At 71.0% G+C, this 54,366-nt stretch carries 57 protein-coding genes (1 of these 57 running past the window's edge); 15 read left to right on the forward strand and 42 right to left on the reverse strand.

The features are described 5' to 3' along the window. The 3 genes from ACYVO6_RS10635 to ACYVO6_RS10645 form a co-directional block, all read right to left on the reverse strand. Positions 1–789, reverse strand: a 789-nt coding sequence (locus ACYVO6_RS10635) for an SDR family oxidoreductase (RefSeq protein ID WP_461059715.1), incomplete at its 3' end; no start/stop codon positions are given. Next, positions 786–1,241: a VOC family protein gene (locus ACYVO6_RS10640; protein ID WP_461059717.1), complete on the reverse strand. Its 456-nt coding sequence runs from the start codon at positions 1,239–1,241 to the stop codon at positions 786–788. The genes ACYVO6_RS10640 and ACYVO6_RS10635, both read right to left, overlap by 4 nt. Further along, positions 1,238–1,933, reverse strand: coding sequence for a TetR/AcrR family transcriptional regulator (locus ACYVO6_RS10645; RefSeq protein WP_461059719.1), 696 nt, complete (start codon positions 1,931–1,933; stop codon positions 1,238–1,240). Before ACYVO6_RS10645 ends, ACYVO6_RS10640 begins: the two co-directional genes overlap by 4 nt. 37 nt (positions 1,934–1,970) lie before the next feature. Between ACYVO6_RS10645 and ACYVO6_RS10650 the strand changes: the two genes are divergently transcribed. Beyond that, the gene (locus tag ACYVO6_RS10650; protein WP_461059721.1) at positions 1,971–3,272 is read left to right on the forward strand and encodes an acyl-CoA dehydrogenase family protein; all 1,302 of its coding nucleotides are present in this window, start codon (positions 1,971–1,973) and stop codon (positions 3,270–3,272) included. Beyond that, positions 3,269–4,288, forward strand: a complete 1,020-nt coding sequence (locus tag ACYVO6_RS10655; protein WP_461059723.1) for a phosphotransferase family protein — start codon at positions 3,269–3,271, stop codon at positions 4,286–4,288. Before ACYVO6_RS10650 ends, ACYVO6_RS10655 begins: the two co-directional genes overlap by 4 nt. 9 nt (positions 4,289–4,297) lie before the next feature. On the opposite strand, the gene ACYVO6_RS10660 is transcribed toward ACYVO6_RS10655, so the two are convergent. Genes ACYVO6_RS10660 through ACYVO6_RS10720 form a run of 13 tightly spaced genes read right to left on the reverse strand, consistent with a single transcriptional unit; the run spans position 4,298 to position 17,857 of the window. After that, the gene (locus ACYVO6_RS10660) at positions 4,298–5,446 is read right to left on the reverse strand and encodes an acyl-CoA dehydrogenase family protein (RefSeq protein WP_461059725.1); all 1,149 of its coding nucleotides are present in this window, start codon (positions 5,444–5,446) and stop codon (positions 4,298–4,300) included. 12 nt (positions 5,447–5,458) lie between these two features. Then, positions 5,459–6,601 carry a thiolase family protein gene (locus ACYVO6_RS10665; RefSeq protein WP_461059727.1) on the reverse strand — a complete coding sequence of 381 codons (1,143 nt, stop codon included), beginning with the start codon at positions 6,599–6,601 and terminating at the stop codon, positions 5,459–5,461. Beyond that, positions 6,586–7,404: an enoyl-CoA hydratase/isomerase family protein gene (locus ACYVO6_RS10670; protein ID WP_461059728.1), complete on the reverse strand. Its 819-nt coding sequence runs from the start codon at positions 7,402–7,404 to the stop codon at positions 6,586–6,588. The genes ACYVO6_RS10665 and ACYVO6_RS10670 overlap by 16 nt, the downstream gene beginning before the upstream one ends. After that, a complete protein-coding gene (locus tag ACYVO6_RS10675; protein WP_461059730.1) occupies positions 7,401–8,588 on the reverse strand; it encodes a CaiB/BaiF CoA transferase family protein in 1,188 nt (395 codons plus the stop codon). Before ACYVO6_RS10675 ends, ACYVO6_RS10670 begins: the two co-directional genes overlap by 4 nt. Further along, positions 8,588–9,355, reverse strand: coding sequence for an SDR family oxidoreductase (locus tag ACYVO6_RS10680; protein WP_461059732.1), 768 nt, complete (start codon positions 9,353–9,355; stop codon positions 8,588–8,590). The genes ACYVO6_RS10675 and ACYVO6_RS10680 overlap by 1 nt, the downstream gene beginning before the upstream one ends. Next, positions 9,356–10,654: an amidohydrolase family protein gene (locus ACYVO6_RS10685; protein ID WP_461059734.1), complete on the reverse strand. Its 1,299-nt coding sequence runs from the start codon at positions 10,652–10,654 to the stop codon at positions 9,356–9,358. Between the two features lie 58 nt (positions 10,655–10,712). Continuing rightward, complete coding sequence (locus tag ACYVO6_RS10690) at positions 10,713–11,030, reverse strand: hypothetical protein (protein ID WP_461059736.1); 318 nt, start codon at positions 11,028–11,030, stop codon at positions 10,713–10,715. Then, positions 10,996–11,445, reverse strand: coding sequence for a hypothetical protein (locus ACYVO6_RS10695; RefSeq protein ID WP_461059738.1), 450 nt, complete (start codon positions 11,443–11,445; stop codon positions 10,996–10,998). The genes ACYVO6_RS10690 and ACYVO6_RS10695 overlap by 35 nt, the downstream gene beginning before the upstream one ends. Next, positions 11,442–12,149 carry an ABC transporter ATP-binding protein gene (locus ACYVO6_RS10700; RefSeq protein WP_461059740.1) on the reverse strand — a complete coding sequence of 236 codons (708 nt, stop codon included), beginning with the start codon at positions 12,147–12,149 and terminating at the stop codon, positions 11,442–11,444. Before ACYVO6_RS10700 ends, ACYVO6_RS10695 begins: the two co-directional genes overlap by 4 nt. Then, positions 12,146–12,859, reverse strand: a complete 714-nt coding sequence (locus tag ACYVO6_RS10705; protein ID WP_461059742.1) for an ABC transporter ATP-binding protein — start codon at positions 12,857–12,859, stop codon at positions 12,146–12,148. The genes ACYVO6_RS10700 and ACYVO6_RS10705 overlap by 4 nt, the downstream gene beginning before the upstream one ends. Then, positions 12,840–14,951, reverse strand: coding sequence for a branched-chain amino acid ABC transporter permease (locus ACYVO6_RS10710; protein ID WP_461059744.1), 2,112 nt, complete (start codon positions 14,949–14,951; stop codon positions 12,840–12,842). Before ACYVO6_RS10710 ends, ACYVO6_RS10705 begins: the two co-directional genes overlap by 20 nt. A 9-nt stretch (positions 14,952–14,960) precedes the next feature. Continuing rightward, positions 14,961–16,346, reverse strand: coding sequence for an ABC transporter substrate-binding protein (locus tag ACYVO6_RS10715; RefSeq protein WP_461059746.1), 1,386 nt, complete (start codon positions 16,344–16,346; stop codon positions 14,961–14,963). A gap of 56 nt (positions 16,347–16,402) precedes the next feature. Then, complete coding sequence (locus ACYVO6_RS10720; protein WP_461059747.1) at positions 16,403–17,857, reverse strand: aldehyde dehydrogenase family protein; 1,455 nt, start codon at positions 17,855–17,857, stop codon at positions 16,403–16,405. Positions 17,858–17,992: 135 nt separating this feature from the next. Between ACYVO6_RS10720 and ACYVO6_RS10725 the strand changes: the two genes are divergently transcribed. The 5 genes from ACYVO6_RS10725 (at position 17,993) to ACYVO6_RS10745 (ending at position 21,414) form a co-directional block, all read left to right on the forward strand. Continuing rightward, positions 17,993–18,457, forward strand: a complete 465-nt coding sequence (locus ACYVO6_RS10725; RefSeq protein ID WP_461059749.1) for a pyridoxamine 5'-phosphate oxidase family protein — start codon at positions 17,993–17,995, stop codon at positions 18,455–18,457. An 87-nt stretch (positions 18,458–18,544) separates the two neighbouring features. Then, entirely contained in the window at positions 18,545–19,114 is a 570-nt protein-coding gene (locus ACYVO6_RS10730) for a carboxymuconolactone decarboxylase family protein (protein ID WP_461059751.1), read from the forward strand. After that, complete coding sequence (locus ACYVO6_RS10735) at positions 19,104–19,520, forward strand: nuclear transport factor 2 family protein (RefSeq protein WP_461059753.1); 417 nt, start codon at positions 19,104–19,106, stop codon at positions 19,518–19,520. Before ACYVO6_RS10730 ends, ACYVO6_RS10735 begins: the two co-directional genes overlap by 11 nt. Next, on the forward strand, positions 19,517–20,626 hold the full coding sequence (locus ACYVO6_RS10740) for an acyl-CoA dehydrogenase family protein (RefSeq protein ID WP_461059755.1): 1,110 nt from the start codon (positions 19,517–19,519) through the stop codon (positions 20,624–20,626). Before ACYVO6_RS10735 ends, ACYVO6_RS10740 begins: the two co-directional genes overlap by 4 nt. A gap of 2 nt (positions 20,627–20,628) precedes the next feature. Beyond that, positions 20,629–21,414 (forward strand): acyl-CoA dehydrogenase family protein, encoded by a 786-nt coding sequence (locus tag ACYVO6_RS10745; protein WP_461059757.1) that lies wholly within the window; start codon positions 20,629–20,631, stop codon positions 21,412–21,414. A 12-nt stretch (positions 21,415–21,426) separates the two neighbouring features. Here ACYVO6_RS10745 and ACYVO6_RS10750 read toward each other — a convergent pair whose 3' ends face one another. Genes ACYVO6_RS10750 through ACYVO6_RS10760 form a run of 3 tightly spaced genes read right to left on the reverse strand, consistent with a single transcriptional unit; the run spans position 21,427 to position 24,377 of the window. Then, on the reverse strand, positions 21,427–22,209 hold the full coding sequence (locus ACYVO6_RS10750; RefSeq protein WP_461059759.1) for an enoyl-CoA hydratase: 783 nt from the start codon (positions 22,207–22,209) through the stop codon (positions 21,427–21,429). Positions 22,210–22,219: 10 nt separating this feature from the next. Beyond that, on the reverse strand, positions 22,220–23,395 hold the full coding sequence (locus ACYVO6_RS10755) for an acyl-CoA dehydrogenase family protein (protein WP_461059761.1): 1,176 nt from the start codon (positions 23,393–23,395) through the stop codon (positions 22,220–22,222). Further along, positions 23,379–24,377 (reverse strand): acyl-CoA dehydrogenase family protein, encoded by a 999-nt coding sequence (locus tag ACYVO6_RS10760; protein WP_461059763.1) that lies wholly within the window; start codon positions 24,375–24,377, stop codon positions 23,379–23,381. Before ACYVO6_RS10760 ends, ACYVO6_RS10755 begins: the two co-directional genes overlap by 17 nt. 206 nt (positions 24,378–24,583) lie before the next feature. Between ACYVO6_RS10760 and ACYVO6_RS10765 the strand changes: the two genes are divergently transcribed. From ACYVO6_RS10765 to ACYVO6_RS10775, 3 genes are all read left to right on the forward strand, one after another. Then, a complete protein-coding gene (locus ACYVO6_RS10765) occupies positions 24,584–25,258 on the forward strand; it encodes a TetR/AcrR family transcriptional regulator (RefSeq protein ID WP_461059765.1) in 675 nt (224 codons plus the stop codon). A 64-nt stretch (positions 25,259–25,322) separates the two neighbouring features. Continuing rightward, complete coding sequence (locus ACYVO6_RS10770; protein WP_461059767.1) at positions 25,323–26,144, forward strand: acyl-CoA thioesterase; 822 nt, start codon at positions 25,323–25,325, stop codon at positions 26,142–26,144. Beyond that, a complete protein-coding gene (locus ACYVO6_RS10775; RefSeq protein WP_461059769.1) occupies positions 26,141–27,184 on the forward strand; it encodes an NAD(P)H-dependent amine dehydrogenase family protein in 1,044 nt (347 codons plus the stop codon). The genes ACYVO6_RS10770 and ACYVO6_RS10775 overlap by 4 nt, the downstream gene beginning before the upstream one ends. A gap of 6 nt (positions 27,185–27,190) precedes the next feature. Here ACYVO6_RS10775 and ACYVO6_RS10780 read toward each other — a convergent pair whose 3' ends face one another. Continuing rightward, positions 27,191–28,345, reverse strand: coding sequence for a thiolase family protein (locus ACYVO6_RS10780; RefSeq protein ID WP_461059771.1), 1,155 nt, complete (start codon positions 28,343–28,345; stop codon positions 27,191–27,193). Positions 28,346–28,452: 107 nt separating this feature from the next. Here ACYVO6_RS10780 and ACYVO6_RS10785 point away from each other — a divergent pair, with 107 nt between their 5' ends. Further along, on the forward strand, positions 28,453–29,220 hold the full coding sequence (locus tag ACYVO6_RS10785; RefSeq protein WP_461059773.1) for an SDR family NAD(P)-dependent oxidoreductase: 768 nt from the start codon (positions 28,453–28,455) through the stop codon (positions 29,218–29,220). Between the two features lie 13 nt (positions 29,221–29,233). On the opposite strand, the gene ACYVO6_RS10790 is transcribed toward ACYVO6_RS10785, so the two are convergent. From ACYVO6_RS10790 to ACYVO6_RS10805, 4 genes are read right to left on the reverse strand one after another with little or no spacing between them, the layout of a single operon-like run. Then, complete coding sequence (locus tag ACYVO6_RS10790; protein WP_461059775.1) at positions 29,234–30,019, reverse strand: enoyl-CoA hydratase/isomerase family protein; 786 nt, start codon at positions 30,017–30,019, stop codon at positions 29,234–29,236. Further along, positions 30,016–31,122: an acyl-CoA dehydrogenase family protein gene (locus ACYVO6_RS10795; protein ID WP_461059777.1), complete on the reverse strand. Its 1,107-nt coding sequence runs from the start codon at positions 31,120–31,122 to the stop codon at positions 30,016–30,018. Before ACYVO6_RS10795 ends, ACYVO6_RS10790 begins: the two co-directional genes overlap by 4 nt. Beyond that, positions 31,109–32,002, reverse strand: a complete 894-nt coding sequence (locus ACYVO6_RS10800; protein ID WP_461059779.1) for an acyl-CoA dehydrogenase family protein — start codon at positions 32,000–32,002, stop codon at positions 31,109–31,111. The genes ACYVO6_RS10795 and ACYVO6_RS10800 overlap by 14 nt, the downstream gene beginning before the upstream one ends. Continuing rightward, positions 31,980–33,437 (reverse strand): class I adenylate-forming enzyme family protein, encoded by a 1,458-nt coding sequence (locus ACYVO6_RS10805; RefSeq protein WP_461059781.1) that lies wholly within the window; start codon positions 33,435–33,437, stop codon positions 31,980–31,982. The genes ACYVO6_RS10800 and ACYVO6_RS10805 overlap by 23 nt, the downstream gene beginning before the upstream one ends. 97 nt (positions 33,438–33,534) lie before the next feature. On the opposite strand from ACYVO6_RS10805, the gene ACYVO6_RS10810 reads away from it, so the two are divergent. Next, on the forward strand, positions 33,535–34,536 hold the full coding sequence (locus tag ACYVO6_RS10810) for a 2Fe-2S iron-sulfur cluster-binding protein (protein ID WP_461059783.1): 1,002 nt from the start codon (positions 33,535–33,537) through the stop codon (positions 34,534–34,536). Here the strand turns inward: ACYVO6_RS10810 and ACYVO6_RS10815 are convergent. From ACYVO6_RS10815 to ACYVO6_RS10830, 4 genes are read right to left on the reverse strand one after another with little or no spacing between them, the layout of a single operon-like run. Further along, on the reverse strand, positions 34,513–35,568 hold the full coding sequence (locus ACYVO6_RS10815; RefSeq protein WP_461059785.1) for a CaiB/BaiF CoA transferase family protein: 1,056 nt from the start codon (positions 35,566–35,568) through the stop codon (positions 34,513–34,515). The genes ACYVO6_RS10810 and ACYVO6_RS10815 overlap by 24 nt on opposite strands. Further along, on the reverse strand, positions 35,565–36,521 hold the full coding sequence (locus tag ACYVO6_RS10820; RefSeq protein ID WP_461059787.1) for a TIGR03564 family F420-dependent LLM class oxidoreductase: 957 nt from the start codon (positions 36,519–36,521) through the stop codon (positions 35,565–35,567). Before ACYVO6_RS10820 ends, ACYVO6_RS10815 begins: the two co-directional genes overlap by 4 nt. A 14-nt stretch (positions 36,522–36,535) precedes the next feature. After that, positions 36,536–36,925, reverse strand: coding sequence for a cobalamin B12-binding domain-containing protein (locus ACYVO6_RS10825; protein ID WP_461059789.1), 390 nt, complete (start codon positions 36,923–36,925; stop codon positions 36,536–36,538). Beyond that, positions 36,925–38,505: a methylmalonyl-CoA mutase family protein gene (locus ACYVO6_RS10830; RefSeq protein ID WP_461059791.1), complete on the reverse strand. Its 1,581-nt coding sequence runs from the start codon at positions 38,503–38,505 to the stop codon at positions 36,925–36,927. Before ACYVO6_RS10830 ends, ACYVO6_RS10825 begins: the two co-directional genes overlap by 1 nt. 175 nt (positions 38,506–38,680) lie before the next feature. On the opposite strand from ACYVO6_RS10830, the gene ACYVO6_RS10835 reads away from it, so the two are divergent. After that, positions 38,681–39,733 (forward strand): enoyl-CoA hydratase/isomerase family protein, encoded by a 1,053-nt coding sequence (locus tag ACYVO6_RS10835; protein ID WP_461059793.1) that lies wholly within the window; start codon positions 38,681–38,683, stop codon positions 39,731–39,733. Then, positions 39,723–41,117, forward strand: coding sequence for an amidohydrolase family protein (locus ACYVO6_RS10840; protein WP_461059795.1), 1,395 nt, complete (start codon positions 39,723–39,725; stop codon positions 41,115–41,117). Before ACYVO6_RS10835 ends, ACYVO6_RS10840 begins: the two co-directional genes overlap by 11 nt. Here the strand turns inward: ACYVO6_RS10840 and ACYVO6_RS10845 are convergent. The 8 genes from ACYVO6_RS10845 to mftA all read right to left on the reverse strand — a co-directional run bounded on the left by ACYVO6_RS10845 (position 41,074) and on the right by mftA (position 48,242). Then, a complete protein-coding gene (locus tag ACYVO6_RS10845; RefSeq protein ID WP_461059797.1) occupies positions 41,074–42,438 on the reverse strand; it encodes a CoA transferase in 1,365 nt (454 codons plus the stop codon). The genes ACYVO6_RS10840 and ACYVO6_RS10845 overlap by 44 nt on opposite strands. Beyond that, positions 42,435–43,835, reverse strand: a complete 1,401-nt coding sequence (gene mftF, locus ACYVO6_RS10850; protein ID WP_461059799.1) for a mycofactocin biosynthesis glycosyltransferase MftF — start codon at positions 43,833–43,835, stop codon at positions 42,435–42,437. Before mftF ends, ACYVO6_RS10845 begins: the two co-directional genes overlap by 4 nt. Next, positions 43,832–44,632 (reverse strand): mycofactocin-coupled SDR family oxidoreductase, encoded by an 801-nt coding sequence (locus ACYVO6_RS10855; protein ID WP_461059801.1) that lies wholly within the window; start codon positions 44,630–44,632, stop codon positions 43,832–43,834. Before ACYVO6_RS10855 ends, mftF begins: the two co-directional genes overlap by 4 nt. Further along, entirely contained in the window at positions 44,629–45,309 is a 681-nt protein-coding gene (gene mftE / locus ACYVO6_RS10860; protein ID WP_461059803.1) for a mycofactocin biosynthesis peptidyl-dipeptidase MftE, read from the reverse strand. The genes ACYVO6_RS10855 and mftE overlap by 4 nt, the downstream gene beginning before the upstream one ends. Then, positions 45,306–46,490 carry a pre-mycofactocin synthase MftD gene (gene mftD / locus ACYVO6_RS10865; RefSeq protein WP_461059805.1) on the reverse strand — a complete coding sequence of 395 codons (1,185 nt, stop codon included), beginning with the start codon at positions 46,488–46,490 and terminating at the stop codon, positions 45,306–45,308. Before mftD ends, mftE begins: the two co-directional genes overlap by 4 nt. 67 nt (positions 46,491–46,557) lie before the next feature. Next, on the reverse strand, positions 46,558–47,805 hold the full coding sequence (gene mftC / locus ACYVO6_RS10870) for a mycofactocin radical SAM maturase (protein WP_461059807.1): 1,248 nt from the start codon (positions 47,803–47,805) through the stop codon (positions 46,558–46,560). Beyond that, positions 47,802–48,095: a mycofactocin biosynthesis chaperone MftB gene (gene mftB, locus ACYVO6_RS10875; RefSeq protein ID WP_461059809.1), complete on the reverse strand. Its 294-nt coding sequence runs from the start codon at positions 48,093–48,095 to the stop codon at positions 47,802–47,804. Before mftB ends, mftC begins: the two co-directional genes overlap by 4 nt. A gap of 12 nt (positions 48,096–48,107) precedes the next feature. Beyond that, entirely contained in the window at positions 48,108–48,242 is a 135-nt protein-coding gene (gene mftA / locus ACYVO6_RS10880) for a mycofactocin precursor MftA (protein ID WP_461059811.1), read from the reverse strand. Positions 48,243–48,323: 81 nt separating this feature from the next. Between mftA and mftR the strand changes: the two genes are divergently transcribed. After that, on the forward strand, positions 48,324–48,974 hold the full coding sequence (gene mftR / locus ACYVO6_RS10885) for a mycofactocin system transcriptional regulator (RefSeq protein WP_461059813.1): 651 nt from the start codon (positions 48,324–48,326) through the stop codon (positions 48,972–48,974). Between the two features lie 107 nt (positions 48,975–49,081). Here the strand turns inward: mftR and ACYVO6_RS10890 are convergent, their stop codons facing one another. The 6 genes from ACYVO6_RS10890 to ACYVO6_RS10915 all read right to left on the reverse strand — a co-directional run. Beyond that, positions 49,082–50,209, reverse strand: a complete 1,128-nt coding sequence (locus ACYVO6_RS10890) for a DegT/DnrJ/EryC1/StrS family aminotransferase (RefSeq protein ID WP_461059815.1) — start codon at positions 50,207–50,209, stop codon at positions 49,082–49,084. Beyond that, positions 50,206–50,610: a RidA family protein gene (locus tag ACYVO6_RS10895; protein ID WP_461059817.1), complete on the reverse strand. Its 405-nt coding sequence runs from the start codon at positions 50,608–50,610 to the stop codon at positions 50,206–50,208. Before ACYVO6_RS10895 ends, ACYVO6_RS10890 begins: the two co-directional genes overlap by 4 nt. 83 nt (positions 50,611–50,693) lie before the next feature. Then, positions 50,694–51,977: an NAD(P)/FAD-dependent oxidoreductase gene (locus ACYVO6_RS10900; protein ID WP_461059819.1), complete on the reverse strand. Its 1,284-nt coding sequence runs from the start codon at positions 51,975–51,977 to the stop codon at positions 50,694–50,696. A gap of 39 nt (positions 51,978–52,016) precedes the next feature. Beyond that, positions 52,017–52,688 carry a haloacid dehalogenase type II gene (locus ACYVO6_RS10905; protein WP_461059821.1) on the reverse strand — a complete coding sequence of 224 codons (672 nt, stop codon included), beginning with the start codon at positions 52,686–52,688 and terminating at the stop codon, positions 52,017–52,019. 45 nt (positions 52,689–52,733) lie between these two features. Continuing rightward, positions 52,734–53,687: an aldo/keto reductase gene (locus ACYVO6_RS10910; protein ID WP_461059823.1), complete on the reverse strand. Its 954-nt coding sequence runs from the start codon at positions 53,685–53,687 to the stop codon at positions 52,734–52,736. Continuing rightward, a protein-coding gene (locus ACYVO6_RS10915) for an aldehyde dehydrogenase family protein (protein ID WP_461059825.1) crosses the window boundary here: on the reverse strand, positions 53,684–54,366 show its 3' end. It continues 778 nt past the right edge of the window; only the last 683 of its 1,461 coding nucleotides appear in the window; its start codon lies beyond the right edge, outside the window; its stop codon occupies positions 53,684–53,686. The genes ACYVO6_RS10910 and ACYVO6_RS10915 overlap by 4 nt, the downstream gene beginning before the upstream one ends.

Below are 54,366 nucleotides of genomic sequence, written 5' to 3' on the forward strand. Positions count from 1 at the left end.
GTCGACGAGGATGTCGACCCCCGTGAGGAACGACGCCTCGTCCGACAGCAGGAAGGCGACGACGGACGCGAGTTCCTCGGCGCGGCCCTCGCGGCCCAGTGCCGACTGCTCCACGAGCGCCTTCATGGAGGGGTGATTCGCCGCCTCCTGCCGCCCCTGTGGCGTGGCGATGATGCCGGGCGACACCGAGCACACCCGGGCGCCGAGCGGCCCGACCCGTATCGCCTCCCGCTGGACGAAGCGATGGACTCCGCGCTTGGCCCACGAGTACGCCACGCCCGTGTCCTCGATGTCCGGCCCGACGGCGTCACGGAGGCGGTCGAGGAATAGCTCGTCGAGCGGGTCGGCGAGCGCCGCCTCGGCCGCGGGATTCGGCTCGGTGCCGCCGAGGTGCGCCGCCATCGAGGCGAAGCACACTGTCGCCGTCCCCTCGGTGACGAGCGGGCGCAGCGCCTGGGCCAGCAGCGCCGTACCGACCAGGTCGACCGTCAGGATGCGGTGCCAGTCGGCCATGCTGGGCGAGATGCCGGCGGCGTGGGCGACGGCCCTCAGCGTGCCGAGTTCACGGACGCGGGCGGCGAGCCGGGCCAGCCCGTCGGCGTCGGTGACGTCGAGGACGAAGGGCTCAACCACTGCTCCGTTCCCCGAAGTTGACAGGTCATGGGCCGCCGCGGTCACCGTCGTCTCGTCCAGGTCGACAAGCAGCAGCCGGTCCACCATGCCGGTGAGCCTCCGTGCGCACTCCAGCCCCATTCCGCGGCCGGCTCCGGTTGCGATCCCCACCGTCATGACGCTGTCCTTCCGGTCGTCCAGAACTGCTCAAGCACCGGCTGGAGTTCGCGGGTCACGAGCTCGATGCGCGGGCCGGTCCCACTGCGGTGGTACGCCCAGTACGGCGTGCCGTCGGGTCGCCTGCCGACCGCCTCCATCACGAAGCCGCGCCGCGACAGCTCGGCGGAGTCGTCCGCCACGTCGTCCGACCAGTAACCCAGGTGGTGTACGCCTGAGTCGGCGGGCTGCCAGAGCGTCCCGGGGACGCTCTGGACGAGCTCAAGACGGGGTGAGGTCGTCGAGTACACGGACCGGAGGTCCAGCACGGTGTCACCGCTCGGCAGGGTAACCGGCACGGCAGCACCCATCTCGGCGGACCATTCGTACCCGAAGGACGCGGACAGCTCGGCCGCCGCCGCTGAGAGGTCGTGGACGACGAGACCTACGTGGAATTGGTCGGCGGCCTTCATCGGCCCACCTCCTGGTCGTGTGGTGACGTGTCGTGTGGTGACGTGACGAGTAGCGGTGTGACGGTGCGCAGGCAGAACCGGGTGATGTGTTCGACGTCGGCGCGCGTCGGCCGTACCCGCTGCCAGAGGTGGTCCGCGAGCTTGCCCACGGTGGCGTGGGCGGCGAGGGAGGCGTCCAAGCCGGGGGCTGCGCTGCCGAGTTCGGCGTACGGCGCGCGCAGCAGCGTCGCCAGCATGCCGGCGGCGGAGGGCGGGCCCGCCAGGAACCCCTCCCCCACACTTCCCGCGTTCCACATGACGGCCAGGGTCGTCGCCGCCGTCTCGTCGTCCATCGCCTGGGAGAGCACGCCTTCGGCCCAGCGCCGCACCTTGCCCTCGGGTGTGGGCTCCTTGGCCATCTGGTGGGTGATGTAGCCGCGCAGGCGCTCGGTGCCGTCCTCCATGATCGCGGCGACCAGCGCGTCCTTCGACGGGAAGTGCCGGTAGAACGCCTCGTTCGACAGCCCGGCCGCCGCCACGATGTCGGCGACCCGGGGCCGTGAGGCAGTGCCGCACCGCCGCATGACGTCCAGTGCGGCGTCGAGCAGGGCGCGCACCTCGGTCGCGTAGTGGGCACCGCGCCTGGCCAGGGCCCGTTGCGCGATGCGGTCGGCAACATTGTTCCGTGTCTGGGGAATTGTGTTCTCAGTCATGAGAATGCTATTCTGACACTCCCCGGAAGGAGACACAATGTCGTGGGACTTCGAGACCGAACCGGAATTCCAGGCACAGCTGGACTGGGCGGCCCAGTTCGTGCGGGAGGAGGTCGAGCCCCTGGATCTCCTGTGGGACGGCCTGCAGTTCACCCCACCCGACGACAACCTCCGCCGGGTCCTCGACCCGCTCAAGAAGGAGGTACGCAGCCACGGACTGTGGGCGACGCACCTCGGGCCCGAGCTCGGCGGCGAGGGGCACGGGCAGGTCAAGCTGTGTCTGCTCAACGAGATCCTCGGCCGCTCCTCCTGGGCGCCGATCGTCTTCGGCTGCCAGGCCCCCGACACGGGCAACGCCGAAATCCTCGCCCACTACGGCACAGAGGAGCAGAAGGACCGCTACCTGCGCCCGCTGCTCGACGGCGAGATCTTCTCCTGCTACTCGATGACCGAGCCCCAGGCCGGCGCCGACCCGAAGGAGTTCACGACGCGGGCGGTACGGGACGGCGACGAATGGGTCGTCAACGGCTGGAAGTACTTCTCGTCGAACGCGAAGACCGCGGCCTTCTTCATCGTCATGGCGGTGACGGACCCGGACGGCGACCCGTACAAGAGCATGTCGATGGTCCTGGTCCCGGCCGACACCCCCGGCATCCACATCGAGCGCAACGTCGCCCTGGCCGGGGAGCCGGAGGAGCGCGGCTCGCACGCCCTCGTGCGCTACGAGGACGTACGAGTACCGGCGGACGCGCTCCTCGGCGGCGAGGGCCAGGCGTTCGTGATCGCGCAGACCCGGCTCGGCGGCGGGCGGATCCACCACGCGATGCGGACGATCGGACTGGCGGGCAAGGCCTTCGACATGATGTGCGAGCGGGCCCTGAGCCGTCACACTCAGGGCGGCGTCCTCGCCGACAAGCAGTTCGTGCAGGGGCACATAGCCGACTCATGGGCGCAGTTGACGCAGTTCCGGCTGACCGTGCTGCACACCGCATGGAAGATCGACAAGTACAACGACTACCGCAAGGTCCGTAAGGACATCGCGATGGTCAAGGTGCTGCTGCCCGGCGTGCTGCACGACATCGCCCAGCGCGCGATCCAGGTCCACGGCGCACTCGGTGTCAGCGGCGACATGCCGCTGTTCCGGATGCTGCTGGGCTCCAGCGTCCTCGGCATCGCCGACGGGCCGACCGAGGTGCACAAGGTGACGGTCGCCCGGCAGGTGCTGCGCGACCACAAGCCGAGCGACGACCTGTGGCCGAGCGGGTACCTGCCCAAGCGACTCGCCGCGGCGCGCGCCAAGTACGCGGAGTTCCTGGACGGCGAGGTGGCCGGCCGATGATCGACGTCGAGCGGCTGGCCGCCTGGCTGGACGAGTCCGGGCTCCCCGGGAAGGGCGAGCCCGTCGAGCAGCGCCATATCTCGGGCGGCGCGCAGAACGAGATCTACGAGATCCGTCGCGGCGAACTCCACTGCGCCCTGCGCATCCCGCCGCCCGCCGCACCGGCCGCCCGTGACGAGGGCATCCTCCGCGAGTGGCGGATCACCGAGGCGCTGAACGGCACGGACGTCCCGCACACCGAGGCGATCGCGGTCTGCACGGACCCGGCCGTACTCGGCCGCACCTTCTACCTGATGGAATTCGTCGACGGCTGGTCCCCCATGGGCACGGAGGGCTGGCCGGCGCCGTTCGACGAGGACCTGGTGGCGCGGCAGGGCCTGGCGTACCAGATGGCCGAAGGGATCGCCCTGCTGTCCCGTGTGGACTGGCGGGCGAAGGGCCTGCACGACCTGGGCCGCCCCGACGGCTTCCACGAACGCCAAGTGGACCGCTGGACGCGCTACTTGGAGCGGGTCAAGGGCCGCGAGCTGCCCGGCTTCGACGTCGCCGCCGCCTGGCTGCGCGCCCACCGGCCACTCGACTACGTCCCCGGCCTCATGCACGGCGACTACCAGTTCGCCAACGTGATGTACCGCCACGGCGCCCCGGCCCGGCTCGCCGCCATCGTCGACTGGGAGATGGGCACCGTCGGCGACCCCAAGCTGGACCTGGCCTGGATGCTCCGCGGCTGGCCCGAGGACACCAGCGCCCCCGAGGCGGCCACCGCCCTGTACGTCGACCTGACGGGCATGCCCTCGCGCGAGGACCTCGTCCAGCGCTACGCCGAGGTGTCCGGCCGCCAGGTCGACGACATGGACTACTACGACGTCCTCGCCCAGTGGAAGCTGGGCGTCGTCCTGGAACAGGGTTTCCAACGGGCAGGGGACAACGAGAAGTTGCAGGCCTTCGGACCGATGGTGCTACAACTCATGCAAGACGCGGCCGAGTTGGCGGAGACGACGCGATATGGAAGGTGATCGCCGGGCTCACAGCCCCAACGACTTGGCGATGATCACCTTCATCACCTCACTCGTCCCCGCGTAGATCCGCGTGATCCGCGCATCGGCGTACAGCCGGGATATGGGGTACTCCGCCATATAGCCGTAGCCGCCGAAGAGTTGGAGGCAGCGGTCGACGGCGCGAGCCTGCATCTCGGTGCAGAACAGCTTCACCTTCGCCGCGTCCGCGCCGGTCAGTTCGCCGTCGACGAGGTCGAGGACCGCGCGGTCGAGCATCGTCTGGGCGGCCTCGATCTCGGCGGCGACGGCGGCGAGTTCGAACTTCGTGTTCTGGAACGACGCCAGCGGTTTCCCGAAGACCTCGCGCTCCTTGACGTACTCGATCGTCGTGTCCAGCGCCGCCCGCGCCTGCGCGACCGAGCCGACCGCCACCGTCATCCGCTCCTGGGGCAGGTTGTGGCCGAGGTAGCCGAAGGCCGCCCCCTCCTCCCCCAGCCGGTTCGCCACCGGTATGCGTACGTCGTCGAAGGCCAGCTCGACGGTGTCCTGCACCTTGATGCCCATCTTGTCGAGCACCCGCCCGCGCGTGAATCCGGGCATGCCGTCCTCTACGACCAGCAGGGTCAGGCCGGCGCGCCGGTCGCCGGGGTCGGTCGATGTCCGGGCCACCACGATCACCAGGTCGGCCAGCAGGCCGCCGGTGATGAACGTCTTGGCGCCGCCCAGGACGTACGTGTCGCCGTCGCGTACGGCGGTGGTGCGGATGCCTGCCAGGTCGGAGCCAGTGCCCGGTTCGGTCATGGCGATGGCCGTCAGCAGCTTCCCGGCGGCGAGGCCGGGGAACCAGCGCTGCCGCTGTGCCTCGTCGGCGTAGGCGAGGAAGTACGGCAGGACGACGTCGAGTTGGGTGCGGACGGTGCCGAGGGTGGCCAGGGCGCGGGCCGCCTCTTCCTGGAGGACGACGTTGTAGCGGTAGTCGTCGAGGCCTGCCCCGCCGTACTCCTCGGGGATGGCCATGCCCAACAGGCCCAGGGAGCCGAGCTGTTCGAAGATCTCGCGGGGCATCAGCCCGGCCTTCTCCCAGGAGGCGTAGTTCGGGACCACCTCCCTGGCCACGAACTCCCGTACCAGCTTGCGGAATTCCTCGTGGTCGGCGGTGAAGATCTCTCGGCGCACGAACGCCTCCCGTCACGCGATGAGTTCGACGAGTGTGGCGTTGGCTGTGCCGCCGCCCTCGCACATGGTCTGCAGGCCGTAGCGGATGTCGTGGTCGCGCATGTGGTGGGCCATGTGGGTCATCAGGACCGCGCCGGACGCCCCGAGCGGATGCCCGAGGGCGATGGCGCCGCCGAGGGGATTGAGCAGTGCCGGATCGGCTCCGGTCTCGGCGAGCCAGGCGAGCGGGACCGGCGCGAAGGCCTCGTTCACCTCGAAGACGCCGATCTCGGAGAGGGCGAGGCCCGCCTTCCTCAGCACCTTCTCGGTCGCGGGGATCGGGCCGGTGAGCATGAGTACGGGGTCCGCGCCGGTCACCGCGCCCGCGCGGTAGCGCACGATCGGGGTCAGCCCCAGTTCCCGCGCCTTCTCCGGGGTGGTGACGAGGAGCGCTGCCGCGCCGTCGGAGATCTGGGAGGCGTTGCCCGCGTGGATCACCCCGTCGTCGAGGAAGGCGGGTTTGAGGGCGGCCAGCTTCTCCACCGTGGTGCCCCGTCGCACGCCCTCGTCGGACGTCACCGTGGATACTGTGGACACCGGCACGATCTGGGCCTCGAAAGCCCCGCCGTCCTGTGCCGCGGCGGCCCGCTCGTGCGAGAGCACCGCGAGCTCGTCCAACTGCCCACGCGAGAAACCCCACTTCTGCGCGATCTTCTCGGCGGACACCCCCTGATTGAAGGAGAAGTCGCCGTAGCGGGCGAGGACTTGGGGCCCGTATGGCATTCCCGTCGCCCTCGCCGCGCCGAGAGGTACCCGGCTCATGACCTCGACTCCGCCCGCCACGACGACATCCTGCTGCCCTGACATGACCGCCTGGGCGGCGAAGTCGAGGGCCTGCTGGCTCGACCCGCACGCCCGGTTGACCGTGGTCCCAGGGATCGTCTCGGGCCAGCCCGCGGCGAGGACCGCGTAGCGGCCGATGTTGCTCGACTGGTCGCCGACCTGGGAGACGCAGCCCCAGATGACGTCGTCGACGAGTACCGGATCGATGCCGGTGCGGCGGACAAGCTCGGTGAGGACCACGGCGGAGAGGTCGGCGGCGTGCATGCCGGACAAGCCGCCGTTGCGTTTGCCGACCGGGGTGCGGACGGCCTCAACGATCACTGCTTCGCGCATGAAGTGTCCTCCGAAGGGGGCTGTCGATTCCGGCGGCCGGTGAAGTGCGGCTCGCGTTTCTCGGCGAACGCGGCGTACGCCTCCGGTACGTCCGCCGTCGCGAAGTTCACGGTCTGTGCGCGGGCCTCGGCGGCGAGCGCCTCGCGCAGGGTGCGGCTCGGGCTGTCGTTCAGCAGCGCCTTGGTCTGGGCGAGGGCGACGGGCGGACCGGCCGCCAGGCGGGCGGCCAGGCGGGCGACGTACCCGTCGATCTCCTCACCCGGCACCACCCAGGTCACCAGGTTCAGCGACCGCGCCTCCTCGGCGTCGATCGTCTCGGCCAGGAGCGCGAGCCGTTTCGCCTGCTGGAGCCCGACGAGCTTCGGCAGCAGCCAGGAGCCTCCGCAGTCCGGGGAAAGTCCGCGGCGCGCGAAGATCTGCGAGAAGCGGGCCTCGGGCGTGGCCACGACCAGGTCGCAGCCGAGGGCGAGATTCCAGCCGGCGCCGACCGCGACGCCGGTGACCTTGGCGATGGTGGGGATCGGCAGTTCGTGCAGCAGCAGTGTCACTTCGTTCAGGGCGCGCAGCTTGTCCTGAGGATGCCTGGTGTCGTCGGCCTTGATGTCGGCGCCGGAGCAGAAGGAGTCCCCGGCGCCGGTGAGCACGAGCGCCCGTACGGCCGGGTTGTGCGTGGCCTCGGTCATCGCGTCCCGCAGTGCGGTCCACAGCTCGGGGTTGATCGCGTTCTTGCGGTGCGGGCGGTTCAGGGTCAGGGTCCGTACGCCTCGGGTGTCGCTCGACAGCAGGATGGGCTGTTCGGTCACCCGCTCCTCCCGGGGGTCCGCAACTCCGCGATCTCCTCGTCGCTGAGGCCGAGTTCGGCGAGCACCTTGTCGGTGTGCTCGCCGAGTCCGGGTACCGCGCCCATCGGCGGGTCGTACCCGGAGATGACCGGAGGTGGCAGCAGCGCCGGTACCGAGCCGTTAGGCGTGTCGATCCGACGCCACCGGTCCCGAGCCGCCAGCTGGGGGTGGGCGAGGACGTCACTGGGCGTGTTGTAACGGGCGTTGCCGATGCCCGCCTCGTCCGCGCACCGCTGTACGTACGCCAGATCGTGCCGGCCGCACCACTCACCGATCTCGGTGTCAAGCAGGTCGCGATGCTCGACGCGGCCGGGGTTCGACCGGAACCGCTCGTCCTCCGCCAGGTCGGGTCTGCGCAGCAAATCGCGTGCCAGGCGCTGCCATTCGCGGTCGTTGGTGGTGCCCAGGACGACCGTCTGGCCGTCGGCGGTGCGGTAGGCGCCGTACGGGGCCACGGCCGGGGAGCCCATGCCGCGCGGCTGCTGGTCCACGCCCGAGTGCCGGGTGTACGTCAGCGCGTACCCCATCAGCTCGGTCATCGTGTCGAACAGGCTCACCGTGACGGCGCCCCGCTGCCCCGCGTACAGCTGCGCCACGATCGACAGCGCCGCGTACAGGCCCGTGCTCGCGTCCGCCACGGGTGGGCCGGGCTTGGCCGGGGCGCCAGGGTGGCCGGTGATCGCGCAGGCCCCCGACTCGGCCTGGACGAGCAGGTCGTAGGCCCGCTTGTGGGAGAGGGGGCCGCCCTGGCCGTAGCCGTCGATCTCCACCGCGATGAGGTCGGGGTGGCGGGTCGCCAGGTCGTCGGGGGCGATGCCGAGTTTGGCGGTCGTGCCCGGGGTGAGGTTGGAGACCACGACGTCGGCGCGATCGAGCAGCCGGTGCAGGACCCGCATCCCGGCCTCGGACTTGAGGTCGAGCGTGACCGACTCCTTGCCGCGGTTCACCCACACGAAGTGGGCGGCCAGGCCACCCACCACATCGTCGTAGTGGCGGGCGAAGTCGCCGCCGTCCGGGTTCTCGACCTTGATCACCCGGGCTCCGAGGTCGCACAGGGTACGGGTGCACAAGGGCGCGGAGACCGCCTGTTCCAGGGCCACCACGGTGACGCCCGACAGGGGTCCCCGCTCTTCCGCAGGCCGCATCACATCACCAGGCCGCCGTCGACCGGCAGCACCTGGCCGGTGACGAACGAGGCCGCGTCCGAGGCGAGGAAGACGAAGGCTCCGGCGACCTCCTCGGGCTCCGCCCAGCGGCCCAGGGGGATGCGGGCGAGCATCGTGGCCGCGAACTTCTCGTGGGTGCGGATGGTCTCCGTCATCGGCGTCGCGGCCAGCGGTGCCAGGGCGTTGACCTTGATCTGTTTGCGGGCCAGTTCCCTCGCCAGGGACTTTGTCATGCCGATGATCCCGGCCTTGGCGGCGGAGTAGTTCACCTGGCCGAGGGTGCCGGTGAGGCCCGCCGACGACGTGACGTTGATGATGCGGCCGGTGCCGTCGGTGGGCAGGAACGGCAGCGCGGCCTGCGAGCAGGTGAAGGTGCCCAGCACATGGATGTCGAGCACGCGGCGGAAGGTCTCCTCGTCGAGGTCCGGGAACATCGCCGGAGCGGTGACGCCGGCGTTGTTCACCAGGACGTGCAGCGTCCCGTCGGCGAGGGCGGACGCCTTGGACACGGCGGTGTCGGCGGCCGTCCGGTCCCGTACGTCCAACTCGGCGCTGTCCGCCGTACCGCCCGCGGCGATGATCTTCTCGGCGACGGCAGCCGCGGCCGTCCCGTCGACGTCCGTGACGAGAACGGCCGCGCCGGCCCGGGCGAGGGCATCGGCGACGGCGGCGCCGATGCCTCCCGCGGCTCCGGTGACCAGCGCCGACCGTCCCGTCAGGTCGAACAGTCCGTTGTCGAACGTCATTTACTTGCTCGCCGCCGCCACGGCCGCCCGCGCCTTGGAGCGGAACGACTCGAGTTTCTCGGTCGGCTCGATCAGCTGGTGGCTGCGGGAGCGGACGCTGACGTCGTGGCCCTCGGCCGCCTTCCGCAGCGCGCCCACCGTGGCCTGGTCGCGCGGGATGTGGGCGAAGGGGTCGAAGGAGTACCAGCGCATCGCGTTCTCGTAGGTGATCTTCCTGGAGTCCTCGTCCGGGACGTCGCAGCTCCCCAGCACGTCGTGGAGCTGCTCCGGGGCGTCCGGCCACAGGGAGTCGCTGTGCGGGTAGTCGCCCTCCCAGCAGATGTTGTCGATGCCGATGTCGTGGCGCAGCCGCACGCCGAGCTTGTCGGTGATGAAGCAGGTCAGGAAGTGCTCGCGGAAGACCTCGGACGGGAGTTTCCCGCCGAAGTCCTGGAGGGTCCAGGTGGAGTGCATCTCGAAGGTGCGGTCCAGGCGCTCCAGGAAGTACGGGATCCAGCCCGTGCCGCCCTCCGACAGGGCGATCTTCAGGTCGGGGAAGTCCTTGACGGGGCGGGACCACAGCAGGTCGGCCGCTGCCGAGACGATGTTCATCGGCTGGAGCGTGATCATCACATCGGGCGGCGAGTCGGGGGCCGGGATGGCGAGACGGCCGGAGGAGCCGATGTGCACCGACATGACGGTGTCCGTGTCGGACAGCGCCCGCCACAGCGGGTTCCAGTACGGGTCGTGGAAGCTCGGGTAGCCGAGCACGGCCGGGTTCTCGGTGAAGGTCAGCGAGTGACAGCCCTTCTCGGCCACCCGGCGGACCTCGGCCGCGCACAGTTCGGCGTCCCAGATGGCAGGGAGGGCCATGGGGATGAAACGGCCGGGGTAGGCGCCGCACCACTCGTCGATGTGCCAGTCGTTGTACGCCCGCACGAGCGCGAGCGAGAAGTCCGCGTCCTCGGTGGCGAAGAGCCGGGCCGAGAAGCCGGGGAAGGACGGGAAGTTCATCTGGGCGAGGATGCCGCCCGCGTTCATGTCCTTGATCCGCTCGTGTACGTCGTAGCAGCCGGGCCGGATCTCGTCGAGGCCCTGCGGTTCGACGCCGTACTCCTCCTTGGGGCGTCCGGCGACCGCGTTGAGCGCCGAGTTGGTGATCGTCGTGCCCCGGAACTGCCATACGTCGGTGCCGTCGTCGCGGTGCACGAGTTGCGGCGCGTCTTTCCGGTACTTCTCCGGGAGGTGGTTCACGAACATGTCGGGGGGCTCGATGATGTGGTCGTCGACGCTGATCAGGATCATGTCGTCCTTGAGCATGCGAAGTCCTTTTCAGGCAGAGGCCGTTCGGTAACAGGCCGGTTCAGTCGGGGCCGGTTCAGTCGGAGGCCGGGAGGGGTTTGGCGGTCTTGAGGGTCATGGGGACGCCGTCGCAGGCGAGTTCGCCTGCTCCGGCGGAGGTGCAGAGCAGTTCGAGGGTTCCGTCGGCGTCTACGTAGCGCTTGCCGAGGAGCGTGACCGGCTCGGTGTCCGTGGCGGGCGCGGGCGGCGCGGTGGCCGCGGGCACCATCGGGTCGCCTCCGCAGGTGATGGTCGGCTGCCGGTCTGCGGGGGCGCGGACGACGACCACGCGGGTGGTGCACACCGTGCTGGCGAGCTGGTCACCGGGGCGCAGCGTCGGTGCGGGTGAGGTCATGGTTCAGGTCCCTTTCGGACAGGCGGTCGGCGAGCACGGCGAGGTCGTAGGACTGGCGGGCCATCCAGAAGCGCAGGAAGCCGGTGAGCGAGTAGCGCAGGAACAGTGCGCCGCCCACGACGCTCGCGGCGATGCCGCCGAGGCCGAGGGCGATGCCGTCGCGCTGGTTGAGCGGGTTCTGGGTGTTGTGCGTGACGAAGTAGGCCGACACCGCGAGCACCAGGCCCAGGACCATGAGCGTGGCGCCGAGGCGCAGCCACAGGCCGGTCCGCGCGGCGGCCGGGTCGGGGATCTTGAGCTCCGCCAGTTCGTGGACGAAGCGGTCGGCGCGCGATTCGGTGGATGTCACATCCGGTTTCATGTCCGCGCGTGGCTCGGTGGCGGTCGTTTCCGCGCGTGGCTCGGTCGGTGTCATGCGGAACTCCCCAGGTAGAGGGCGGACAGTTCGTCACGCAGCCCGCCGTCCGGACGGCCCTGCCGCTCGATGCGGCCGCGTACGAGAACGGCGGCGTGGTCGGCGATGCCGAGGACGGCGGCCGCGAACTGCTCGACGATCAGCACGGCCACGCCCTGCCGGGCGATCTCGGCGACCTGTTCGTAGAGCCGGGTGACGACCAACGGGGCCAGCCCCATGGACAGTTCGTCGAGGAGCAGTACGGCGGGGTCGGTGGCCAGGCCCCGGGCGAGGGCGAGCATCTGCTGCTCGCCGCCGGAGAGGGTGCCGGCCGTCTGTCCGGCGCGGCGGGCGAGGGCGGGGAAGCGTGCGAAGGCGGTGTCCTGGATCTCCTCGCGGGTGCGGCCCGTGAAGGTCATCATCAGGAGGTTGTCGCGGACCGAGAGGTTGGGGAACACACCGCGGCCCTCGGGGATCAGGCAGACGCCCGCCCGGGCCAGGTCGCGGGGGTCGGCGCCGGTCAAGTCCCGTCCGCCGAGCAGGAGTTGGCCAGACTGCGCCGGGTGGATCCCGGCGGCCACCCGGAGCGCGGTCGTCTTGCCGGCACCGTTCGGGCCGAGCAGCGCCACCACCTGCCCTGCCGCCACGCGCAGGTCCACGCCGTGCAGGACGGTGATGCCCTCGTGGGCGGCTCGTACGGTGCGCAGTTCGAGCAGAGGGTTCACGCCACGTCTCCCAGGTAGGCCGCCAGCACGGTCTCGTCGCTCCGGATGACTTCGGGCGGTCCTACGGCGATGACCTTGCCGAGGTCGAGCACGTACACCTCGTCGCACACGCCCATGACCAGGCCCATGTCGTGCTCGACGAGAACGACGGCCGTCCCGTCGTCGGCCAGCGAGCGCAGCAGGGCCGCGAACCGTTCGGTCTCCTCGCCGTCCTGACCGGCGGCGGGCTCGTCGAGGAGCAGCAGCCCCGGCCGTACGGCCAGCGCGCGGCCCACCTCGACCAGCCGGCCGGCTCCGGTGGGCAGGGTATCGGCGGAGTTGTCGGCGATGCCGGTCAGGCTGAGCCGTTCGAGAATGCCGTCGGCCACCTGCTGGGCCCGCCGCCGCTCGGGGCCGAGTTCGGCAGCGACGAGCAGATTGTCGCGGACGCTCAACCGGCCGAAGAGTTCCAGGCGTTGGAAGGTACGGGCCAGTCCGTGCCGGGAGCGGCGGGCGGGCCCGAGCCGGGTGATGTCCCGCCCGTCGAGCACGACCCGTCCCGCCGAGGGCCTGCGCAGCCCGGACACGACGTCGAACAGGGTGCTCTTTCCCGCCCCGTTGGGGCCGATGAGCCCGGTGACCCTGCCCCGTTCGGCGCTCATGCCGACGCCGTCCAGTGCGCGGTTGCCGCCGAAGGCGACCGTCACGCCGCTAACCTCCAGCAGTGCCACGGGCCAGCACCTCCCCGTCCTGCGGACGCCAGGGACGTCGTACGCCCCACCACTCGACCGGGACGTCCGGTTCGGCCTTCGGAGCCTGCCGTATGGACGCGTACCTGCGGAAGACGAAGGCCAGGACCAGCGAAACGATCAGGAACGTCCACCCGTTGATCACGTCGGTCAGCCGTAGCACCCATGCCAGCGCGAGGGTGCCGAGCAGGGTGGGCAGGGCGATGCGGTCCCGGCCGAGCGGCTCCCACTCGCGCCGGAACCTGGAGATGATGCCTTCCGGGCTGTGGCCGAGGCCCATGCCGGCCAGCGCGGGCAGCACGCTGACGAGGTTCTGCGTCCAGGACGCCAGCCCGATCAGCACATGCGGGCCGACGAAAGCCGTACCCGCGAACAGCCCGTTGCCCACGGCCCCGAGGCCGCCGATCACCGCGACCAGGAAGATCGGCAACCCGGCGACAAGGTTGAACTGCTCGGCGGTGATGGACCGTTGCTGCATCCCGTACAACGCGCCGCCGAGCCCCGCGATCCCGGCCGACAGCGCGAACACCAGCACCTTGGCCACCAGGAGGTTTCCGCCGAGTGTCGCGTACGCCGCCTCGCTGTCCCGCAGCGCGATCAGCCGCCGCCCGAAGCCGCTGCGGCGCAGCCACGCGACCCCGAGCGAGGCGAGGCCCAGGCAGACCGCGGCGAGCATCATCAACTCCCCGGCGGAGTCCAGGCGTAGGCCGAAGAGACCGGGCCCAGCCATCTCCACGGAGCCCTGGTCGAACAGCGCGATGCGGACGCCGAGCACCTCGAACGACGGCAGGGTGAAGATCCACCGGTCGAGGATGACCGCGAACGCCGCCGTTCCCAGCGCCAGATACACGCCCGAGAACCGCAGCGCGGGCAGTGCGATCAGCGCCCCGGCCGCCCCCGACACCGCGATCGCGGCCGCCAGCGCCCACAGTTCCCCGTGCGTGCCGAGGTGTCCCCAGACGACGGCGCCGATCCCGGCCATGCTCAGCTGGCACAGGGAGATCTGGCCTGCGTACCCGGCCAGGGGTACGTACGACAGGGCGACGATGCCGAGCGAGAAGATCGGCGCGTACGTCACGAGGTCGGCCTCGCCGAGGACCGTGGCCAGCACCGCCCCGAACACGACGGTCGACACCGCGAAGACCGCCGTACCCCGCATGGACGGTGCCGGGACCTGGACCAGCCGCCGGTCGCGGCCGCGCAGGCGTGGGTGGCGGAAGAGGAGCAGGGCCAGGAACAGCAGCAGGGCGGGGGCGGCCAGGCGCAGGCCCGGCAGGTACTCGTTCTGCGGGAGATAGCCGGTGAGGTAGCTCTCCAGGCAGCCGACGACGATCGCGCCGGCGAAGGTGAGCGGGAGGCTGCGCAGCCGGCCGAAGACGGCGGCGGTGTAGGCGCTGACGATCAGGAGGGAGAGCTGGGAGGCGTCGAGGGCGACGGTCGGGGCGATCAGGATGCCGCCGATCGCGGCGAGTTGGGTGCCGAGGATCCAGGCGACGCGGCTGGCACGGATCGGATCGGCGCCCGTCAACTGGACGAGCGAGCGGTCGTCGACCGTCGCCCGCATCTCCGCGCCGGTGCGGGTCCGGTTCAGCAGGAACCACAAGCCCGCCGCCACCGCCACGGCGACGGCCATGGTGAGGGCCTGGTGCCAGGTGACCGTGGCCGGTCCGAGGTCGATGGACTTCCGGTCCGCGAAGAAGACCCGCAGCGGCCGGGGCACGTTGGGGTCCCAGATCCAGCGGGCGGCGGCGATGGCGCCGCTGAGCAGCGCCACCGTCATCACCAGGCGTTCGGCCTCACCGAGCCGCTGCACGGGCCGCATCAGGACCCGTTCGACGGCGAGGCCGAAGCCCGGGGCGAGCACCAGGAGCACCACCGCCAGGGCCACCGGAACCGGCCAGCCCCAGCCGACGGTGAACTGCCAGTAGCAGAACGCCGCCAGCATGCCCGCCGCCCCGTGCGCGAAGTTGAACACGCCGGTGGTGACGTAGGTAAGCACCAGTCCGCTGCCGATCACCGCGTACACGGCGGCGGTGCTCAGGCCGACGATCCCGAAGGTGAAGAGCTGCTCCATCAGGTCACGTCACTTCACGTCGCTCATGCTTTTGCCGACATCGGCGAGGGTGAGGGGCTTGGGGTAGTCGCCCTTCAACTTGTAGGCGGGCGCATCGCACCGGTAGGCGCCCTCATTGGGCTTGAAGTCGGCGGGCTCCCAGCCCTTGGACGTGGCCTTCTCGATGTTGAAGCAGTTGAGCGGGGCGTCCTCCGCGGTCAGGTCGACCGGGGCCAGCAGGCCGCCGCCTGTCCACGCGGACTCTTTGCGAGCCTCCTCGTAGACGCACGTGCGGGTGAGGTCGTCGCCGCAGCTCTTCGCCGACTTGGCGAACAGCAGCCAGGCGGCGAAGCCGCGCACCGCGGGGAGGGTGACCTGTGCCTTGGGGGCGTACTTCTTGAAGAGGTCGATGACCTGCTGGGTCGCGGGGTTGTCGGAAGCCTTCTCCAGCGGATGCACCCCACCCAGGTCGGCCAGGTTGTTCTGGAAGTCCAGGGAATTGCCCGCGAGTTGGAGGAAGGCCGGGCCGTAGGCATTGTTGTTGGCGTCAATCCAGTCGAGCTTGTAGTTGATGCTGGTCAGCACCTGTTCGAGCTTGGCGAGGCTGACGAAGTCCCCGAGGAACACCAGGCCCTTGACGCCCTTGCTCTTGATGGCCTGCGCGTAGGGCGTCCAGTCGGACACGCCCTGGGTCGGGTAGAGGTCGTTGTAGGTGATCTTCGCCCCGGCGGCCTTGAGGCTCTCCTCGGCCCGAGCGTTGATGACCTTACTGACCGGGGCGTCGCCCGCGATGGTGCCGACGGCGTCGGCCGACTCCGGGTAGGCCTCCTTGAGCAGCCACTGGTAGTAGCCCGGATAGCGGTCGTAGGACGCACCGCCCGTCGAGTGGACCTGAAGGTCCGAGCCCTGGTTCTCGACCTGGCTCACCTGGGCGGGGAAATCGGGCAGCAGACAGTTCAGCCGGTCCTTGACGCCGAGGGCGTCCAGGGCCGCGCCGCCGCCGACGAGCGCGAAGTCCTCCTTGCAGGCCTCGAGCATCCGTTGGCGGACCTCCATCAGCTTGGAGTCCCGGGTGGTGGCGACGAGTTCGCGGCCGTTGACACCGCCGACCTCGTTGCACCAGGAGGTGAACACCTTCGCGGCGTCCACGAACTCGGACTTCTTGGTGAAGCCCACGTCGGAGAAGACCCCGGCCTTGATCTCGTCGGCGGTGACGCCCTGGGCGGGCGAGCTCTTCGCATCGCCGGGTCCGCAGACGTCCTTCAGATCGCCGAAGTCACCCGACGCCGCCTGCTCCGCGGCCTGGGTGGGGGTGCCCTCGCCTTCGGGCTCGGCGGGGTCGTCGTGGCCGCCGCAACCGGCGACGGCGAGCAGTGTGGCCGCCAGCAGGGCGGCGGGGAATGCCTGGACTCTCACGGGGTTGCCTCCTAGGTGCCGTCCCCGAATAGCTGGTAGGTCCCAGCGGGCGCGCGTTACTTCTCCGCCACGCCGAAGGTCTTGAGCTCGAGGAACTCCTCCAGCCCCGCCACACCCATCTCCCGGCCGATGCCGGACTGCTTGAAGCCGCCGAACGGAGCGTCGGGGCCGAAGAACAGCCCCCCGTTGATGCTGAAGCTGCCGCTGCGGATCCGCCGCGCGACGGCGATCGCCCGTTCGTCGTCGCCACCGATCACGGCGCCGGACAGCCCGTACACCGAGTCGTTGGCGATACGGACGGCGTCGTCCTCGTCGTCGTACGGGATGACGGTCAGCACCGGTCCGAAGATCTCCTCCTGGGCGATCTCGGAGCCCGGGTCGACGCCGGCGAGCAGCGTCGGCTCGTAGAAGAAGCCCTCGCGCTCAGCGGGCCGGCCACCGGTCACCAGCCGGGCCCCGTCGGCGACGGCCCGCTCGACCAGACCGTGCACCTTGGACCGCTGCCGTTCGCTGATCAGGGGTCCCATGTGGGTGGCCGGGTCGCCAGGATCGCCGTAGCTGACCCGGCCGAGCATGGCCGCCACCAGTTGCACCATCTCGTCGTGCCGCTCGCGCGGGACCAGGAGCCGCGAAGTGATCCCGCAGCCCTGGCCCGCGTGGGTGCAGACGGTGAACGCGGCCATCATCGCGGCCTGGTTGAAGTCGGCGTCGTCCAGCACGAGCATCGCCGACTTGCCGCCGAGCTCCAGGAACACCTTCTTCAGCGTGGCCGAGGCGGACGCCATGATCGCTCTGCCGACCGGGGTCGACCCGGTGAAGGAGATCATGTCGATGTCGGGGTGGGCGGTGAGCAGTCCGCCGGTCTCGGGTCCCGACGAGGTGAGTATGTTGACAACGCCCGCGGGGATGTCGGTCTCCTCGGCGATGATCCGGCCGAGGGCCAGCGTCGTCCACGGGGTGTCGGGCGCTCCCTTGAGGACGACGGTGCATCCGGCGGCCAGCGCGGGGGCGAGTTTGGCGAGGGCCAGCTGGTTGGGGAAGTTGTACGGGAGGATGGCCGCGACGACGCCCGCCGCCTCCTTCTCCACCCACCGGCGGTGCCGCCGTCCGCGGCTCTCCTGGGTGGGGAGTTCCTCGCGGAACTCGTAGCGTTCGAGGAGGTCGGCGTACCACTTGACCAGCTCGATCGGATCGTCCAGCTGCGACCCGTGGGTCAGTGAGCGCGGCGCGCCCACCTCCGCGATGGTCAGGTCCCGCAACTCCTCGCGATGCTTCAGCAGCGCCTCGTACAGCTGGCGCAGGCAGCGCAGCCGCAGGTCTCGGTCGCGCATCCAGTCGGTGGTGTCGAACGCCCGGCGGGCGGCGGCGACCGCCGCCTCGGCATGGCCGGTCTCCGCGTCGGACGCCGTCCCCAGCACCTTCCCGGTGGACGGATCGACGGTCTCGAAGCTGCGGCCGGCGCGGACGAGCTCTCCGTCGATCAACAGCCGGTCCTCATGGAAAAGACTCACGGTTCCCCATCTCTTCCGGTGTCACAGGGCCCTGGTTGCCACGGTCCTGCCTGTGGTGGAAAGTAGCTTCTCGCCAGAAGAGAAGCAACCATCCGCACAGGAGAATTAGGCATTCACACGAGAGTGGGAGGAATCATGCCCGGTCAACGCAGGAGCACCAAGATCGCCATGAGCGACGACGAGCGGGACACCTTCCTGCGCTCGCAGCCGATCTGCCGGGTCGCGACCGTCGGTCCGAATGGGCATCCGCACGCCAGCGCGCTCTGGTTCGTCTGGGACGGCACGGCACTGTGGCTCAACTCGCTGACGCGCAGCCAGAGGTGGACGGACCTCGACCGCGATCCCCGGCTCAGCGTGATCGTCGACGACGGCGGTCCCGACTTCCTGCGGCTGCGCGGCGTGGAGCTGCTGGGCAGCGCCCGGGTCGTCGGAGAAGTACCACGCAAGGGCGAGCCGCTGGACGAACTCGCTACCCCCGAGCGCCTCTTCGCGGACAAGTACACGGGTGGCGGCGACTTCCGGTACGACGGCCGGCACGCATGGCTGCGCCTTCGGCCGGAGAAGATCGTCAGCTGGGACTTCGGCAAGCTGCGTGCCTGATGGTTGACGCGACGGCACAACCGGTGAAAATCTGAAGCACACTATCAGAGAATGTCATTCTCACCGCTACGACAAGGGAGTCACGGCATGACCCCGCGCCTGCCCCCGCTGCCGGACGACCAATGGGACGACCGGACGCGCGCCGCGCTGGTCTCCATGCTCCCCAGGAGACTGCGCAACGCGCAGGGCGCCGGGAACGCGATGGCCACGCTGGTCCGCCACCCCGACCTGACCGAGGCCTTCCTCCCCTTCAGTACGTACGTCCTGTTCGGCTCGACGCTGCCGCCCCGGCTGCGCGAACTGGCGACGCTGCGGGTGGCCAGGCGGAGGGACTGCTCGTACGAATGGGCCAGCCACCTGGTGCTGGCGCGGCAGGCCGGTCTGACGGAGGACGAGATCGAAGCGGCGGGCCGGGGCAAGGCGGCCGATCCGCTGGACAGCGCGGTCCTCGACGCCGTCGACGAACTCGAGGACCACTCCTGCGTGTCGGACCGCACCTGGGAGGCGCTCGGCGAGCACCTCGACGAACGCCAGCGGATGGACCTGGTGTTCACGGTGGGCGCGTACGCCGTGCTGGCCATGGCCTTCAAGACGTTCGGCGTGCAACCCGACGACGACGAGCGGCCCTTGCCGGAAAGGAGCGGTCATGACCACTGACGACCTCGTGGAGATCCAGCAACTCCTCGCCCGGTACGCGGTGACCATCACCCAGGGCGACATGGACGGGCTGCTCGCGGTCTTCACCCCCGACGGCAGCTACAGCGCCTTCGGCGACACCTATCCCCTCGCGGACTTTCCGGCGCTGGTCGCGGCGGCCCCCAAGGGACTGTTCCTCACCGGGACGCCCGTCATCGAACCGTCCGGCGACGACACCGCGACCGGCACCCAGCCGCTGTGCTTCATCGACCACGCCACGCACGACATGCGGCTCGGCTACTACAACGACACCTACATGCGCACCGCGGACGGCTGGCGGCTGCGGACGCGGGCCATGACGTTCATCCGCCGCAGCGGGGCACACGACTCGGGCCGGCCGCACGCGTTCGAACGCCCCGCCGTATGAAGGCCGAGGCGTACGGGACCGTGGCGGAGTTCCGCTCCGCCCTACGGGCCTGGCTCGCGGATCACGACCTCTCCCCCGGCCCCGACCACTCGTTCGACGCGCAGGTGGCGCAGCTGGGCCGGGTACGCCGCGCTCTGTTCGACGCCGGTTGGATGCGTTACGGCTGGCCCGCCGAGGTACGAGGGCTCGGCGGACCGGCCGTGTTCCGGGCGGTCCTCGGCGAGGAGGTCGCCACGCGCGGGCTTGCCGAGCCCGGCATCTACTCGATGGTCGAGGTGCTGGCCCCGACGATGATCTCGTACGCCCCTCCCCAACTGGCCGCGGACATGGTGCCGTTGCTGCTCAGCGGGCGGGAACAGTGGTGCCAGGGCTTCTCCGAGCCCGGCTCGGGCAGCGACCTCGCCTCCCTGACCACCCGGGCGGAACCGCACGGCGACGGCACTTGGGTGGTCAACGGCCAGAAGGTCTGGACGAGCCTCGCCCAGTTCGCGGCCCGCTGCGTCCTGCTCACCCGCACCGCGCCCGGCCACGACGGCATCACCGCCTTCTTCGTCGACATGGACACCCCTGGCATCACCGTCCGGCCGCTGCGCACGATGCACGGCGTCGACGAGTTCGCCGAGGTGTTCTTCGACGACGTCCTCGTCCCCGCCGACCGGATGCTCGGCCGCCCCGGGGACGGCTGGCGCCTGGCGATGGACCTGCTCCCGTACGAGCGCTCCACCTGCTTCTGGCACCGGATCGCCCATCTGTACACGCGGCTCGACCGACTGCTCGAGGAGACGGCCGAGCCGGACGACGCGGCCCTCGGCGCCGCCTACCTGGCCCTGCACACCGTCCGCTGCCGCTCACACGCGACGCAGCGGCGGCTGGCGGACGGAGCCCGGCTCGGGCCGGAGACCTCGGTCGACAAGGTGCTGCTGGCCACGGCGGAGCAGCAACTCTTCGACACCGCACGGGACTTGCTGCCCGGAGTGCTGGAGCTGAGCGAGTCGCCATGGCGGTCGGAGTACTTGTACGCGCGGGCGGCGACCATCTACGGCGGCACCGCGGAGATCCAGCGCAACATCATCGCCCGCCGACTGCTCGATCTGGGGAGGGAGTGACCGTGGACGCCGCGGAACGGGAGCTGCTCGCCGAGACCCTCCGCAAGACGATGACGGCGGCCTCGGGCCCGGCCCTGGACGCGGCACTGACCGGGCTCGGCTGGCACGAGCTGCTGGCCGAGTTCCCCGACGTGGCGGTCCCGACCGTCTTCCGACTGCTCGGCGAGACCGGCGCGCATGCCCCGCTGCTGAACGACGTGGTGCTGCACGCGGCGGGGCGATCCGTCGGCGGTGCGCCGGAGTTGCCGTACGCGGGCGGCTCGTGGGTGGTGTGGGAGCGGGGTGGCGGCGGTTCGGGCACGGTGCTGGACGGCGACCTGCCTCTGCGCCCCATCTCCGAGGGGGAGCCGCTGCCGCTCGATGCCGGCCGCCGGGCACTCGGCTGGTGGCTGGTCGGCACTGGGCGGGCCATGCTGTCGCTCGCCCGGACGCACGCCCTGGACCGAGTGCAATTCGGCCGCCCGCTCGCCTCGTTCCAGGCCGTACGCCACCGGCTCGCGGAGACCCTGGTCGCCCTGGAGGGCGCCGAGGCCACCCTCGCGGTCGCCGCCGATCCCCTCGGCTCGCTGCTGGCCAAGGCGGCGGCCGGGCGGGCGGCGCTGACGGCTGCCCGCCACTGCCAGCAGGTGCTCGGCGGGATCGGCTTCACCGCCGAGCATCCGCTGCACCGGCACGTCCGGCGCGCCCTCGTGCTGGACGGACTGCTCGGCAGCGCCCGGGAGTTGACGCGCGAGGCCGGGGCCGTCCTGCGGGCGGAGGGCTCGGCGCCACGGCTCGTGCAGCTGTGACCTGAGTGGGGCTTAGCGCAGCTTCTCCTTCATCTCGTCCAGCTTCGCCAGGATCGGATACCCGCTGACGCTCAACGCGTTGCCGTGCCCCGTCTGGTGGACGTCGAACACCGACTGGATCGCGGCGTAGAAGCCCTGTGTGTCCAGGGTCTGGTTGACGGCCCGCTTGGCCTGGCGCAGCCCGAACGCCGGCATCTTCGCGATCCGTTCGGCCAGTTCACGCGTTTCGGCGTCCAACTGATCGCGCGGCACCACCCGGTTGACCATGCCCACCCGCTCGGCCTCCTCCGCGGTGAGCGGGCGCCCGGTGAACAGGATCTCCTTCGCCTTGCGGGCCCCCAACTCCCAGGTGTGCCCGTGGTATTCGACGCCGCCGATGCCCATCGTGACGACGGGGTCGGAGAACAGGGCGTCCTCGGCCGCCACGATCAGGTCGCACGGCCAGCACAGCATCAGTCCGCCCGCGATGCAGCGCCCCTGGACGGCGGCGATGGACGGCTTGGGCACGTTCCGCCAGCGCAGGGTGTACTCAAGATAACGGCGGTTCTCCGCCCGGTAGATCCACTCCAGGGTGATCTCGTTCGGGGCGGGCCAGCGGTCCTTGAGGTCGTGCCCGGCGGAGAAGTGTTTGCCCTCGGCGCGTAGCACGATCACCTTCACGTCCTCGTCCTCGGCGGCCCGCGTCCAGGCGGCGTCGAGTTCGTCGAGGAGGGCCATGTTCTGGGCGTTGGCGACCTCGGGGCGGTTCAGGGTGAGGGTCGCGATGTGGTCCTTCACCGCATACAGGATGTGCACGAACGTCTCCTCAGCGTCGGGGCAGACCGAGCACGCGCTCGGCGATGATCGTGCGCTGGATCTCGGACGTACCGCCGGCGATGGTGCCGCCGAAGCTGCGCGCGTAGCGGTTGAACCAGCTGGCGGAGTCGTCGTCGAAACTCATGTGGCAGTACGGCGCGGTGGTCGCCGGATAGGCGAGCCCGTCAGGACCGGCGGCTTCAAGAACCCGCTCAAGGGCCCGCTGCGAGCCCTCCGAGCCGAGCACCTTCAGTACCGACAGGGCGGGTACGTCCTGTTCGCCGCGGGCGGCGCGGGCCAGGGCGGCCGAACCGAGCAGGCGCAGCGCCTGCAGGTCCATGACGAGGGTGGCGTACCAGTCCTTCTCCAGCGGGCCGGACGGGCGGAAGTCCCGTACGACGAGGCCCATCCGTTCGGCCTCGCCCAGCCACATCAGGGTGCGCTCGTGGCCGAGGGAGCCGTTCGCGACCCGCCAGCCCTGGTTGAGGGGGCCGACGAGGTTCTCGGCGGGGACGCGGACGTCCTCGAAGTAGACCTCGTTGAAGTCCTTGTCCTCGGCAGCGGTGTACGAGGCGAAGGGGCGGCGGGTGACTCCGGGGGTGTCGGTGGGGATCAGCAGCACGCTGATGCCCTTGTGCTTGGGGGCCTCGGGGTCGGTGCGGACGAAGGTGAGCAGGACGTCGGCGTCGTGGGCGCCGGAGGTCCACACCTTCTGCCCGTTGACGGTGAAGTGGTCGCCGTCCAGGACGGCGCGGGTGCGCAGGGAGGCGAGGTCGGAGCCGGCGCCGGGTTCGCTCATGCCGAGGGCGGCGGTGATCTCGGCGCGCAGGATGGGCACGGCCCAGCGGTGCTTCTGCTCCTCGGTGCCGAAGGAGAGCAGGGAGGCGGCGATGATGCCGACGCCCTGGGGGTTGAAGCTGTGGCAGATGCGGCGCCGGGACAGCTCCTCCAGGTGTACGTACTGCTGGATGACGCCCGCGTTGCGTCCGCCGAACTCCGGTGGGTTGCCCGGCAGCAGCCAGCCCTCGTCGAACTGGAGGCGCTGCCACCGCCTGGCCCACTCGGGGATGTGCCCGGTGGAGCGGGACCGCTCGGTTGCCTCCGCCTCGGTGGGCAGGTTGGCCTCCAGGAACGCCGCGAACTCGGCGCGGAAGGACTCGACGTCGTCGTCAAAGGTCAGTCGCATGGCACTCCTCGGCTATCAGCGCCCGGTGCTCGGCGGCGCCGCCCAGCATCAGCTCGCCCGCCTTCGCCCGCTTGATCGCGAACTGCAGGTCGTTCTCCCAGGTGTGCCCCATCGCCCCGAACAGCTGCACCCCGTTACGGAACACCAGGGCCTGGCACTCGCCCGCCGCCGCCTTGGCCATGGACGCGGCCGGCCGACGCCGCGGGGCGTCCTCGGCGATCGTCAGCGCCGCGAAGTAGGCCAGGGCGCGGGCACGTTCGACGGCCACGTGCATGTCGGCGGCCTTGTGCTGCACGGCCTGGAACGAGCCGATGGGGGCGCCGAACTGATGCCGGGTGCGGACGTGGTCGAGCACCATCTCGAGGGCGCGGCGGCAGGCGCCGACCATCGTCAGGGCCATGCCCGTGAGGGCGAGGTGACGGGCGCGTTCCGGGTCGGCGGCGGTACGGGCCCGGTCGGTCACCCGTACCCGCGGGAAGGACACCTCGGCGATGTGCAGGACAGGGTCGAAGACGGGGGTGCGTACGGCGGTCACCTCGTCGGCGGATACGACGAAGACGCCTTCGTCGGTCACGACGGCCAGCCGGTCGGCCCGGTCGCCGTCCAGAACGTGGCGGGCGGTGCCCTCCAGCACCCAGCCGCCGTCCTCGGGACGGGCGGTGACGCCCGTGTGTACGGCCGTGCCGGACTGCCCCGGTTCAGCGAACTCCGGTGCGAGGGGCACGAATTGGGTCATCGTCGCCAGGTAGGGCGTCGGGTCGGTGGCCCGGCCCAGCTCCTCCAGGACGATGGCCAGCTCGACCGTGTCGGCGGGGTCGGTCAGTTCGGTCCAGCCCAGGTCGACGTAGACGCGCCACAGCGGAGCCGGATCGGCGCCGTCGTCCACGATCCTGCGGACCAGCGTCGGCGGGCACTCCTTGAGGACCGCCTTGTGCACGGTGTCCTGCCACAGCCGTTGCTCGGCGTCGAACTCAAACAGCATCGGAGCCTCCATGGACGAAGAGCCCGATCCCGCGGTCGGTCTGGAAGTCCCACGCCATGAACGGCCTCCCTGCCGGTGTCCCGGTACGCCACGGTGAGCGAGAATAACATTCTCTCTATTGGGAATTAAGAGTCTCCCCCATGCCCTCCGAGGTGTCCAGCCTTGCCACAGGCGCCTTGTCGCTGCACTGCAGTAATGTTCTCCGCATGGCAGCAGAGAAGGCGGACCGACCCGTGAGCACCCCCACCGAAGAACCGGCCTGGAAGCAACGCGCGGTCGAGCGTTCCACCCAAGCGGCGAAGCGTCGGGCCGAGCAACGGGTGGAGCGGTTCCTCGACGCGGCGCAGTCGATCATGGCGGAGAAGGGCACCACGGACTTCACCGTGCAGGAGGTCGTCGACCGGTCCCGGCAGTCGCTGCGCAGCTTCTACCAGCACTTCGACGGCAAGCACGAACTGCTGCTCGCGCTGTTCGAGGACGCCCTGAGCAAGTCGGCCGATGAGCTGCGGATCGCCACGGCCGAGCACACCGCCCCGCTGGACAAGCTCAAGGTCGTCATCCAGGCCCTGTTCGAAACCTCGCGGCCCGATCCGTCCGGCGCGCAGCGCCCGCTGTTCACCGACTTCGCCCTGCGCCTGCTGGTCTCGCACCCCGCCGAGATGCGGGTCGCGAGCACCCCGCTCCTCGGCCTCTTCACCGAGCTGATGACGGAGCTCGAGGACGCCGGCCTGCTGAACCCGGGCTTCAAGCCCCGCCGCGTGGCCGCGCTGACCATGCAGACCGTCATGTTCAACGCCCAGTCCAGCGGCCAGGAGGGCACCCACCCGATCACCGCGGACGAGATCTGGGACTTCTGCGCGAAGGGGTTCACCGTCGACTAACCCACCCACCACACGGGCGAGAACACCATTCTCAGATAGGGAAATATCCCTTACCATCTCAGGCATGCCGCTTGCCTTGAGTGAACTCTGGGACGACCTGCTCGCCTGTCTCGACCTGCGTACGCCCGCGGGAAGCACGGAGTACGAGGGGCCCAACCAGCGCCTGGGCTACCACCGGCTGTTCGGTGGGCAGCTCCTGGCCCAGTCCGTCCGCGCTGCGCGGCTCGTCTGCCCGGACAAGACCGTCAAGTCCCTGCACGCCCTGTTCCCGCGGGCGGGCCAGGTCGACGAACCCGTGCGGTACGAGGTGCAGCGCCACCACGAGGGCGGCTCCTTCGCCACGCTGACGGTCGTCGCCCGGCAGACGAAGGGGGTCGTGGCGACCATCTCGGTGTCCCTGCACACCTCGGAGGACGGCCCCGCCCACCAGGCCACCACGGCGATCCCCGCCCTCCCGGGGCCGGAGCACCGCGTGGAGCTGCGCCTGCTCCCCTGGGAGACCCGGACCACAGCCGACCTCGACTCCCCCACCGCCGGCCCTCCCGGACTCGACCTCTGGATGCGCACCCCGTCGACCGACACGGAACTGGCGCCCGCCCTCACGGCGTACGCCACCGACCTGACCCTCATCGGCACGGCGCTGCGCCCGCTCGAGGGGATCAGCCAGCGGGATGCCGGGACAGCGTTCACCTCCGCCGTCACCTCGCACACGGTGTGGTTCCACCGGCCCTTCCGCGCCGACGACTGGCTGCTGCTGCGCCAGCACAGCCCGATCCTCGCCCACGGCCGCAGCTTCGGCCGGGGCGATGTGTTCACCGAGGACGGCACCCTGGTCGCGTCCTACGCCCAGGAGGCCCTGCTGCGGCTTGCACAGGGGACGCGATGAGCGTCACCGGCCGGCCGCACCGCGTCGTCCAGTGGGCCACCGGCACCATCGGCACCCGCTCACTGCGCGCCGTCATCGAGCACCCGCACCTGACCCTGGCCGGGGTCCACGTGCACACGCCGGACAAGGCCGGGCTGGACGCGGGCGAGTTGTGCGGGCTGGGCGCCACGGGCGTCACCGCCACCCGGGACGTCGAGCAGATCGTGAGTCTGGGTGCGGACTGCGTGCTGTACATGCCGCTCGTGTGCGACGTCGACGAGGTGTGCAGGCTCCTGGAGTCGGGCGCGAACGTCGTGACCACGCGTGGCGAGTTCCACCATCCGGGGAGCATGGATCCCGTCGTACGCAAGCGAGTTGAAGCCGCCTGCGAACGCGGCGGTACCTCGCTCCACAGCACGGGCAGCAGCCCCGGCTTCATCACCGAGGCCGTGCCGCTCGTGCTGACGTCGATCGCGCGGCGGGTCGACGGGCTGACCATCGACGAGTTCGCCGACCTCTCCCAACGCCCCTCGCCGGACCTGCTGTTCGGCGTGATGGGTTACGGGGTCGCACCCGGCGAGTTCGACGAAGGCCGCCTCTCGCGGGCACGTACCAGCTTCGGCCCGTCGCTGCGGCTGATCGCCGAGGCCCTCGGGAATCCGCTCGACTCCCTGGAGGCGAGCGGGGAGGTCGCGACCGCCCGCCACCGGGTCGGCATCGCCGCCGGCACGCTGGAGCCGGGCACAGTGGCTGCCCAGCGCCTCACGGTGTCCGGGATGCGCGCGGGCCGCCCGCTGCTGCGCTTCCGCGCGACGTGGTACTGCACCACCGACCTCGAACCGGCCTGGGACCTGCGGGACACCGGCTGGCACCTCACGGTCGACGGCGACGCGCCGCTGGACGTCGGCATGCGGCTGCCGGTGCCGCTCGACCGGATGGCCGTGGTGTCACCGTCGTACACGGCGAACCGCGCGGTCAACGCCGTGCCGTTCGTCTGCGCGGCGGCTCCCGGGATCCGGACGACCCTCGACCTGCCGCAGATCACAGCGACGCTGGGGTGAACCCGCCTACGGCGCGGGCACCTCGACGACCATCGCCGAACCCATCCCGCCGCCCGCGCACATCGACGCGACGCCGATTCCACCACCGCGGCGGCGCAGTTCGTGGACGAGTGTGACCAGCATGCGCGCCCCGGTGGCGGCGACGGGATGGCCGAGGGAGCAGCCGCTGCCGTTGACGTTGACCCGGTCCGGGTCGAGGTCCAGGAGCCGGACGGCGGCGACGGCCACGGAGGCGAAGGCCTCGTTGATCTCGAACAGGTCGACGTCCGCGGTCGAAAAGCCCGCGCGGGCCAGCGCCTTGGGGATCGCCTTCACCGGCGCCAGCCCGGTCTCCGCGGGGTCGACGCCGACGGACGCCCAGGACCGTACGGTGGCCAGGACGGGCAGCCCCTCGCCGGCCGCCGCGCTGTCGCTCGCGACGACCAGGGCGGCCGCGCCGTCGTTGCCGCCGCAGGCGTTGCCCGCGGTGATGCTGAATCCCTCGATCTCCGGGTGCAGCGGCTTGAGCGCGGCCAGTTTCTCCAAGGACGTGTCGCGGCGCGGGTGTTCGTCGACGGCGAACCGCCCGTGCACGGTCTCGACCGGGACTATCTCGGCGTCGAAGCGACCCTCGTCGATGGCCCGTACGGCGCCCCGGTGCGAGCGCAGCGCCCAGGCGTCCATCTCCTCGCGGGTGATGCCCGTCCGTTGGGCGACGTTCCAGCCGATGGTGATCGACATGTCGGTGTTGGGGGCGTCCGGCCGGTCGGGATGAGTGGGCGGCGTCCAGGGCTCGACCCACTCCCCGTCGATCCGGAAGCGTGATTTCGGCGCCGTGGAGGCCGAGTTGACGCCTCCGGCGATGACGAGGTCGTCCATGCCGGCGCGGATGCTCGCGGCCCCGCCCGCCACTGCGGCGAGGCCCGCGGCGCAGTGCCGGTTGAGGGCCTGTCCGGGGACGGAGGTGAGTCCGGCGGTCAGCGCCGCGTGCCGGGCCAGGACGCCGCCGCCGTAGAGGCCCTCGCCGAGGATCACGTCGTCGACGTGGTCCGGGTCGAGCCCCTTCGCCGCAGCGCCGACGATGTGGTGGGCCAGGTCGAAGGCCGTGGTGTCGCGCAGGGTCCCCTTGAAGGCGGTGCCGACGGGGGTGCGCAGGGCGGAGACGATGACTGCCTCGGGCATGGGCGGCTCTCCAACTCGGCCGGTCGGACAGGGATTACACCGTGAAGCGAGAATGCTACTCTCTCAAAATTAGAACGATACTCGCAAGAGTGAGAGAGGGGGCTCGGATGCGGATCGATGGCAACTCCGCCATCGTGGTCGGCGGGACGGGCGGTCTGGGCGAGGCGACGGTGCGCCGGCTGCACGCGGCGGGAGCGGCGGTGGTCGTCGCGGACCTCGCCGACGACAAGGGCAGGGCTCTGGAGAAGGAGCTGGGCGTCCGTTACGTACGGACCGATGCCACCGACGAGGACGACGTCCGTACGGCCATCGTCGAGGCCGAGTCTCTCGCCCCGCTGCGGATCTCGGTGGACGCGCACGGCGGACCCGCGAGCGGCGGACGGCTCGTCGGCCGGGACGGTGAACCCCTGGACCTCGCCGGGTTCCGGCAGACCGTCGACATCTACCTGACCGGGGTGTTCAACGTGATGCGTCTGGCCGCCGCCGCCATGGCCCGCCAGGAGCCGGTGGACGAGGAGGGGAGCCGGGGCGTCATCGTCAACACCGCGTCGATCGCGGCGTACGAGGGCCAGATCGGTCAGCTTCCCTACGCCGCCGCCAAGGGCGGGGTGGTCGGCATGACCCTGGTGGCCGCACGCGACCTGTCCCCGCTCGGCATCCGGGTCGTCACGATCGCGCCCGGTACGTTCCTGACCCCCGCCTACGGCAAGGCGGGCGATCAGTTGGAGGCGTACTGGGGGCCTCAAGTCCCGCACCCCCGGCGCATGGGCCGGTCTCCCGAGTACGCCGCCCTCGTCCAGCACGTCTGCGAGAACGACTACCTCAACGGCGAGGTCATCCGCCTGGACGGGGCCCTGCGGTTCCCGCCCAAGTGAGCCCGCGGTTGCCTCAGGCGTCCCCGCCGGTGAGGCGTTCGACGATGGCGCGGAAGTCCTCGGTCTGGAAGGACTGTTCCTCGGCGGTGGTGGCGTAGTCGAGGGTGGCGAGGACCGCCCGTTCCAGATGCATGTTGAGGACCCGTTTGGTGCTCTCGACGGCCTGCCGGGGCAGTCCCGCGATTCGTTTCGCGCACGCCATGGCCTCGGCGAGCGGGTCGGCCACCACGTGATTGGCCAGCCCCATCGTCACGGCCCGCTCCGCGGGGATGCGGGCGCCTGTGAGGGCGTACTCCTTGGCCAGGAGCAGGCTGGTGTGCAGCGGCCAGGTGAGCGGGCCGCCGTCGGCGGCGACCAGGCCGACCTGGACGTGGGGGTCAGCGAGGTAGGCGGACTCGGCCATGTGGACGACGTCGCTGAGGGCGACCAGGCTGCAACCGAGGCCTACGGCAGGGCCGTTGACGGCCGCGACGACGGGTACGCGGCAGCGGACCATGCCGAGGACGATCTCCCGGCCGTGGGCGATGGTGCGGGAACGCAGGTCGGCGTCACGCCTGATCTCGTCGAGGTAGGTGAAGTCGCCGCCCGCCGAGAACGCCTTGCCCGCGCCGGTGAGTACGGCGGCCCGGGCGTCGCGGTCCTCGCTCAGCCTCGGCCACAGGTGGGCCAGTCCGGTGTGCAGCGGGTCGTTGACCGCGTTGAGTACGTCGGGCCGGTTGAGGGTGATGATCCGCAGCGGGCCGTCCGCGCGGACGTCGATCTCCTCCGGCATGCCGTACATACGTTGTCCATCCGTCACGTCAGGCTCCCAAGTCCGAGGATTCGCGAGGCGATGATGTTCTTCTGGATCTGCGAGGTGCCGCCCATGACGCTCTGTGCGCGGCTGTAGAGGTAGGCGTTCAGCAGCTCGGGGTCGCGGGTGCCGCCGACCGCGAGGGCCGCGTGTCCGACCGTCTGTTCCGTCCAGGTCATGAGCAACTTGTCCGGCGACCCCTCGGGGCCGTGCGAGACGCCGTCGAGCTGTTCGGACAGCCGTCGCCGTACGTGCAGGCGCAGCATCTCGGTCTCGACCACGGCCCAGGCGAGTTCCGGCGGTGGTGTGGCCCCCTTCGTCCCCTTCACCTGGGCTGCCAACTCGCGCACCAGCTTGCCGTATCGGGCCGAGAAGCCCAGCGTCGCCGGTTCACGCTCGTGTCCTACGACCGTCATGGCCAGCGCCCAGCCCTCCCCCGGCGCCCCCACCATCTGGTCCGCGGGGACCCTCGCGCCGTCGAAGAGGAGCTGGCCGAACTCCCTCGTGACCCCGTTCATCATCTTCAACGGCCGCTGCTCCACGCCCGGTTGGTCCATCGAGATCACGAAGGCCGAGAGGCCGCGGTGGCGGGGTGCGTCCGGGTCGGTGCGGGCCAGCAGCAGGCACCAGTCGGCCACGTCGGAGTAGCTGGTCCAGATCTTGTGGCCGTGCACGACGTACGTGTCCCCGTCGCGGGTGGCCGTGGTCGTCAGGGATGCGAGGTCGGAGCCTGCGCCGGGTTCGCTGAAGCCCTGGCACCAGCGTTCGGTGCCGTCGATCATGCCGGGGAAGAAGCGGTGCCGCAGCTCCTCGCTGCCGTGCCGGCCGAGGCCCTGGACCAGGTAGCCGAGGCTGGGGCGGGGCGGGGCGCCCGCGCGGGCCAGCTCCTCGTCGAGGATGACGTCGTAGACGGGCGGCAGTTCGTGTCCGCCGTACTCCTTGGGCCAGGACAGGCCGAAGAACCCGGCCGCGTGCAGCGCCCGGTGCCATGCGCCCTGCCGGGCCCAGTACTCGTCGCCCGAGGTCGGGAACGTCCCGGCCCGCTCGGCGAGCCAGTCCCGCAACCGCTGCCGGAACGCGGCCTCCTCCGGCGCGTCACAAAAGTCCACAGTCGATCTCCTCCAGACGTACGGGGAACAGGTCGGCGGAGGTGAGGGCCCGGCGCAGATGGACGTGGGCGAGGCACTCCCAGGTGTTGCCGATGCCGCCGTGCACCTGCACGGCCGTCTCGCAGACGGTGCGGGCGGCGCGGGCGCAGTACAGCTTGGCGATGCGGGCGGCGTGGAGGGCCTCGGGGACGGGAAGTTCGTCGACGGCCCAGGCCGCGTGGCGCAGGACGCTCACCGAGCCCTCGATCAGGGCCAGGCCTTCGGCAAGCAGGTGGGCGACGGCCTGGTAGGTGCCGATCGGCCGGCCGTACTGTTCGCGGATCTTGGCGTAGTCGCAGGCGAGCGTGTGCGCGCCGCGGGCCGTGCCCACGAGGTCGGCGCAGGTGGCGACCAGGGCCAACGCCCGCCAGCGGGCGGCGGCTTCGCCGGGCAGGGTGCCCAACGGCTCCAGCGGGCCGCGTAGTTCGGCATCGCGTCTGGTCAGGTCGGGGCCGGGGACCAGAGGGCCGGTCTCGGCGGCGAGGATCCGGTCGCCCTCGAGGGCGAGTGCCTGTCGCATGCCTCGGGCGTCTCGTGCGACTCCGTCCACCGCGACCGTCGCCGACGGGAACTCCCGGCGCAGGTCGTCGGCGAGTACGGGCCCGAGGAGCGGGACGTCGACGAGCCTTCGCCCGAACTCCTCCACGACCAGGGCGACTTCGACGCCGGACGCCCCGTCGGAGCGAAGCGTTCGCCAGCCGGTCGTCTCCACCGCCTTCTCCAGGCGCGCGATCCGGTCGGCGTCGTCCAGGTCGAGGACCGAGCCGGGTCCGAGGTCGGCCGCCAACCGGGCGGCGGCGTCGCGCAGTTGGCGCTGCTCAGCGGTCAGACGTACGTCCATGGCCCTCCTCGGGGACGAGCTCGGCAAGGACCTGCTCCTTGAGTACGCGGCGCAGGACTTTCCCGGACGGCAGACGGGGGATCTCGCTCACGAACTCCACGCGGCTCGGCCGCTTGTAGGAGGCCAGCCGTTCGCCGACCAGCGCGATGAGCTCGGCGGCTTCAACTGGACGGCTCGCCCGGACGGCGGCGACGACCGTCTCCCCGTCGGCCGGGTCGGGGATGCCGAACACCGCGCAGTCGGCGACCGCCGGATGGCCGTGCAGCACGGCCTCGACCTCGGCGGGCGCGACCTGGAACGCCCGCACCTTGATCATCTCCTTGGAACGGTCGGTGAGCCGCAGCCAGCCGTCCGCGTCCACGCTGCCGACGTCGCCGGTCCGGTACCAGCCGTCGTGGAAGGCATCCGCCGTCGCCTCGGCCGGCAGATAGCCGGCCATCAGGGATTCCGAGCGCACCTCGATCTCCCCGGTCCCGCCCGGCCCGACCTCCGCTCCGGTGTCCAGCGACACCACGCGCACACTCACCCCCGGCACGGGACGCCCCGGTGTGTCCAGGCGGGCTCCGTCCAGCGGGTTGCAGGCGATGACGGGCAGTTCACTGGCCCCGTAGGCGGGCACCCAGCCGACACCCGTGCGCCGGGTGACGGTCTCGGCGACGCTCGGCGTCACGGGCGTCGCGCCCCACATGATGAAGCGGAGCGAGGAGAGGTCGTACGACTCGAGCTTCGGGTGGGAGGCGAGGGCGAGCGCGATCGGGGCGACGGCCATCTCGATGGTGACGCGGTCGAGTTCGATGTGGTGCAGCACCCGGTCCAGGTCGAAGCGGCGGTGCAGGCGCAGCCAGGCGCCCGCCTCCAGGGCCGTGACGATGTTGAGCAGGCCCAGGATGTGCGAGGGCGGGGTGGCGATCTGGATCCGGTCCCGCGAGGTGAGTTGAAGTGCCTCGCGCCAGTGCCGTACGGCGGCGGCGAGCGAGGCATGGGTGTGCCGGACGGCCTTCGGCATGCCGGTCGTACCCGAGCTGAACACCAGCACGGCATCGGACGCCGGGTCCGGCTGTCCGAAGGACTTCGGGTCCGGCTGTCCGGACGTCCCGCTCCCCGGCGTGATCGGCTCCTCCAGGTGCAGCATCGGCATCAGCTCCGCCAGCACCGCTTGGTCGCCGACCGCATGGGCCGGCTCGGTGACCGTGAGGGCGTGCTCGACCTCGCCCCGTTTCCACGCCGGGCTGAGCAGTACGACCGCCGCGCCCAACCGCCACACGGCCCGCACCGCGACCACGAACTCGGGCCGGTTGGACGACATGAGCGCCACCCGCTCCCCCGCCCGTACCCCCCGCCGTGCCAGCGTCCCGGCCAGCCCGTCCGCGAGGGCGTCCAGTTCGGCCAGGCTGTACTCCCGGTCCTCGAAGACCAGGGCGGCCCGCCCGCTCATCTCTTGTCCCCACCCATGGAGAGGGTCCCATCTTCCTGGAGAGAATAGTATTCTCACTTCGACAGAACCTTGATACCAGAGCACGAGGAGGGCGTCCATGGCGATCCCCGCCCTGTTCCAGCGCGCGACCGTCATCAAGATCGTCCAGGAGACCGAGGACGCGCGGACGTTCGTGCTCGACCCGCGCGAGGGTCCGTTCTCCTACCAGGCGGGGCAGTTCTGCGTGTTCCGGGTCTCTGTGAACGGCCGGGACGTACTGCGCTCGTACTCGATGTCGAGTGCCCCGGAGACCGACGCCGAGCTGATGACGACCGTGAAGCGGGTGCCGGGCGGCAAGGTCTCGAACTGGCTGCACGACCATGTGACCGAGGGCGACGAACTCGAACTCACCCTGCCCAGGGGGCGGTTCTGCCTGCGTCCTGCGGAGACTCCACTGCTCGGGTTCAGCGGCGGCAGCGGGATCACCCCGATCCTTTCCCTGGCCAAGAGCGCGCTCGCGACCACCGACCGCGAAGTCCGGCTGCTGTGCGCCGACCGCGACCGGGCCTCGGCGATCTTCCACTCTGCCCTGACCGAGCTGGCCGAACGCCACCCCGGCCGTCTGACGGTCGTACGGCATCTCGACGACGAGCGAGGTTTCGTCGACGCGGCGGCTGTACGGGAGTTCGTCGGGGACGACGGTGACGCGGACGCGTACGTGTGCGGGCCGGAGCCCTTCATGGAGCTGGTGGAGTCCGCGCTGCCGGGTCCGGGCCGGGTGTTCAGCGAACGGTTCGGCGGTAAGCCGCTGCCCGAGCCCGCCAAAAAGCCGGAACCCCCCGAGCCCGCGGGAACCGTGACGATCGTGCTCGGCAACCAACGCGTGTCCGTCCCCAAGCACCCGAACGAGACCCTCCTGCAGAGCGCCCGCCGGGCCGGTCTCACCCCACCGTTCTCCTGCGAGGCGGGCAACTGCGCCACCTGCATGGGCAAGTTGACCGAGGGCAGCGCGACGATGCGGGTGAACGACGCCCTGACGGAGGAGGAGGTGGACGAGGGGTACGTCCTCACCTGCCAGGGTGTGCCGGACGCCGGATCAGTGACCGTCCACTACGAGTGAGCCGTGCTCCCCGAGGCCGGGCGGCGGCCGGTAGTCAGGCTCGTACCCGGCGATGCGGATCGGGCTGCCGACCAGCCGGAAGTCGCCGGCCTTCACGATCATCCCGGGGGTGGCGTCCAGCGCCTCGGGCAGGGTGCGTACGGCCGCCGCCGGTATGCCGAGCGGGCGCAGCCGCGCCTCCCAGCCCTTGGCCGTGTCGGCGGCGAGGGCCCGGGTGACGACGGCGAGGACCTCGTCGCGGCGTTCCGCACGCTGGGCCATCGTCGGGAAGCCGTCGATCCCGGCCTCGGCGGCGAAGGTCTTCCAGAAGCCGTCGTGCGTGACGAACAGCGCCAAGTGGCCCTCGGCCGTGGGGAAGAGCTGGGCGGGCACGTAGTAGGAGTGCGCGCCGAAGGGCAGGCGCCGCGGCTCGACTCCGTCGTTGAGCCAGGCCGAGGCCCGGTAGTTGAGCTGGGCGAGCATCACGTCGCGCAGGGCCACGTCCACTTGGCCGCCGCGCCCGGAGACGATCTGGGCGAGCAGGCCAAGGGCGGCGGTCAGAGCGGCCGAGTTGTCGACCGAGGAGTACCCGGGCAGGGTCGGCGGCCCGTCGGGGTCGCCGGTGAGCGCGGCGACGCCGGTCGCGGCCTGGATGACATAGTCGAAGGCCGGATCGTCGCCGGACTCCAGGCCGTAGCCGGTGAGGGCGACACAGACGATCCGCTCGTTCCGGCGGCGCAGGCTGTCGTACGTCAACCCGAGGCGTCGTATCACCGACGGCTTGAGGTTCACCAGCAACGCGTGCGCGCCGGCGACCAGTTCGCCCAGGCGCTGCTGCCCCTCCTCCGAGGTGAGGTCGAGGCAGATGCTGCGTTTGTTGCGGTTGATGCTGGCGAAGTAGGCGTCCCCGACCTGACGCGAGAGGTCCCCGTGGGGTGGCTCGATCTTGGTGACCTCGGCGCCGAGGTCGGCGAGCAGCATGGTGGCGAACGGGCCCGCGAGGATGTGCCCGACTTCAAGGACGCGAATCCCCGCGAGGGGTCCGGGAGTCACCGGAACTCCGCCGCGAGGCCAGAGATCATTTCCCTCGTACGGCGTTTGGAGGCGACGAGTTCGTCCCGGCCGTTGCCGATCGGCAGCAGCCGTACCGACAGATCGGTGACCCCGGCGTCGGCGAACCGCTTGAACCGCGCCGCGATGGCCGCCTCGTCGCCGGCCGCGCACAGGTCGCCGACGTCCTTGGCGTCGCCGTACTCCAGCAGGCGCTGGTAGTTGGGCGAGATCTCCGCCTCGCCGAGGATCCGGTTGGCGCGCTCGCGTGCCGCGTCGACCTCCGACGGGCGGCACAGGCAGACCGGGATGCCCGCGACGATCCGCGGCGCCGGGCGTCCCGCCGCCTCGGCCGCCTTGGTGATGCGCGGGACGACGTGTTCGGAGACGGCCCGTTCGTCGGCCATCCACAGCACGGTCCCGTCGGCCCGCTCCCCCGCGAGCGCCAGCATGACCGGGCCGAGGGCGGCGAGCAGGATGGGGAGCGGGGCGACGGGGGCGAGGTCGAGGAGGTTGTGCACGGTGTAGGTGTGGTTCTCGACGTCGATGGGTCCCGGGCCGCGCCGGGCCGCGTCCAGTACGTCGAGGTAGTCGCGGGTGAGGCCGGCCGGGCGCTCGTAAGGGAGGCCGAGCATGTCTCGTACGATCCAGTGGTGCGAGGGCCCGATGCCCAGCGCCAGCCGCCCGCCCGCCGCTGCCTGCGCGGACAGTGCCTGCCGCGCCAGCGCTATCGGGTGCTGGGCCTGCAGCGGTACGACGGCGGTACCCAACTCGATACGAGTCGTACGGGCTCCCATGAGCGCGACGGCGGTCAACGCGTCGAAATCCGTGGGGATTTGGGGTATCCAAGCGGTGTCCATCCCCGCCGACTCGGCCCACTCCACGTCGGCGAGCAGCCGCGAGACCTTCCGCGCGGAGTCCCCCCGCTCGGGCCCGATCATCACTCCGATCCGCACGATCCCTCCAGAGATCAGCGTGAGGTGAGGGCGCGTACGTCCGCCACCACGACGTCAAGGGGTGTTCCGGTGGGGAACACGGCAGCGGCACCCGCGGTCTTCAGGCGCGGCACGTCCGCCGGTGGGATCGTCCCGCCGACGACGACCGTGATGTCCCCGGCGTCGGCGGCCCGGAGGGCTTCGACGGTACGGGTGGTCAGCGCGAGATGCGCGCCGGAGAGCATGCTCAGTCCGACCATCGCGACGTCCTCCTGGACAGCGGTCGCCACGATGTCGTCGATGCGCTGCCGGATACCGGTGAAGACGACCTCGAAGCCCGCGTCGCGCAGGGCGCGCGCCACGATCTTGGCGCCCCGGTCATGGCCGTCGAGCCCGGGCTTGGCGATCAGGATCCTGGTTCCCATCAGAACACCACCGGCTGCTGGAACTCGCCCCACACGTCCTTCAGGGCGGTGACCATCTCCCCGACCGTGCAGTAAGCGCCCGCGCAGTCGATCAGGGGATGCATGAGGTTGTCATCGCCTTCCGCGGCGCGGGACAGGGCGGCGAGGCGGGCGCGTACGGCGGCCGGGTCGCGTTCCGCCTTGACGCGGACGAGCCGCTTCAGCTGCACCTCGCGGCCCTTGGCGTCGAGTTCGTAGGTGACGATGTCGGGCGCCGGCTCGTCCTCGGCGACGTGGCGGTTGACGCCGACGACCGGCCGGGTGCCCGCCTCGATGTCCTGGTGGAGGCGGTAGGCCTCGTCGGCGATGAGTCCCTGCAGATAGCCGTCCTCGATCGCCCGGACCATGCCCCCGTGCCGCTCCAGGTCGTCCATGATCCGGGCGATGCGTTCCTCGGTGGCGTCAGTGAGCGCCTCGACGAAGTACGAGCCGCCGAGCGGGTCCGCCACACGGGCCACGCCGGTCTCCTGGGCGAGGATCTGCTGGGTGCGCAGGGCGAGGGTCGCCGACTCCTCGCTGGGCAGGGCGAAGGGCTCGTCCCAGGCGGCCGTGAACATCGACTGGACGCCGCCGAGTACGGAGGCCATGGCCTCGTAGGCGACCCGCACGGCGTTGTTGCGCGCCTGCGGGGCGTACAGGGAGGCGCCGCCGGCGACACAGCCGAAGCGGAACATGGCCGCCTTGTCGGAGGTCGCGCCGTAGCGTTCCCGGACGATGGTCGCCCAACGCCTGCGTCCCGCACGGTACTTGGCGATCTCCTCGAAGAAATCGCCATGCGTGTAGAAGAAGAAGGACACCTGCGGAGCGAACTGATCGATCGTCATACGACCGCGTGCGAGCACGGTGTCGCAGTAGGTGACCCCGTCGGCGAGCGTGAACGCCATCTCCTGTACGGCGTTGGCGCCCGCGTCGCGGAAGTGCGCGCCGGCGACCGAGATCGCGTTGAACTTGGGCACCTCGGCCGCGCAGAACTCGATGGTGTCGGCGATCAGGCGCAGGGACGGTTCGGGGGGCCAGATCCAGGTGCCGCGGGAGGCGTACTCCTTGAGGATGTCGTTCTGGATGGTGCCGGTGAGCTTCGCCCGGGGCACTCCCCTGCGCTCGGCGGCGGCCACGTAGAAGGCGAGCAGGATCGCCGCGGTGCCGTTGATGGTGAAGCTGGTGCTGATCCGGTCCAGGGGGATGTCCTCGAAGAGGATCTCGGCGTCGGCGAGCGTGTCGACGGCGACCCCGACCCGGCCGACCTCCTCGCTCACCTCCGGGTCGTCGGAGTCGTAGCCGCACTGGGTGGGCAGGTCGAGGGCCACCGAGAGCCCGGTGCCGCCCTGGTCGAGCAGGTAGCGGTAGCGGCGGTTCGACTCCTCCGCGGTGCCGAAACCCGAGTACTGCCTGAGTGTCCACAGCCGCCCCCGGTAGCCGGTGGCGTAGTTGCCGCGCGTGAAGGGGAAGGTGCCCGGGTCAGGCGGCTCGGCACCCCGGTCTTCCGGTCCGTAGACCGGCTTGAGCGGGATGCCGGAGGAAGTCTGGGTGAAGTCATTCATCGATGGATACGCTACTTGCACAAAAAGAGAATGCCAATACCACTGAAGAGAGCCACCCCCTGCTTGGGTGTGAGTGAGCCGAGGCGAACTGCTGATGATGCGCGCTGCGACGGTCAGCGGGCGGTCCAGCGGTTGCGGGGGTAACGGCCTCGCGCGCCGCGATTACGCTGGCCAGATGAGCCAGGTGGACATCCAGGTGGACATCGACGAGGGCCTGATGCTCGGTCCCGACGGGCGGCCGGGGAATCCGGTGCGCTGTCTGGTCCTCGACGACTGGCACCAGGCCGATCCGAGCAGCATCGCGGACGCCGCCGCCCGGGTGACCGGCTCCCTGTCATTGACCATCGGCGTGGCGACACGGCAGCCGCCGGACCGGCTGCGTCCGCTGCTGGAGGCACTGGCCGTGACCCTGGCCGGGCCACAAGTCGAGGCGGATGCCCGGCAGTTGGTGTCCGTGGAGGATCCGCAGAAGGCCTACGGCGAGCTGGCCGACGTCGTCGGACGTCGTCCCCGAGCGAGCCTCGCCCTGGGGCAGTTGCTGCGTCAGACACCGTCGCTCGGCACGCTTCAGGGGCTGACGGCCGAGGCGGCGGCGTACTCGATGCTGCTCGGTGGGACCGAGTTCGCGGCGTGGCTGGCCGAACGGGGCGCGGCTCGTTCCCCCGGAACAGACCAGCCGCTGGTCCGCGTGCACCGGGACGACGGCAGGTTGTCGGTCCTGCTCGACCGTCCACAGCGGCGCAACGCCTTCAGCTTCCGCATGCGGGAGGAGCTGTTCGAGGCACTGGAGATCGCCGCCCTCGACGACACGATCGACGAGGTCGAACTGACCGGTTCCGGCCGGGTGTTCTGCAGCGGCGGCGACCTCGCCGAATTCGGTACAGCGAAGGACCTGGTGGCGGCGTATTTGGTACGGCTGGAGCGTGCGCCGTGGCGGCTGATCGACCGGATGCGGGAGCGGGTGACGGTCCGGGTGCAGGGGGCGGCCGTGGGCGCGGGCATCGAGATGGCCGCCTTCGCCGGGCGTGTGGTGGCCTCGCCCGACGCGTACTTCCTGCTGCCCGAGGTGGCGATGGGACTGGTGCCCGGCGCCGGCGGGACGGTGAGTGTGCCGCGGCGGATCGGCCGGTGGCGGGCGGCGTGGATGATGCTGAGCGGGGCGCGGATCGATGCCGCGACCGCCTTGCGGTGGGGATTGGTGGACGAGGTCGAGGGTCATGACGGGTGAGCTGCTCCTGCGTGGCGTGGAAGTCCGGGGCCGCCTGGTCGACTGCCGGATCCGCGGCGGTGTGGTGGCAGAGGTCGACCGTCAACTGCCAGCTTTCTCAGGTGAGTTGGTCGTACGAGGGGATGGCGGCGCCCTGCTTCCCGGCCTCGCCGATCACCATCTGCACCTCGCGGCCATGGCGGCACGGGACGCCTCGCTCGACGTGTCCGCCGTGTCGCACGACAGCCTTGCCGCGCTGCTCTCGGGGGCGGTGGCGGGCGAGGACGGGTGGGTGCGTGCGGTCGGCTACGACGAGGGGGTCCATGGCGACCTGGACCGGGACGTACTCGACGTGTGGAGGCGCACGGTGCCGGTGCGTATGCAGCACCGGTCGGGGGCGCTGTGGCTGATCAACTCCGCCGGGCTCGAAAGGCTTGGAGCCCGGGCATCCTCGAACAAGGGCATCGAGCGCGACCCCGCCGGTCGGCCCACCGGACGGCTGTGGCGTGCCGACGCCTGGCTGCGCGACGCCCTCGGCGGACATCCGCCGTCCCTGCGTCCGGTGGGTGAACGGCTGGCCGCCCTCGGTGTCACCCACGTCGCGGACGCCACGCCGGACGCGAGTGCCGCCGAGGCCGTGGCCGACGCCGTACGGCGGGACGAACTCCCCCAGCACGTCATGGTGATGGCGCCCGACCTGGACGTACCAGCCCACCCGCGCCTGAGCATCGGCCCGGTGAAGCTGGTCGTCGCCGACCACGTACTCCCGGACCTCGACGCCCTGACCCGGCGGATACGACGAGCGCATGCCGGCGGCCGACCCGTGGCCGTGCACTGCGTGACCCGCACGGCCCTGGCGCTGACGCTGGCCGCGTTCGACCAGGCGGGCGGAGTGGACGGCGACCGGGTGGAGCACTGCGCCGTCGCCGACCTGTCCGCCGCCAAGGAACTGGCCGTACGGGGAATCCGGGTGGTCACCCAGCCGACGCTGGTCGCCCGCCGCGGCGACGACTACTGGGACCGCGTCGAGCCCGAGGACCGGCCGGACCTGTGGCGGTACGCCGGACTGCTGCGGGCAGGCGTCCCGGTGGCGCCCAGCAGCGACGCTCCGTACGGGGACCCCGACCCGTGGGCCTGCCTGCGGGCGGCGTCCGGGCGGTTGACTTCGTCCGGTCGTTTGCTCGGGCCCGACGAACGGACCCCGGCGCGGACGGTCCTGCGGGGCCTGCTCTCCCCGCTGCGGGATCCCGGCGGTCCCCCGCGGCAGGTCGCAGCCGGTCGTTCGGCGGACCTCGTCCTGCTGGACCGGCCGCTGACGGAGGCGTTGCGGGCACCGGACGCCGGGCACGTGCGGGCCACCTTCATCGAGGGGCAGGTCGTGCACGGAGCGGAGAACCTCGGCTGAGGATCCGGGCCGTGTCGGCGCCCATGGCGGCCGCCGTTCCTTCCGGTACCGGCAGGCGCGGCGGGAGAACCACCTGCGTCCGGCCGAGCACCGGGCACTCCACCATCACCCCGGCGGCGTCCGTCCGTACCCCATGCGGCCCGTGGTCGACCGGCGGACACCCGGCGAACGCCGCCGCCACGTCTCGCATCGAGACGTCGATCAGCTGCCCGCCGCCGCGGACCAGCGAGCCGATCGCACCCAGCGCGGCGACCAGCCCGGTCAGCGGATCCGCGATCGCGTCGGCACAGAACACCGGCTCGCCGTCCGACCAGCCGACGAGCCCGCCGGCGACGGCCGCGTCGTCGCCGAAGGCGACCCGGTCGGGGCGGCCGCGGCCGTACCCCGTGATGCTGACCCACACCCTGCCCGCACGATGGTCGAGTTCCTCCGGAGCCAGCCCCAACTGGGCCAGGGCGCGCGGCCGGGACGCCTCGATCACCACATCGGCGGCGCGGACCAGCTCGGCGAGCGCCGCGCGCCCTTCGGCCGAGGTGAAGTCGACGGCGACGCTTTCGTGCCCGGCATGCAGCCAGTCGAAGAACCGCCGGTTTCCGCGACGCGCGCCGTCGGGCCGCCGGGTGCTCTCCACCTTGACGACCCGGGCACCGGCCCGGCCGAGCAGGTGGGCGCACAGTGGGCCGGCCCACAGGGAGGAGAAGTCCACGACCAGGGCGCCCTCCATCCTCATGTCCCCGTCGGGTTCGGCAATCGACGAGACCCGCCACGGCACGTCGACGACGGGCGGCGTGGGCGGCAGGGCGGCGGCGGGGACCCCGAACATCCTTATGTACGTGGCGAGTTGACGCGCCTCGGCGTCGCGTGCGGCTGCGTCGAGTTCCTGCCACGGGTCTGTCACGCCGGCCCGGCCGAGCATCGCGGGGACGAGGTCCAGGTCGTCCGGGCGGCTCAGGGTCACCGCGCACCATCCGTCCGCCGTCCGCAGCAGCCGGGTCGCGCCACCTGCGGAGGTACGGCCCCGCCGGGTCAGCCCCAGGGCGCCCGCACGCCCGCCGAGCAGGAGGGCCGGGTCGATGTGCACCGGCCGTCCGGCCTCGGCGCTCAGCCGGTACAGCGCGCTCCCGACCTCGTTCAGCAGGGACGGCATCGGTCCGGGGGACAGGACGGGCGGGCCGCCCGCCTCACCGGTCAGCTCCATGGCTCCGGACGCCGCCCAGTCCAGGAGCGGACACCCAAGGTCGGTGGGGCCGACGGACTCGTACGTGATGTCGCCGAGGGTGCGCAGCCAGCGCCGTACGGTCTCGGCGGGATCGCCGTTCACCGGGCGCGCCTGCGGATGTCGGGAAGGAGACAGCGCGGGGACCGCCCCCGGACCGCGCCCGCCCACAGACCTGCGCCGTAGGCGAGGTCGTCGAGACGCCGGGCCAGGACGAAGCGGAACGGATCCAAGTCCGGGGCGGTGCGCCGGTGTTCGAGGAGCCCGTCGGCGACCGCCGCGAGCAGGGTCGCCCTGCGCACCCGGCGCGACACCAGGCAGCCCGCCGCGCTGAGCGGCCACCAGTGGCGCAGCAGCAGAGCCGCTGCCTGTTCCGCCGTGGCGGCCAGCCCAAGTCCCGTCAGGGAGACGGCGAGCCGCCGCGGATCGGCACTGCCGGCGGTGACGTCGCGGGCGTATCCGCGGCACACCGTCGCGAGCACCGCGGCCGCCACCGGCACGGACCAGCGACGCTGGGCGAGCAGCGCGGCCGCCACCGCCGCCGCCCACGGCGTCAGGGCGGCCGGGGCGATCGCGGAGCCGTGCCGCACGGCCAGTGCGTGCGCCCCGGAGCCGTAGTAGGCCTTGCGCGCCAGCCAGTCGGGCACGCGGGTGCGGTGGTCGTGCCGGACCGTCACGGACGGGTCGTAGCCAACCCGCCGCCCCTCGGCGGCCAGTCGCCACACCAGGTCGACGTCCTCACCGACGCGCAGGCTCTCGTCGAACCCGTGCCCCAGCGCGTCGACGCGGGCGACCAGGCAGGCACTCGGGACCCACGACACGCGCGAGCGGGGATGCACGAGAGCGGGGTCGGGTCCGAGATCCAGCGAGGAACGCGCGGCCTCGTACCGCGCGGCCCAGCCCCTGGAGTTGTCCAGGCCCAGGACGCGCGGGGCCGCGAGGACCAGTCGTGGGTCATGGAAATGCCGCAACAGCGTCGGCAGGGCGTCGGGGTCGAGGACGACATCGGAGTCGACGAAGGCCGCAAAAGGCGTACGGACCTGCCGTAGACCGGCGTTGCGAGCAGCCGCCGGGCCCCGGTTGTCGCCCAGGGCCACGAGTCGGGCGCCGTGCCGTACTGCCACTCGGGTCACGGCCAACAGGTCGTACGAGCCGTCGTCGACCACGATCACCGGCGCCTGCCCACCGATGCTCGCCAGCAGCCGCTCCAACTCCCCCGCCCGGTCCCTGACCGGTACGACGACCGTCAGGCACGCCGGGTCGATCGGGGGAAGCTCGCGGGCAACTGGATGAGCCATGCCCAGGGCGACCAGCCGTTCCGCGAGACGGGCGGAGGTCGGGGCATCGATGCGGATCCTGCGGTTCTTCAGGAGCGGCCCGGCACGGGTTCCGAGCCGTACGAGGCGTGGCGGTGCGCCACCGACGAGGACGCGGCCACCGTCGTACTCCCTTACCCGGGGCCCGAGTTGGACGACCGAGCCCGGCGGCAGTGTCGCGCTCACCCCCGGAAGCCTCCTTCCGCGCTCATGACGGCGCCGTTGGCGACGCCGCCGTGCGGGGAGCAGCAGAAGGCGATGAGTGCGGCGACCTCGTCCGGTTCGTTGAGCCGGCCGGTGAGCTGCGAGCCGGTGAAGGACTCGACGTCGTCGAGGCCGTAGAGCGCGGCCGTCGCCTCCAGCATGGGGGTGCGCGTGGAGCCGGGGGACACGGCCACGGCCGTCACTCCGGTGTGGACGAGGTCGGCGGCGAGCCCCCGCACCAGGCCGATGACGGCGTGCTTGACGACGCCGTAGCCGCCGAGGTGGAACAGGCCGCGGGTGCCGGCTGCCGAGGCGACGGCGACGAACCGGCCGCCGCTCGGGTCGGGTCCGTCGAGCAGGTGGGGCACGCAGGCGGCGGCGGTGTTCCACACGCCCATGAGGTCGATGTCCCACAGGGTCCGCAGTTGCGCCTCGGGTGTCTCCCAGAGGGGCCGGCCGCCGCAGATGACGGCCGCGGCGGCGACCACGGCATCGAGTCTGCCGAAGTGGGCGACCGCCCTGGCCGCTGCCGCGTCCAGCGCGCCCCTGTCGCGTACGTCTGCGACCTCGACGAGCACTTGGTCGGGGTACTCGGCGCCGAGTTTCTCCAGGTCCTGAGGGGCGGCGAGCGCGTACTGCACGCCGGTGCCGCGCTCGGGGCCGCTGCCCGCGCAGCTGTCCAGCGCGAGCACCCCGTATCCCTCGGCGCACAGGGCCCGTACCGTCGCCGCGCCGATGCCCCGCGCGGCGCCGGTCACGAGGGCGACGCGTCCGGTCATGGCTGTGCCCCCTGCGGGCACAGGCGGTCGGCCACGTCGGCGACCATCTCGTCGAGGAGCCGTGCCCCGTCCTCAGCCGTCGCGGTCGTCGGGTCGCCGAGCACACCGGACGGTGAGACGGCGCCGACTCCTCCGGCGAGGATGGAGGGCATCAACTCCGCGATCGGCGCCGGGTTTCCTGCGTGCGCCCGCGTCATGTCCACCAGTTCCGGGGCGAGATGGAGCATGAGCGAGGTCTCGGTGTGACCGGCGTGCGCGTCGCCTCCCTCGGGGAAACAGGGCACCCACACCACGTCCCGCCCCTCCTCGGCCAGTTGGGCGACCGCTTCGGCGAGGCAACGGACGTTGCCGCCATGGCCGTTGACGAACACGACGCGGCCCGACCAGAGGGAGAGCGAACGGACGAGTTCCACGAGCACGAAGCGCAACGCCTCGTTGCCGATGGAGACGGTGCCGGGGAAGGACTGGTGCTCCCCGCTGGCGGCGTACACGACCGGCGGCGCCACGAGCACCGGCCCCGGCAGCCGCCGGGCCGCACCACACGCGACGGCGTCGGCGATCCTCGTGTCGGTGTCCAGAGGCAGATGGGGGCCGTGCTGTTCGAAGGAGCCGAGCGGCACCAGGACGAGGGGCCGGTCCGGCACTGCGGACCAGGCCATCCGGGCCAGTTCCGTCATGTCGGCTCCCCGGCGCCCGGTGTGCGGGTGAAGCCCGGGGGGACCAGGACGTCGCCCGGGGCCAGTTCGTGGACCGAGGAGCGGCCGAGGGCACGTAGCGTCGAGTCGATGCCCCCGGCCATGATGTCGAGGACGTTCTCCACCCCGGCCTGCCCGGCCGCCGCGAGCCCCCACAGACAGGCACGGCCGATCATCACCGCCCGAGCGCCGAGTGCCAGGGCCTTCACGACGTCACTTCCGCGCCGGACACCGCCGTCGAGCAGGACCTCGACCTGGTCGCCGACCTCGTCCGCCACCGCGGGCAGTACTCGGATGGGTGCGGGGGTGGAGTCGAGATTGTTGCCGCCGTGGTTGGACACCGAGAGCGCGGTGACCCCGGCGTCCACCGCACGCCGGGCGTCGTCGACGCGCGAGATCCCCTTGAGCAGGAACGGACCCTCCCACTCGTCCCGCATCCAGCGGATGTCGTCCCAGCTGGGCGGCGGGGTGCTCATCCACTCGCCGTACGCGCCGAAGAAGGCCGGAGCGTTCCCGTCGGGGTCGGCCAGGTTGGGGGTGGTGAGGTCCGGGAGGTGGCCGGAGCGGGCGTAGTCGAGCAGCCAGCCCGGTCGGGTCAGGCCCTGGGGAGCCAGCTTGGCCATCGCCTTGAGGTCGAGCCGCTCCGGAATCCAGGGGCTGCCCCAGTCACGGCCATGGGAGAAGGACCAGTCGAGGGTGACGATCAGACCAGCGGCCCCGGCGGCGCGGGCGCGCTCCATCACCCGGATCATGGAGTCCTTCGACCCGAGCCAGTACATCTGGAAGAAGGTGCGCGGGTTGGCCGCCACGACGTCCTCGACCGGCTTGCTCGCGAAGGAACTGAGGCCCATCGCGGTGCCCCGCGCGGCGGCGGCCCGGGCGACGGCCAGCTCGCCGTCGGGGTGGACGGCCTGGACCCCCGTGGGCGAGATGATCACCGGGAGAGCGATCTCCTGGCCCATGACCGTGGTCGCCGTGGTCCGCTCGGCGGAGAGGTCCGCCACGTGCGGGGCGAAGCCGAGTTCCTGGAAGGCGGCGGTGTTGTCCCGGTACGACACACCGGCCTCGGAGCCTGCGAGCAGGGCGCTGTAGACGGACTTCGGGAGTCGCCTCTCGGCTCGCCGCCGGGCGTGCTCGACGGTCTCGAACCAACGATTGCCCATGACGCACCTCATTCGTTGCGGATCGGCCCGGACCGGGCAAGGGGCCTTCTGTCCAAGGGAGTTCGGTCTAAGGGAGTTCGGAGGGACGGAACCCGGCGAGCGGATGTTCCGCGCACGCGGACACCGGTGGCGTCCGGGAACCCTCGGGCCGCTTGCCGATGGCCACGAACACCGGCTCACGGACCGGCTTGCGGGTGGTGCGGTGCGAGTGGTCCTGGACGGGAGCCGGGATCGTACGTTCCGGATCCGCCAGGCCCGCCTCGCCGTGGCCCCGTACGCACTCCGGGTCCGGACCGTCCAGCGGCAGCCCGGTGAAGAACTTCGCCGCCATGCAGCCGCCCCGGCAGGCGTCGAACGCCGAGCAGCTCGTGCACGCGCCGCCCGACTGCGGGCTGCGCAGATCGGCGAAGAGCGACGACTCGCGCCAGACCCTGGTGAATCCGCCCTCGTCGCGCACACTGCCGGCCATGAAGGCGTCGTGGATGGCGAACGGACAGGCGTAGACGTCACCCACCGGGTCGATCAGGCACACCACCCGGCCCGCCCCGCAGAGATTCAGCCCGGGCAGCGCGTCGCCGTAGGCGGACAGGTGGAAGAACGAATCCCCGGTGAGCACGTCCTCGCCGCGCGCCACCAGCCAGTCGTACAGCTCCTTCTGCTGCCGGGCGGTCGGATGCAGTTCGTCCCAGACGTCGGCGCCGCGGCCGGACGGCCGCAGCCGGGTGAGCCGCAGCTGGGCGCCGTACCGGTCCGCGAGCTGCTTGAACGCGTCGAGTTGGCCGACGTTGCGCCGCGTGACCACCACGGAGATCTTGAATCCGGCGAAGCCCGCCTTCCGCAGGTGGTCCATCGCGCGCAGGGCGGTCGCGTACGAGCCCTCGCCGCGCACGGCGTCGTTCACCTCGGCGGTGGCGCCGTCCAGGGACAGCTGTACGTCCACGTAGTCGGAGGCGGCGAGGCGGCGCGCCACGTCCGGGGTGATCCTGATGCCGTTGGTGGAGAACTTCACGCCCACGCGGTGGGCGGTGGCGTAGTCGACCAGTTCCCAGAAGTCGGGGCGGACGGTGGGTTCGCCGCCGCCGATGTTGACGTAGAAGACCTGCATGCGTTCGAGCTCGTCGATGACCGCCTTGCACTCCTCGGTGCTCAGTTCGCGCGGGTCGCGGCGGCCGGAGCTGGAGAGGCAGTGCACGCAGGACAGGTTGCAGGCGTAGGTCAGCTCCCAGGTCAGGCAGATCGGGGCGTCCAGGCCGTACTGGAAGTGGTCCACCAGACGGGTCGCGGGGGCGGTCATTCGGGTCGCGGGGCTGGTCATGTCGCCTCCCTTCCTTGGGAGTTGCGCTCCACGATCATGTGGGAGCCGGCGAGCGTCGTCAGGGCTCCTCGATAGCGGATCAACTCGCCGTCGCGGATCCCGGCGTCCGCACAGGCGGCCGCGGCGCTGGGCCGGTCGGCCAAGAGGCTTACGGCGTCGAGGAGCTTGCGGTCCTTGAGGAACGACAGCCGCCGGGTACCGAAGTGGTAGAGCAGGGCCCCGAAGGGTTCGGGGCGCACCGCGACCTGGGGGTGCAGGGCCCAGGGCCGGTCCATGTCGAAGGGGGGCATCACAGGACCGGTTCAGTACACGCCGCACATGCCGTCGATGGAGACCTCCTCGACCAGCAGGTCGTCCTCGACCAGGTCGTCCCCGGCCGACTCGGCCGGCCGCTCGTCCTGGTCAAGGGCACCGGAGGCTTGCGTATCAGCAGTCATGAGAAGCTTCCTCTCCGCACTGGATATGCCGTTCTCTCACTTCGGGACCATAATGGCACCTGGTGCCGAAAGGAAGAGTGCGTGCAGAAGTCGCCGAGTTCACCCAGCACCGACCGGACCTCCCGCACCGGACGCCGACCGTCGACGTCCCGCGGACAACTCGAACAGCACGCCCTGCGGCTCTTCGCCGCGCGTGGCTTCGACGAGGTCACCGTCGAGGACATCGCGGCCGCCGCCGGCATCGGCCGGCGCACCTTCTTCCGTTACTACAGGTCGAAGAACGACGCGGTCTGGGGCGACTTCGAGGCGGAACTGCGACGCATGCGGGCGGTGCTCGCCGCGTACCCGCGCGAGACACCGATGATGGACGCCCTCCGGGAAGCCATCGTCGACTTCAACCGCCTCGACGCATCCCAGATCCCCTGGCATCGCCTGCGGATGTCACTGATCATGCAAGTGCCCGCGCTGCAGGCCCACTCCACGCTCCGGTACGCCGAATGGCGCGCCGTGATCGCCGAGTTCGCCGCCCACCGCCTCGGCCGGCCGGTGGACGCCCTGCTGCCCCAGGTGATCGCCCACGCCTGCCTGGGCGCCGCCGTGGCCGCCTACGAACAGTGGCTGCGCCACGACGGCTCCCACCTCCCCGAGTTCCTCGACGAGGCGCTGCGCGCGCTCGCGCCCGGTTTTCAGACGTACGAACCGGGGGCGGCTCAAGTGAAACGCGCAGGCTGACCAGCCGCAGGGCAAATATTTCGACGATGCCGCCCGCGGCGGATCGAGGAGCTCGCGCGTACGCGGCCCCGGCTGGTCCTGCTCGCTCCCACACCAGTCGCCGTGGATCAGGCCAATCCGGCGCGGACCTCCTCGGCGACGATGTCGATCTGGTGGAGACTCAGATGCGGTCCCACTGGCAGACCAAGAAGCCGATTGCCCGAACGCTCCGTCCTGGGCAGGCTGCCGGCAGCGCATCCGCGACCCTCATAGACCGGCTGGAGATGCATCGGCGGGGAGTAGAGCGCATTGCAGCCGATCCCCTGTGCGAAGAGATGAGCGGCCAGCGCATCTCTTCGGTCAAGCTCGATGACGTAGTTCCGCCAGGCATGACGGAAGCCTGTCTTTTGTCCGGGCAGATCGGCCAGGCCGGCGAGACGTTCGGTATAGCGGCCGGCCTGGGCGCGGCGCACCGCCAGCGCCTCGTCGAGATGGGGCAGCTTGGCGCGCAGGATGGCGGCCTGCAGCTCGTCCATCTGCTGGTTGTGGCCCTCCGTCTCGTGGTGCAGGCCGAGGCTCGGCTTGGCGCCGTAGTGGCGTCCACGAGCCTGACCGTTGGACGCGAGCTTACGGATCCGCTCTGCCAGAGCGGCGTCCTGTGTCGTACAGGCGCCCGCGGCTCCGTAGGCGCCGAGGTGCTTTCCCGGGGCGAAGCTGAAGCAGGTGACATCGGCCAGGCTGCCGAGCCTCCTGCCGTCGATCTCCGCACCGAGCGCGAGACAGGCGTCCTCGACGAGCGCGAGGCCATGGCGATCGGCGATGCGCCGCATCTCGATCATGTCGGCGGGATGGCCGTACATGTCGACCGGCAGCAGAGCGCGGGTCCGTGGCGTGATCGCGGCTTCGCACGCGGTGGTGTCGATGCAGCGTGACTCGGGGTCGATGTCGGCCCAGACGACGGACGCACCGACCGCGCTGATCGCCGCCGAGTCGGCGAGATCGGTATTCGCCACCGTGATGACTTCGTCTCCCGGCCCGATCCCGAGCGCGCGCAGCGCGGCTGTCAGGGCGGCCGTACCCGAGCCGACGGCAACAGCGTGCCGCGCGTCGACCCAGTTCGCGAATTCCTCCTCGAAACCCGGCACTTCTTCGCCCCAGGTGAACTGTCCGCTTTCCAGTACTCGGGCGATCGCGGCGTCGATCTCCTTGCGGTGCTCACGATAGAGCTTGGCGTGATCGTAGAGCGCGACTCTCATGGGGCGACCCTGACCTTCGGGAGATAGGCCACGGCCTCGACTTCCATCGTGATTTCCGGAAAGCCCAGGGCGGCGACGGTCATTCCGGTATGCGGCGGACGATGATCCCCGAAGTAGTCGAGCCGCACCTTCGTCACGGCATCCTTGTCCGTCACGTCGGTGAGGAAGGTCGTGACCTTGACCACGTCGTACCGTGTGGCGCCCATATGGGTCAGAACGCGATCCAGGTTCCGATAGACCTGTCTGGCTTGGCTTGTCGCGTCGCCGCCGACCCACGAACCGGTCTCGTCCTTGGCGATCTGGCCGGACACGAAGATGAAATCTCCGGCACGCGCAGCGTGTTCGTAGGTCAGGCCCGGCGCAACGTCGTCGGGGCTGGAGATTTCGACTGGATTGAGCATCAGGGACTTTCCTTGCCGTTGCGGATCGGAAGGGCCAGTGCCGGGCGGGCGCCGCCACCGGCCCTTCCGATGAATCGTCGGGGTCAGCGCAGTCGGTCCTTGGCCTTGTAGTAGGCGCCGCCGAACGGCAGGAACCACGGGGTGCCGTTGTAGAAGGGGACCGGGACCTTGGGGAAGCCGAGGCCGCGCAGCGGGTTGGCCTCCGGGCGGCCGTCCATCATCTCGGCCACCGCCCGGCCCATGTAGGTGGCCATCTGGACGCCGTGGCCGCAGTAACCCATGGAGTAGTACAGGCCGTTCGCCTCGCCCGCGTGCGGCAGGCGGTCCCAGGAGAAGCCGACCATGCCGCCCCACACGTAGTCGATCCGCACCCCGGCCAGCTGCGGGAAGATCTCCGTCATCTCCCGCTTCAGCACGTCGCCGCTCTTGACGTCGGAGGCCGGGTTGGAGGGCGCGAAGCGGGCCCGGCCGCCGAAGGCGAGGCGGTTGTCGGGGGTGAGGCGGACGTAGTGGCCGATGTTCTTGGAGTCGACCACCAGGCGGGCGTTGGGGATCAGCTCCTTGGCGCGTGCCTCACCGAGCGGCTCGGTGACGATGATGAAGCTGCCGACGTTGATCAGCCGCTTGCGGAACCAGGGCAGCGCCTTGTCGGTGTAGGCGTCGGTGGCGGCCATGACCTGCTTGGCGCGGATCGTGCCGTTGAGGGTATCGACCACGAAGCCGCCGCCGGGCAGGCGGGTGAGGCCGGTGGCCGCGTTGCGCTCGTGGATCTCCGCGCCGGCGCGTTCGGCGGCCTCGGCCAGGCCGTGGACGAACTTGCCGACGTGCAGGCCCGCGCTGAGCGGGTCGAGCAGGGCGCCGTGGTAGTAGTCCGAACCGAGTTCGGCGCGCAGTTCGCTCTTACTCAGTACGACCGTCTCGTGGCCGAAGTTCTCGGCCAGGTCGCGCTGCTTGGCCCGCATGCTCTCGAAGTGCTGCGGCTTGAAGGCGACGCCGAGCCGGCCGGAGCGGTTGAAGTCGCAGTCGATGTTCTCCGTGCGGGTGAGCTCCTCGACGAGGTCGACCGCGTCGCGGAAGGCGTCGTACAGCTCGCGGGCGCGCTCCTGGCCGTAGCGCTTGCGGGCCTCGGCGGGGCTGATGGTGATGCCCTGGGTGCACATGCTGCCGTTGCGGCCTGAGGCGCCCGAGCCGACCTTGTCCTTCTCTACGAGGACGACCCGGGCGCCCTTGCGGGCGGCGTGGTAGGCGGTGGACAGGCCGGTGAGGCCGCCGCCGATGACCACCACGTCCGCCTCGTCGGGCAGGTCCTTTCCGGACCGGTCGGGCAGGGCGGGAGCGGTGTCGAGCCAGTAGGGGATCTGCTTCATGGCGTGCGTCCTCACATCGTCCGTGTCGTACCGGTGTTCTCAGCAGCCGAGCAGCGCCGGCAGGCCCGACAGGTCGCGCAGCTCGTCGTAGGGCTGGTAGTCGGCGCTGCCGGGGTGGCCGTAGCGGTTGATCCACACCCGGCGCTTCAGGCCGAGGTCGCGGGTCGGGATGTGGTCGTACTCCCAGCCCTGGGCGGTGTGGATGACCTGGGACGGCTCGACGCCCATGGTCTTGAAGGCGTGCTCGAACGTCTGGCGGTCCGGCTTGTAGGCGCCCGCCTGCTGGGCGGTGATGACGTGGTCGAACTCCACGCCGATGTTCTCGACGTTGCGCGCGATCAGGTTGTCGTCGGTGTTGGAGATGATGGCGATCTCGTACTTGCTCTTCAGCGCGCGCAGGGCGTCCGGGACCTCGGGGAACGGGCCGAAGGTGGGGACCGCCTCGACGAGGGCGTCGCCGTCGGACGTGCGGTACTCCAGGCCGTGCAGGCGCATGGCCATCTGCAGGCTGGAGTGCAGGATCTCGTGGTAGGGACGGTAGGCCTCGAGGACGGCCTGGAAGCGCATGACGCGGAAGTCGTCGAGGAACTCGTCGACGTCCAGTCCGTCCAGGTCCAGCCGGCCGGAGTCGGCAAGGATCTTCAGGGTGGTGGGGCCGAGCTGGAAGTCGATCAGGGTGCCGTAGGCGTCGAAGGTGACGATCTCTCGCATGGTGTTCAGCCTCGATTCGCGGGTGGAGTAAGGGAGTTGGGGAGTTCAGACGACTTGCTCGCCGGGGGCGACGATCGCGTCGAGTGCGGCCAGGTCGGCCGCGTCGGGGACCCAGTCGGCCGCCGCCGCGTTGGCGGTGACCTGTTCGGGGGTCATGGCGCCGCAGATGACGGAGCCGACGGCGGGGAGGGCGGCCAGTCCGCCCACGGCCACCTGGAGGAGCGTCAGGCCGCGTTCGGCGCCGTACTCGGTGAGCGCCTCGACGCGGTCCAGGGCCTCGTCGGTCAGCCAGCCCTGCCGCCAGGACAGCCGGCTGCCGGGCGGGGGTTGCTCGCCGCGCCGGTACTTGCCGCTGAGCAGGCCGTTCGCGAGGGGGTAGTACGGCAGGAGACCGACGCCGTGGCGCAGGCAGGCGGGGATCAGATCCTGCTCCACGCTGCGGTCAAGGAGGTGGTAGCGGGCCTGGGTGGAGACGAAGGCATCGCTGAGCTGTTCGGCGGGCAGGTTGGAGCAGCCGATGTACTGAATCTTGCCCTCTCCCACCAGCTCCAGGAGGGCCTCGACGGTCTCCTCCAGCGGGGTCACGCCGTCCGGCTCGTGGTACTGGTACAGGTCGATCCACTCGGTGCCGAGACGGCGCAGCGAGGCCTCGACTGCGTACCGGACATAGCGGCGGGAGCCGCGCGGGCCGTGCCGTTCCGCTTCCCCTCCTTCTCCGGGGGCGGACATCTCCATACCGAACTTGGTGGCCACGATGACGTCGTCGCGGTGCCCCTTGAGCGCGGCGCCCAGCAGCCGTTCACCGTCGCCGCGTGCGCCACCCAGGTCGCCGAACCCGCCGTACATGTCGGCGGTGTCGAACAGGGTGATCCCGGCGTCGAGGGCCGCGTGGACGACGGCCTTGGTTCCGTCCTCGTCGAGGCGGGAGCCGAAGTTGTTGCCGCCGACGCCGACCACCGAGACCGACGGTCCGCGTGCGCCGAGTCTGCGATACCTCATGACCGGGCTCCGAATCCGATGCAGACGTTCTTGGTCTGCGTATAGCTGGCGAGCGCCTCCAGGCCCTTCTCCCGGCCCCAGCCGCTGTGCTTGTAGCCGCCGAAGGGCAGCTCGATGCCGGTGCCGACGCCGGTGGCGTTGATGTTGACCTGTCCGGCCCGTATGCCTTCCGCCAGGCGCATGGCCTTGTCGATGTCGCGGGTCCAGACGTAGGAGGAGAGGCCGTAGGGGCTGTCGTTGGCGATCTCCAAGGCCTCGTCCACGTCGTCGAACTCGATGACCGTGATGACGGGGCCGAAGATCTCCTCACGGGCGCAACGAGCCTGGTTGGTCAGGCCGGTCAGGACCGTGGGCTCGATGTAGTAGCCGCCGGCGAGCGCCGGGGCGGAGGGGGCACCGCCGCCCGCCCGGGCCGTGGCGCCCTCCTGCCGGGCCAGGTCCAGGTAGCCCAGGACCCGGTCGCGCTGCCGGGCGGCGACCAGCGGGCCGACGTCCGGGTCCGTGAGGCCAGGACCCAGGCGCAAGGAGGCCGCGTGCTCGACGAGCTTGTCCAGGAATTCCTCGGCACCGCGCTGGAGCAGCAGCCGGGTACCGGCCGAGCAGGTCTGGCCGGCGTTGCCGAAGGCCGAGGCCGCGATGGCGCCGAGCGCCAGGTCGAAGTCGGCGTCGGCGAAGACGA

The organism is Streptomyces pseudoechinosporeus, from assembly GCF_054783935.1.

What these genes read in the sequence shown, in the direction of transcription:
- ACYVO6_RS10640 (WP_461059717.1), bottom strand. Translation starts at nt 1,241, where the DNA reads ATGAAGGCCGCCGACCAATTCCACGTAGGTCTCGTCGTCCACGACCTC.
- ACYVO6_RS10645 (WP_461059719.1), bottom strand. Translation starts at nt 1,933, where the DNA reads ATGACTGAGAACACAATTCCCCAGACACGGAACAATGTTGCCGACCGC.
- ACYVO6_RS10650 (WP_461059721.1), top strand. Translation starts at nt 1,971, where the DNA reads ATGTCGTGGGACTTCGAGACCGAACCGGAATTCCAGGCACAGCTGGAC.
- ACYVO6_RS10655 (WP_461059723.1), top strand. Translation starts at nt 3,269, where the DNA reads ATGATCGACGTCGAGCGGCTGGCCGCCTGGCTGGACGAGTCCGGGCTC.
- ACYVO6_RS10665 (WP_461059727.1), bottom strand. Translation starts at nt 6,601, where the DNA reads ATGCGCGAAGCAGTGATCGTTGAGGCCGTCCGCACCCCGGTCGGCAAA.
- ACYVO6_RS10675 (WP_461059730.1), bottom strand. Translation starts at nt 8,588, where the DNA reads ATGCGGCCTGCGGAAGAGCGGGGACCCCTGTCGGGCGTCACCGTGGTG.
- ACYVO6_RS10680 (WP_461059732.1), bottom strand. Translation starts at nt 9,355, where the DNA reads ATGACGTTCGACAACGGACTGTTCGACCTGACGGGACGGTCGGCGCTG.
- ACYVO6_RS10685 (WP_461059734.1), bottom strand. Translation starts at nt 10,654, where the DNA reads ATGCTCAAGGACGACATGATCCTGATCAGCGTCGACGACCACATCATC.
- ACYVO6_RS10690 (WP_461059736.1), bottom strand. Translation starts at nt 11,030, where the DNA reads ATGACCTCACCCGCACCGACGCTGCGCCCCGGTGACCAGCTCGCCAGC.
- ACYVO6_RS10695 (WP_461059738.1), bottom strand. Translation starts at nt 11,445, where the DNA reads ATGACACCGACCGAGCCACGCGCGGAAACGACCGCCACCGAGCCACGC.
- ACYVO6_RS10710 (WP_461059744.1), bottom strand. Translation starts at nt 14,951, where the DNA reads ATGGAGCAGCTCTTCACCTTCGGGATCGTCGGCCTGAGCACCGCCGCC.
- ACYVO6_RS10725 (WP_461059749.1), top strand. Translation starts at nt 17,993, where the DNA reads ATGCCCGGTCAACGCAGGAGCACCAAGATCGCCATGAGCGACGACGAG.
- ACYVO6_RS10730 (WP_461059751.1), top strand. Translation starts at nt 18,545, where the DNA reads ATGACCCCGCGCCTGCCCCCGCTGCCGGACGACCAATGGGACGACCGG.
- ACYVO6_RS10735 (WP_461059753.1), top strand. Translation starts at nt 19,104, where the DNA reads ATGACCACTGACGACCTCGTGGAGATCCAGCAACTCCTCGCCCGGTAC.
- ACYVO6_RS10740 (WP_461059755.1), top strand. Translation starts at nt 19,517, where the DNA reads ATGAAGGCCGAGGCGTACGGGACCGTGGCGGAGTTCCGCTCCGCCCTA.
- ACYVO6_RS10755 (WP_461059761.1), bottom strand. Translation starts at nt 23,395, where the DNA reads ATGCGACTGACCTTTGACGACGACGTCGAGTCCTTCCGCGCCGAGTTC.
- ACYVO6_RS10760 (WP_461059763.1), bottom strand. Translation starts at nt 24,377, where the DNA reads ATGCTGTTTGAGTTCGACGCCGAGCAACGGCTGTGGCAGGACACCGTG.
- ACYVO6_RS10765 (WP_461059765.1), top strand. Translation starts at nt 24,584, where the DNA reads ATGGCAGCAGAGAAGGCGGACCGACCCGTGAGCACCCCCACCGAAGAA.
- ACYVO6_RS10770 (WP_461059767.1), top strand. Translation starts at nt 25,323, where the DNA reads ATGCCGCTTGCCTTGAGTGAACTCTGGGACGACCTGCTCGCCTGTCTC.
- ACYVO6_RS10775 (WP_461059769.1), top strand. Translation starts at nt 26,141, where the DNA reads ATGAGCGTCACCGGCCGGCCGCACCGCGTCGTCCAGTGGGCCACCGGC.
- ACYVO6_RS10780 (WP_461059771.1), bottom strand. Translation starts at nt 28,345, where the DNA reads ATGCCCGAGGCAGTCATCGTCTCCGCCCTGCGCACCCCCGTCGGCACC.
- ACYVO6_RS10785 (WP_461059773.1), top strand. Translation starts at nt 28,453, where the DNA reads ATGCGGATCGATGGCAACTCCGCCATCGTGGTCGGCGGGACGGGCGGT.
- ACYVO6_RS10800 (WP_461059779.1), bottom strand. Translation starts at nt 32,002, where the DNA reads ATGGACGTACGTCTGACCGCTGAGCAGCGCCAACTGCGCGACGCCGCC.
- ACYVO6_RS10805 (WP_461059781.1), bottom strand. Translation starts at nt 33,437, where the DNA reads ATGAGCGGGCGGGCCGCCCTGGTCTTCGAGGACCGGGAGTACAGCCTG.
- ACYVO6_RS10810 (WP_461059783.1), top strand. Translation starts at nt 33,535, where the DNA reads ATGGCGATCCCCGCCCTGTTCCAGCGCGCGACCGTCATCAAGATCGTC.
- ACYVO6_RS10825 (WP_461059789.1), bottom strand. Translation starts at nt 36,925, where the DNA reads ATGGGAACCAGGATCCTGATCGCCAAGCCCGGGCTCGACGGCCATGAC.
- ACYVO6_RS10830 (WP_461059791.1), bottom strand. Translation starts at nt 38,505, where the DNA reads ATGAATGACTTCACCCAGACTTCCTCCGGCATCCCGCTCAAGCCGGTC.
- ACYVO6_RS10835 (WP_461059793.1), top strand. Translation starts at nt 38,681, where the DNA reads ATGAGCCAGGTGGACATCCAGGTGGACATCGACGAGGGCCTGATGCTC.
- ACYVO6_RS10840 (WP_461059795.1), top strand. Translation starts at nt 39,723, where the DNA reads ATGACGGGTGAGCTGCTCCTGCGTGGCGTGGAAGTCCGGGGCCGCCTG.
- ACYVO6_RS10855 (WP_461059801.1), bottom strand. Translation starts at nt 44,632, where the DNA reads ATGACCGGACGCGTCGCCCTCGTGACCGGCGCCGCGCGGGGCATCGGC.
- mftE (WP_461059803.1), bottom strand. Translation starts at nt 45,309, where the DNA reads ATGACGGAACTGGCCCGGATGGCCTGGTCCGCAGTGCCGGACCGGCCC.
- mftD (WP_461059805.1), bottom strand. Translation starts at nt 46,490, where the DNA reads ATGGGCAATCGTTGGTTCGAGACCGTCGAGCACGCCCGGCGGCGAGCC.
- mftC (WP_461059807.1), bottom strand. Translation starts at nt 47,805, where the DNA reads ATGACCAGCCCCGCGACCCGAATGACCGCCCCCGCGACCCGTCTGGTG.
- mftB (WP_461059809.1), bottom strand. Translation starts at nt 48,095, where the DNA reads ATGCCCCCCTTCGACATGGACCGGCCCTGGGCCCTGCACCCCCAGGTC.
- mftA (WP_461059811.1), bottom strand. Translation starts at nt 48,242, where the DNA reads ATGACTGCTGATACGCAAGCCTCCGGTGCCCTTGACCAGGACGAGCGG.
- ACYVO6_RS10890 (WP_461059815.1), bottom strand. Translation starts at nt 50,209, where the DNA reads ATGAGAGTCGCGCTCTACGATCACGCCAAGCTCTATCGTGAGCACCGC.
- ACYVO6_RS10895 (WP_461059817.1), bottom strand. Translation starts at nt 50,610, where the DNA reads ATGCTCAATCCAGTCGAAATCTCCAGCCCCGACGACGTTGCGCCGGGC.
- ACYVO6_RS10900 (WP_461059819.1), bottom strand. Translation starts at nt 51,977, where the DNA reads ATGAAGCAGATCCCCTACTGGCTCGACACCGCTCCCGCCCTGCCCGAC.
- ACYVO6_RS10905 (WP_461059821.1), bottom strand. Translation starts at nt 52,688, where the DNA reads ATGCGAGAGATCGTCACCTTCGACGCCTACGGCACCCTGATCGACTTC.
- ACYVO6_RS10910 (WP_461059823.1), bottom strand. Translation starts at nt 53,687, where the DNA reads ATGAGGTATCGCAGACTCGGCGCACGCGGACCGTCGGTCTCGGTGGTC.